The organism is Rhizobium sp. YJ-22 (assembly GCF_029601685.1).
Classification (GTDB): domain Bacteria; phylum Pseudomonadota; class Alphaproteobacteria; order Rhizobiales; family Rhizobiaceae; genus Metarhizobium.
In genome coordinates, this window is record NZ_JARRIR010000009.1 from 56,523 (window position 1) to 114,193 (window position 57,671).

Consider the following 57,671-nt stretch of genomic DNA (forward strand, 5'->3'; position numbering starts at 1 on the left):
CATGACCAAGGCCGGCCGTCAGAAGATCGCTTTCTACGTCGAGAAATCGGTCAAACGCCTGCTCGGCGGCGTTGCGCCGGCGGAAGCGCTCGTCAGGCTCGATGCCAGCAACCTGCCCGACCTCATCCACCTGCCGCCGACCGAGCAGATCAAGATCGACCGCACCCCGCCGATCAGCCTCATCGACCCCGATCTCGACGGCGGCAAGGAATTGATGGGCGCCACACCGCCCCGCCCGGCGATCGACGTCTCCGCCCGAAAATTGCTGGTCGAACGCGGCGAGGTCGAACCCGCCCCCGCGGGGCGGATCGATGATTACCGCGTGGTGAAGTAACCGGCCATCATGAAAAAGCGGCGCCCCCGCGCCGCCTCGACATGGAAGCCTGCCGCCCGATCAGCGCGGCAGGACGGTCGATCCCATCAGCGCCTCGTCGATGGCCCGCGCAGCCTGACGTCCCTCGCGGATGGCCCAGACGACCAGCGACTGGCCGCGGCGCACGTCGCCGGCGGCCCAGAGCTTGTCGACCGAGGTGCGGTAGTCGCGATCGTTGGCGACGACATTGGTCGAGCCGCGACGGTCGGTGTTCAGCGTCAGCCTGCCGTCCAGTTCCTTCAGCACGCTGCCGGTGAACGGCCCGCGGAAGCCGATGGCGATGAAGGCGAGATCGGCCTTGATGACGAATTCCGTGCCGGCAACTGGCTTGCGGCGCTCGTCCACCTGACAGCACTTGACGCCGGTCAGCACCCCGTCCTCGCCGACGAATTCGAGCGTCGCCACCTGGAATTCGCGGATCGCGCCCTCGGCCTGGCTGGAGGAGGTGCGCATCTTCGTCGCCCAGAACGGCCAGACAGCCAGCTTGTCTTCCTTCTCCGGCGGCTGCGGGCGGATGTCGAGCTGGGTGACCTTGACCGCGCCCTGGCGGAAGGCGGTGCCGACGCAGTCCGATGCGGTATCGCCGCCGCCGACGACGACCACATGCTTGCCGCCGGCCAGGATCGGATCGCTCGGCCAGCCGGTGCTTTCGATGTTTTCGCGGCCGACGCGGCGGTTCTGCTGCACCAGATAGGGCATGGCGTCATGGACGCCGGCGAGATCGACGCCGGGAATGCCGGCCTCACGCGGGGTTTCCGAGCCGCCGCAATAGAGGACCGCGTCGTAATCGGCAAGCAGTTGCTCGACCTTGACATCGACGCCGACATTGACGCCGCAATGGAATGTGACGCCTTCGCCCTTCATCTGCTCGACGCGGCGGTCAATGAAGTTCTTTTCCATCTTGAAGTCGGGAATGCCGTAGCGCAGCAAGCCGCCGGGCTTGGCTTCGCGCTCGTAGAGATGCACGTCATGGCCGGCGCGGCCGAGCTGCTGGGCGGCCGCCATGCCGGCCGGGCCGGAGCCGACGATCGCCACCTTCCTGCCGGTATGCACCGTCGCCGGCTGCGGCACGATGAAGCCGAGTTCATAGGCCTTGTCTGCGATGCCCTGCTCGACGGTCTTGATCGAGACCGGCATGTCCTCGAGATTCAGCGTGCAGGCTTCTTCGCAAGGGGCCGGGCAGACGCGGCCGGTGAATTCCGGAAAATTGTTGGTGGAATGCAGGTTGCGGATCGCCTGCTCCCAGTTGCCGTTATAGACCAGATCGTTCCAGTCGGGGATCTGGTTATGCACCGGGCAGCCGGTCGGCCCGTGGCAATAGGGGATGCCGCAGTCCATGCAGCGCGCCGCCTGCTTCTGCACTTCCTGATCCGACATCGGAATGGTGAATTCGCGGAAGTGGCGGATGCGGTCGGAAGCCGGCTGGTACTTCATGACCTGCCGGTCGATTTCCAGAAATCCAGTGACCTTGCCCATAATATCGTCCTCAATTCATAAAAGCTGGGTGCGAAAACAAAGAGTTGGAATGTCGCGGCTTATTCGGCCGCGACGCCCATCCGCATCTGCTCCATGTCTTCCAGAGCGCGACGATATTCGACCGGCATGACCTTGCGGAACTTCGGACGATACTCGGCCCAGTGGTCGAGGATTTCCTTGGCCCGCTTCGAGCCGGTGTAGTGCATGTGGTTGGAGATCAGCTGGTAAAGGCGTTCCTCGTCGTGGCGCGTCATGTCCTCGGAGACGTCGACGCGTCCCTTGTGCATGAGGTCGCCGCCGTGATGGTGCAGCTTCTCCAGCATGTCGTCCTCTTCCGGAACCGGCTCCAGCTCGACCATGGCCATGTTGCAGCGGCTGGCGAAATCGCCCTTTTCGTCGAGCACATAAGCCACGCCGCCGGACATGCCGGCCGCGAAATTGCGACCCGTCTCGCCGATGACGACGACGACGCCGCCGGTCATGTATTCGCAACCGTGGTCGCCGACGCCCTCGACCACCGCGACCGCACCGGAGTTGCGCACCGCGAAGCGTTCGCCGGCCACGCCGTTGAAGTAGCACTCACCGGCAATCGCCCCATACATCACGGTATTGCCGACGATGATGGATTTCTCGGCGGCGATTTTCGAATTGGCCGGCGGCCGCACGATGATCTTGCCGCCCGACAGGCCCTTGCCGACATAGTCGTTGCCGTCGCCCACCAGATCGAAGGTTATGCCGCGGGCGAGGAAGGCGGCGAAGGACTGACCGGCCGTGCCACGCAGGGTGACCGCGATGGTGTCGTCCTTCAGGCCCTTGTGCCCGAAGCGCTTGGCGACTTCACCCGACAGCATGGCGCCGGCGGAACGGTCGACATTCTTGATATCGACCTCGAAGGCGACCGGCTCCTTGCGTTCGAGCGCGGCAGCAGCCTTCTCGATCATGGTGCGGTCGAGCACGTCGTCGATCGGGTGCTTCTGGCGGGCCGTCCAATAGGTGGCCTCCTTCGGCGCCTCGACCTTGTGGAAGATGCGGGTGAAATCGAGCCCCTTTGCCTTCCAGTGGCTGAGCATGTCGTCCTTTTCGAGCAATTCCGACGCGCCGATGATCTCGTCGAGCTTGCGCACACCGAGCGAAGCGAGAATCTCGCGCACTTCCTCGGCGACGAAGAAGAAGTAGTTGACCACATGCTCCGGCGTGCCCTTGAAGCGCTTGCGCAGCACCGGATCCTGGGTGGCGACGCCGACCGGACAGGTGTTGAGGTGGCATTTGCGCATCATGATGCAGCCGGCCGCGATCAGCGGCGCGGTGGCGAAGCCGAATTCGTCGGCCCCGAGCAGCGCCCCGATGATGACATCGCGGCCGGTCTTGAGGCCACCGTCGACTTGCAGGGCGATGCGCGAGCGCAGGCCGTTCAGCACCAGCGTCTGCTGGGTTTCGGCAAGGCCGATTTCCCAGGGAGAGCCGGCATGCTTGAGCGAGGTTAGCGGCGAGGCGCCGGTGCCGCCGTCGAAGCCCGAGACGGTGATATGATCGGCGCGCGCCTTGGCAACACCCGCCGCCACCGTGCCGACGCCGACTTCCGAAACCAGCTTGACCGAGATATCGGCCGCCGGGTTGACGTTCTTCAGGTCGAAGATCAGCTGCGCCAGATCCTCGATCGAATAGATGTCGTGATGCGGCGGCGGCGAGATCAGGCCGACGCCCGGCGTCGAATGCCGGGTCTTGGCGATGGTCGCATCCACCTTATGGCCAGGGAGCTGGCCGCCCTCGCCGGGCTTTGCGCCCTGCGCCACCTTGATCTGCAGCATGTCAGCATTGACCAGATATTCGGTGGTGACGCCGAAGCGGCCGGATGCGATCTGCTTGATGGCGGAACGCTCGGGGTTGGCCGAGCCGTCATGCAGCGGCAGGTAGCGGTCGGCTTCCTCGCCGCCCTCGCCGGTGTTCGACTTGCCGCCGATGCGGTTCATGGCGACCGCCAGCGTCGAATGCGCCTCGCGGCTGATCGATCCGAAGGACATGGCCCCGGTCGAGAAGCGCTTGACGATATCCACCGCCGGCTCGACCTCATCGATGGCAACAGGCGTGCGGCCGGCCGCTTCCGCCGGCTTGATCTTGAACAGGCCGCGAATGGTGTTGAGGCGCTGGGCCGATTCGTTCACCAGTTCGGCGAACTCCCGGTAGCGATCCTCTGCATTGCCGCGCACGGCATGTTGCAGCGAGGCGATGGCGTCCGGCGTCCAGGCATGATCCTCGCCGCGCATGCGGAAGGCATATTCGCCGCCGATATCGAGCGTCTTGGCCAGCAGCGGATCCTTGCCGAAGGCGGCCGCATGGCGCGCGACCGTCTCGCGGGCGATCTCTTCGAGGCCGATGCCTTCGATGGTCGTCGCCGTGCCGAAGAAATACTTGGTCACCAGCTCGGAAGACAGGCCGATGGCGTCGAAAATCTGGCCGCCGCAATAGGACTGGTAAGTGGAAATGCCCATCTTGGACATGACCTTGAGGATGCCCTTGCCGACCGCCTTGATGTAGCGATAGACGACTTCGGTGGCGTCCACTTCCTTGGGAAATTCGCCGCGCGCATGCATGTCGAGCAGCGTGTCGAAGGCGAGGTAGGGGTTGATCGCCTCGGCGCCGTAACCCGCCAGACAGCAGAAGTGATGGATTTCGCGCGGTTCGCCGGATTCGACCACGAGGCCGACCGAGGTGCGCAAGCCCTTGCGGATCAGGTGGTGATGCACGGCGGCGGTCGCCAGCAGCGCCGGAATGGCGATGCGGTCAGGCCCGACCTGACGGTCTGACAGCACGATGATGTTGTAGCCGCCCTTGACCGCCGCCTCGGCACGTTCGCAGAGCCGATCGAGCATTTCGATCATGCCCTCGGCGCCGCGCGCGACGTCATAGGTGAAGTCCAGCGTCTTGGTATCGAAGCGGTCTTCCGTATGGCCGATGGAGCGGATCTTTTCGAGATCGCCATTGGTCAGGATCGGCTGGCGCACTTCCAGGCGCTTGGCGTTTGCCATGCCCTCATGGTCGAGAATGTTCGGGCGCGGGCCGATGAAGGAGACGAGGCTCATCACCAGCTCCTCGCGGATCGGGTCGATCGGCGGATTGGTGACCTGCGCGAAGTTCTGCTTGAAATAGGTATAGAGCAGCTTCGAGCGGGTGGACATGGCCGAGATCGGCGTATCCGTGCCCATCGAGCCGACCGCTTCCTGGCCGGTGGTCGCCATCGGCGACATCAGGATCTTGGTGTCTTCCTGTGTATAGCCGAAGGCCTGCTGGCGGTCGAGCAGCGACACGTCGCGGCGCAGCGCGCGCGGCTCGACCGGCTTCAGCTCTTCGAGGATGAGCTGGGTGCGGTCCAGCCAGTTGCGATAGGGATGCTTGGTCGCAAGCTCAGACTTCACCTCCTCGTCGGAGATGATGCGGCCCTGCTCCATGTCGATCAGCAGCATCTTGCCGGGCTGCAGCCGCCACTTCTGCACGATGCTCTCTTCCGGCACCGGCAGCGTGCCGGCTTCGGAAGCGAGGATGACGCGGTCGTCATCGGTGACGAGATAGCGGGCCGGGCGCAGGCCGTTTCGGTCGAGCGTCGCGCCGATCTGGCGGCCATCGGTGAAACAGACGGCCGCCGGGCCGTCCCACGGCTCCATCAGCGCGGCGTGATATTCGTAGAATGCCTTGCGCTCCGGCGACATCGACTGGTTGCCGGCCCAGGCTTCCGGGATCAGCATCATGACGGCATGCGCCAGGGAATAGCCGCCGCGCACCAGGAATTCGAGCGCGTTGTCGAAGCAGGCGGTATCCGACTGGCCCTCATAGGAGATTGGCCACAGCTTCTCGATATCGCTGCCGAACAGCGGCGAGGAGACCGAGGCCTGACGCGCCGCCATCCAGTTGACGTTGGAGCGCAGCGTGTTGATTTCGCCGTTATGGGCGACCATGCGATAGGGATGCGCCAGCTTCCACGACGGGAAGGTGTTGGTCGAGAAACGCTGGTGGACGAGCGCCACGGCCGATTCGAAGCGCGGATCGGCGAGGTCCTTGTAGTAAGCGCCGACCTGATAGGCGAGGAACATGCCCTTGTAGACGACCGTCTTGGAGGACAGCGACACGGGGTAGAAATGGCTCTCTTCGCCGTCGAATTCGGCATAGATGCGGTTGGAGATCACCTTGCGCAGGGTAAACAACCGGCGCTCGAACTCGTTGTTGGTGGCGGCGTCGCGGCCGGCGCCGATGAAGATCTGGACATGATGCGGCTCGGTGGCGGCAATCTCCGGCGCCTTGGACAGCGAGGCATTGTCGACCGGCACCTCGCGATAGCCGAGCAGCACCTGCCCCTCTTCCTCGATCACCTGCTTCATGACGGTCTTGAAATGGGCGATCTGCTTTTCATCGCGCGGCATGAAGATATGGCCGACGCCGTATTCGCCAGCCTTCGGCAAGGTGATGCCCTGCCTGGCCATTTCCTCGCGGAAGAAACGGTCGGGGATCTGCACCAGAATGCCGGCACCGTCGCCCATCAGCGGATCGGCGCCGACGGCGCCGCGATGGGTGAGGTTTTCGAGGATGAACAAGCCGTCGCGGACGATCTGGTGCGACTTCTGGCCCTTCATATGGGCAATGAAGCCGACGCCGCAGGCATCGTGCTCGTTGCGCGGATCGTAGAGGCCCTGCTTCTTCGGCAGGCCGGACGGAAAGGCGGGCGTTTTCGTGGCCGCGGTCGCCGCGCCATCGATGTCATGCCCGATCTGATGTGACGGTATCGTCTTCGTCATCTGCTCTCTCCGTTCGCAAGCCCGCAGTCTCGCGGGCAGACCGGCCTTACGCACGGCACCCGACACTATGGATGCCGGCCGTGACAGCCGCGTTGCAGTCCTGACCCTTCACGGCGCGGCCGCCGGGTTTCGGCGGCACATCGGCCCTTCGAGGCTGAAATAGGACAGCAGCCCTGTCCTATTTCACGGGTTCTATGCCAGAAAGATCCCCCCGCCGCAAGAGCCGAGCCTGAGATTCTTCGTCTCTGAAGCAGGAAGATTGCCGGTTATTTAAGCGTCAAGCAATAATATTACACTATATGGAGAATTTTTTGAAGATAATTGCCGAGACGATTTTTCGGCCCAAAGGCTCAACCCGGCTGTTGAATCGGCGCGGCAATTTCGTAAGGTCGCCGCAGCAAACCCGTTTCCATCATCAGACCGAAAGCCGTCGATCATGTTTTTCGCTTCCGACAACTGGGCGGGCGCCCATCCCGCGATTTCCGAGCGGCTGTTCCAAGAGTCCGGCCGCTTCGCCTCCGCCTATGGCAGCAGCGACATCGACAAGAAGGTCGAGGAAGCCTTCTGCGAACTGTTCCAGCGCGAGGTGGCGGTGTTCTTCGTCGCCACCGGCACGGCGGCCAATTCGCTGGCCCTGGCAAGCCTTACGCGCCCCGGCGGCGTCGCCTTCTGCCACAACGAGGCGCATGTCACGAACGACGAATGCGGCGCCCCGGAATTCCTCTCCGGCGGCTTGCGGCTGGTGACCGTCAACGGCGCAAACGGCAAGATCGACCCGGCCGACCTCACGGCGAGGATCGGCCGCTTCCCGCCCGGCGCCGTGCATCAGGGCCAGCCGACCGCCGTCACCATCACCCAGGCAAGCGAGATCGGCACCGTCTATTCGCTCAACGAGATCGAGGCCATCGCCAACGTGACCCGCGCGCGAAAACTGGCGCTGCACATGGACGGCGCCCGGTTCGCCAATGCGCTGGTGACGCTGGACGGGGCGACCGCCGCCGACATGACCTGGAAACGCGGCGTCGACATCCTCTCCTTCGGCGGCACCAAGAATGGCTGCTGGTGCGCCGAGGCGCTCATCTATTTCGATCCCGACATGGCGCGCGAGCTGCCCTTCCTGCGCAAACGCTCCGCCCAGCTCTTCTCGAAATCGCGCTTCATCGCCGCCCAGTTCGATGCCTATCTCAAGGGCGGGCTGTGGCTGGAGCTTGCCCGCCACGCCAATGCCATGGCCGACAGTCTTCGCGCGGGCTTAAGCGCCTCCAACCGCGCCCGGTTGGCCTGGGATACGGTCTCCAACGAGGTGTTCGCCATCGTCGCCAGGGATGCCGCGCGCGTTGCGGAGGAAAAGGGCGCCCGCTTCTACGAATGGCCGGTACCGGCGGAAACGCCCGACCTTCTGGACGAAAGCGAAATGCTGATCCGCCTGGTCACCAGCTTCGCCACCGAACAGCCTGATGTCGACAACCTGCTGGAATGCCTGGCAGGGTGATCAGCCCCGGCTTTCTCCAAGCCGCAGGCTGCGGATACGCCGGAGGATATCCTCGGAGACGGCGGTAACAAGCGCCTTGTCGGCATCCTTGCGCGGCACCAGCACGAATTCGACGTCCTCCAGCTTCGGCAGGGCGCCGGCCTCGATTTCCCGAAGTCCTGCCGGCGCCATGCTGCGTGGCTGCACCAGCACGCCCATGCCGGCGCGCGCCGCCGCCGTCAGCCCGCTGAGGCTGCCGCAGGTGCAGACGATCCGCCACGCCACCCCATGTCGCCCCAGCGCCTCCAGCGCGATGGCCCGCGTCAGGCTCGGCGGCGGAAAGGCGATCAGCGGCAGCGGCCTTGTCGCCAGCGCCTGCTCGGGATCGCGCGCCAGCCAGACCAGCGGCTCGCGATAGATCAGCGTCCCCAGATCGTTGCCGAGCCGGCGCTTGGCGAGCACCAGGTCGAGATCGCCACTATCCTGCATTTCATAGAGCACGCCCGACAGCGCCACCGTCAGCTCCAGGTCGACGGAGGGGTGCGAGCGCACAAAGGCCTCCAGCACCGCCGGCAACTGGCTGCCGACAAAATCCTCGGAAACGCCGAGCCGGATGCGACCGCGCAAGCCCGTATCGGAAAACAGCGCCTGCACCTGCCCCTCGACCGCCAGCAGTGTCCGGGCATGGGTCAGCAAGGCCTCGCCATCGGCGGTCAGCACGACCCGGTGCGTATCGCGGGCCAGCAGCCGCCGGCCGAGCGACGCCTCCAGCCGCTGCACATGCTGGCTGACCGTCGATTGCCCCAGCCCCAGCCGCTCGGCGGCGGCGGTAAAACTGCCGGCCTGCTCGACGGCGACGAAACTGCGCAACTGGGTGAGGTCGAGCATGGCCTATCCTGTTTCGTGATGACTGTTATTCCTTGCATCCCCAATCATAATAGCACAGGTTCAATCCACAAAGCCGTCATTGCGAGACTATGCCATGCGCCGTTTCCTGCCCGATACATTTACCCTGCTGCTCGTCTGCACCGTCATCCTCGCCTCGCTGCTGCCGGCGCAAGGCGCTTTCGCGCATTATTTCGGCGTGGCGACCAAGCTGGCGATCGCGCTTCTGTTCTTCCTGCATGGCGCGCGCCTGCCGCGCGACGTGGTGATGGCCGGCCTCTTGCATTGGCGCCTGCACATCACCATCCTCGCCGCCACCTTCGTGCTGTTTCCGCTGCTTGGCCTTGCGGTCGGCCTGCTGGTGCCGAGCGTGCTGCCGCCGACGCTTTATACCGGCATCCTCTTCCTCTGCGTGCTGCCTTCGACGGTGCAGTCCTCCATCGCCTTCACCTCCATGGCCGGCGGCAATGTCCCGGCCGCGATCTGCGCCGCCTCGGCCTCGAATATTTTCGGGATGTTCCTGACGCCGCTGCTGGTCGGGTTGTTGTTTTCGCTCGGCGGCCATGGCGGTTTTTCCATGGATGCGCTGGAGCAGATCCTGCTGCAACTGCTCGCCCCCTTCATCGCCGGCCAGTTGCTGCAGCCCTGGATCGGCAACTGGATCCGCGCCCGCAAAAAAATCCTGACCCCCGTCGATCGCGGCTCGATCCTGATGGTCGTCTATCTCGCCTTCAGCGACGCCGTGGTCGAAGGCATCTGGCACACCTTTACGGCCGCCGAACTCGGCGCGGTCGTCGTGGTCGATATCGTGCTGCTGGCGGTGGTGCTGATCGTGACCATGTTCGGCAGCCGCCTGCTCGGCTTCTCCAAGGAAGACGAGATCGCCATCACCTTCTGCGGCTCGAAGAAAAGCCTCGCCAGCGGCGTGCCGATGGCCAGCGCCATCTTCGCCGGCCAGCCCATCGGCGCCATCGTCCTGCCGCTGATGCTGTTCCACCAGATCCAGCTCATGGCCTGCGCCGTCATCGCCCAGCGCTATGCGACGCAACGCCAGCGCAGCGAGGCCGTGGCGGCCAAGGCCTGAAACGAAAAAGGCGGCGCCCGCAGGCGCCGCCCTCGTTCATTCGAGAGGAGAGAGAATGAAGCTTAGTTGACCGAAGCCGGTTCGGTCTCGGTGACCTTGGCTTCGATGGTCTTCGGCGTGGCGACCGCTTCGGCGGCAATCGCGATGCGGCGCGGCTTCATGGCTTCGGGAATGTTGCGCAGAAGCTCGATATGCAGAAGGCCGTTCTTCAGCGACGCGGTCTGCACCTCGACATGGTCGGCAAGCTGGAAGCGGCGCTCGAAGGCGCGCTTGGCGATGCCGCGATAGAGGTATTCGCTGTCGCCGGCGGCTTCGTCGGCCTTCTCGCCCTTGACGGTGAGCACATGGGCGCGGGCCTCGATGCTGAGTTCGGTTTCATCGAAGCCGGCCACCGCCATGGTGATGCGGTAGGTATTTTCGCCAGTGCGTTCGATGTTGTAGGGCGGGTAGGTCTGGGCCTGTTCCGGCTGACCGAGGCTGTCCAACATGGTGAACAGGCGGTCGAAACCGACGGTGGAACGGTAAAGCGGGGAAAAATCGACGTGACGCATGGTGTCCTCCTGTGAAGCGACGTTGTGCGGGTTGAGGCTCCCACATCCCGCGTTTGGCGATGAAGGAGCCGGATTGCGGACCCGTCTGGCATCCGCCCGAAACAGATGGGAAGAGGTCTTTGCGCCTTCAAGCCCCGGCCGCACTTTTTCGCATGAACGGCGGCTGAACGGGCAATTCCGCTGCCGTTCATCGACGGCCTGCTATTTCTCGCACATCGAACGACACCCATCGTTCGTGGCCGGGTTTCATGTCCCCCCTCGGCCTTATCTTCAAGGGCCGGATGCGCTGTCTCCCCTCCCCCTGTTCGCGCACTCCGGCCCCTTTTCTCCTGTTGCGAAACGGCTTAACGTCGATCTCATCTCACCGGAAAGAGGACAGTCGTCGCCGAATGGAGGCCACCTTGCATGAAACGCCGGGCAATCCGGCGCCCGCAAACCACACAGTCGGCTTTTTCACCGCCCATGACGGCGTGAAACTGCGCTATGCGGTTTTTCGCTCGGAAATTTCGCCGGCGCGCGGCACCGTGGTCCTGCTGCATGGCCGCAATGAATGCATCGAGAAATATTTCGAGACGATTCGCGACCTCAACGCCATGGGCATGTGGGTCGCGACCTACGACATGCGCGGCCAGGGCGGCTCGCAACGGCTGGTGCGCAACGGCCTGAAGGGCCATGTGCGCCGCTTTGCCGATTACGAGCGCGATCTCTTCACATTTCTCGATGCCGTCGTTCTGCCGGATACGCGCCTGCCCTTCTTCCTGCTCGCCCATTCCACGGGCGCGCTGGTGGCGCTCTCGGCCGCGCCGCAGCTCGAAAGCCGTATCGAGCGCATGGTGTTGAGCGCGCCGCTGGTCGGCATTGCCAGGGTAAAGATGTCGATCGGCACCATGCGACGGCTGTCGAAGCTGTTCTGCCTGATCGGCCTCGGCGGCCTCCAGGTCGGCCGCGGCACGATCAAGTTCGGCTTCGAAGACAATCCGCTGACGGCGGACGCCAAGCGTTTCGCCCGCAACGAAAGCCTGCTGGAGGATTTTCCGCATCTGATGGTCGGCCTGCCGACGGCGCGCTGGCTGCGCGAATCGCTGTGCGCCATCCGTCGCTGCCTCGATCCCGATCATCTCGCCTCGATCCGCATTCCGACGCTGATTCTGGCGCCGATGCGCGACGGCGTCATCCCCTATATCGACCAGGAAAACCTGTCGCGCCATTTTCGCGCCGCCCAGCTCATCCCGGTTCCGGGCGCGCGCCACGAGCTGTTTCAGGAAAAGGATGTCTATCGCGTGCAGGCGCTGGCCGCCATCGCTGCCTTCATTCCCGGCAGCGATGCCGAAAAGGCCGAAGTCGCGCTGACGATGGAATAAGCTTGAAGCATGTCGCGCAAAAGTGTGCCGCGATTTTTCGACAACGACATGCGAAAAATCGATGACCCAAAGCGCAGAAGCGAATCTGAAAGATCGCGACGCGCTTTAGCGCGCGAGAAGCTCCAGCGCCTCGCGGTGCAGCGCGGCGCTCCCGGCCGCGATCACATTGCCGCCCGCCTCGGCGCGGCCGCCCTGCCAGTCGGTCATGACGCCGCCGGCCTGCTCGACCAGCGGGATCATCGCCCCGACGTCATAGGGCTTCAGCCCGGTCTCGATGACGAGATCGACATGCCCGGCCGCCAGCAGCGCATAGGCATAGCAATCGATACCGTAGCGGAACAGGCGCGCCCGGCTTTCGACGTCGCGGTAGCGGCGCGCATCTTCGCCGGCAAACATATGCGGCGATGTGGTGAACAGGATGGCGTTTGCAAGCCCGCCGCAATCGCGGCTGCGGATCTGACGTTCGCCGTCGGGGCCGGCATACCAGGCGGCCTTGCCGTCCGCGAAATAACGCTCGCCGGTGAAGGGCTGGTCCATCATGCCCATGATCGACCGGCCATCCTCCTGGAAGCCAATCAGCGTGCCCCAGACCGGCACGCCGGAAATGAAGGCGCGGGTGCCGTCGATGGGGTCGATCACCCAGATATGCCTGCGGTCGAGGCCGACATTGTCATGCTCCTCGCCGAGAATGCCATGCTCGGGAAACTGCGCGCCGATCACGGCGCGGATGGCGGCTTCCGCCGCGCGGTCGCCCTCGGTCACCGGATCGAAACCGCCATCCTGCTTGTTGACGACATCGACACCGGTGCGGAAACGCGGCAGGGTCTCGGCCTTGGCCGCATCGGCCAGCCGGTTGAAGAAAGCGCGATCAGGAAGCATGGGAGATCCACCGGGAAAGGACTTTGGTTTCTCTTTTAGTAGAGGAAAACCCCTTGAAAGCAAACCGCTTTCATGGCCCCGCGCCGCTTTCGGCATCGCAGCAATAGCGGCTGGATTCCGGCTTGACATTTGTGCGATGCACACATAACTTTTCCCTACAGTCTTTCGACTGTAAATACCCTCCTTGGGTGTTTCCTCCCTAGATTTGACCGCGCCGCAAAGCGCGGTTTTTTTTGGAAAATCTATTCCGCCGCCAATGCCGCGTCGGCGGCATAGAGCGCCACGTAATCGGCCATCTGGCGCATGAAGGACGAGATGGCGGCGGCGACCGCCTCGAATTCCGGCCGCTTCTGCAGCGACGTCTCGTCGACATACAGCGCGCGGCTGACCTCCACCTGCAGCGCATGCAGGCCCCGCGCCGGGCGGCCATAATGTTCCGTTATGAAACCGCCGGCATAGGGCTTGTTGCGCACGGCGGTGAAGCCGAGATTTTCGAGGATGTCGATCGCGGCGCGGCTGAGATCGGTCGAGGCGCTGGTGCCGTAGCGGTCGCCGATGATGAAATCCGGCCTGAGGTTGGAGCCGGCGACACGGATATTGCCGGGCATCGAATGGCAATCGATCAGCACGCCGAAACCGAAGCGCACATGGGTGCGGGCGATCAGCCGGCGCAAGCAGGCATGATAAGGCTTGTAGATCGTCTCGACCCGTTCCAGCCCCTCCTCCACCGGCAGGCGGTGGGCATAGATCTCCATGTTTTCGGCGACGATGCGCGGAATGGTGCCGAGCCCGCCGGCAACACGCACCGAGCCGATATTGGCGAATGGCGGCAGCGCGCCGTCGAACATGCGCGGATCGAGCTCGTAGGGCTCGCGATTGACGTCGATGAAGGCGCGCGGGAAATGCGCCATCAACAGCGGCGCGCCAAGCTCGGTGGCCGCGCCGAAGAGCTCGTCGACATAATGGTCTTCCGAGCGGCGCAGCGAGGACGGATCGAGGCGCGAGCGCTCCACGAAGGAGACGGGATAGCGGCGACCGCTATGCGGCGAGTTGAAAACGAACGGAATGCGCTGGATTTCCGGTTCCCGGACCTCGAAAAGGTCGGATTCGTTCTGCCTTCCGTGCATTTGGCCTCTTTTTGCCTTTACCATGCCACAAACTTGGTGCTTCGCAGATGTTGCCAGTTGCCTGTCGGCAAGTCCATAGTGCCGCCCCGACGAAAACGCATCCGCCAATATCCCGATTCACGGGATGTTTACCCCGTCGCACTAGGGTGCAAGGCGGACAATCCTGTACAAGCAGCAGTCAATGAATAACGGTCCCATTTTCATGAGTCAGAAAATTCTTCTTGCCGAAGACGATAACGATATGCGCCGCTTCCTGGTCAAAGCGCTGGAAAAGGCAGGCTACAAGGTGTCGTCCTTCGACAACGGCGCCAGCGCCTATGACAGGCTGCGCGAGGAGCCTTTCTCGCTTTTGCTGACCGACATCGTCATGCCGGAGATGGACGGCATCGAACTGGCGCGGCGGGCAACCGAACTCGATCCCGACCTCAAGGTGATGTTCATCACCGGCTTCGCCGCCGTCGCCCTGAACCCCGATTCCAAGGCGCCGAAGGATGCGAAGGTGCTTTCCAAGCCGTTTCACCTGCGCGACCTCGTCGACGAGGTCAACAAACTCCTGGCGGCCTGAGCCAGGAACTGAAGCGTTGCGCATGTTTTCCGCGCGAAACTGCGGAAAACAAAGGGTTTTGTAAAAACCTTTCACAAAGCGGAAAAAACCAGTTGACTGGCAAAGCGCTTTTGTGGTGTATGCGCCTCATCGGATGGGCGTGTAGCTCAGCGGGAGAGCACTACGTTGACATCGTAGGGGTCACAGGTTCAATCCCTGTCACGCCCACCATCCTAATTCGCTGAAAAGCAAGGGCTTTCTGGAAACGGAAAGCCCTTTTTGCATTGTGGCCCACAGGCTCGGTGAACCTATCAATTGGGCGACAACCTTCCCGTCTCCCGTGCACGACCGCACCGCACGCCCTTATCCGCTCTTTGCACTTCAGTTCCTGGGCATGTCAGCTCCTTGGCATTGGGGCGAAAAATCGAAATGCTCACGCGAAGCTTCAAACATCCCCTTACAGTTCGCACGCATCGGTCGCTTACCGATGAAGCCGACGCTCCGACCGCCGCCGTAAAGTCTGCCATATGACGGATTTGCATACCGTCGACCTAATTTCACCGTCCCCGATTTTCTGCGTTTGCCAAGATTTAATAATATCGACCAATAATCGCATACGTCACATTCAAATACATTTAAGAGGTCAAATAATGTCGAGCATTCCTGCGCCGGAAATATTGTCCGATTTGGTGAAACATCTGGAACCTCATCAAAACACACTGCGAACGAAAAGCGAAAAATACATGGTGGTCCTTGCGACGCTCGCCAAGACAGCGCTGGCAAGCGGCCGCAAAACTGCCATACAAACGGGTCTGACCACTGCCGTCGCAGCAGCCGGGCTCAAAACAGGCGTGGCCATCGGCGTTGCCGGCGCCAGCGTTACGTTCGCCCCCATCGGCGCCGCATTGGCGCCCTGGTTTGTTCTGGCTGAAGCTGGCCGGGTCTCCACACGCGTCAACGGCTTCATCGACCTTCGCGATGACGCCAACAGGAGCGGGCCGAATTCCAACTCCGAAATGCAGTATGTTTGCAAATGCGGGAAATGCGGGAAAAATATCGGATATATAGTCGATAAGGAGCATGCGCGATTTGCGCGCAAAGCGGTCTATGCAACACTTATCGGCCTTGTGGTTCTGCCGTTCAAGATTGTCCACTCAGTCGGCAAGAGCTTTGAGGCGGAAAGACCCAAGGAGATGACCAGTCGCGCCTTGGTGCAATCGGCGCTGACAGGATGCACGGTCGCTATCGCGACGATCTTCCAGCTTGTCGGCGACGGCACCGAAGAAGAGAACAAGGCAAAGGTCGTCGCAATCATCACAAGCAGCGACGGCTGGGCGGAAGTAAAAAGGCTGATATAAGCGGGAGATCATCGCGTCCCCCGCATTTTCCCTGTCGCGCCCAAGCTGACGACAATCACCCGACCACGTCGCATGCATCCGAACGGGCTTCAGTCCGGTCGCCGCCCGCAGCCCATGCCCGGATGGATAAAGCCCGCAAGCTCCGAACAAGTCCGCCCTGCTATCGCTTGCCGTTACAGCCGCGTCCTGCGGCAGGAAACACGGGCAGACACTATCGCGGCGCGAGGCGAGATGATCGTAGAGGCATTTCTTGAATGGGCGATGCAGGCGGGCGCCAGGGAGCGCATCCGCGCCGCCGCCGCCATCGGCCGGGCATTTCTCAAGTCCCGCGTCACCCCCTGGGAGCGCGCCGCCGCCGGGCGGGCGTTGCAGGCGCTGGCGGCGGACCGGTCGCCGGCGGTGCGCCAGTCGCTGGCCTATGCCATCGCCGACAGCCCGCAGGCGCCGCACGACGTCATCCTGACACTGGCCGCCGACGAACCCGATATCGCCGCCGTCGTCATCCTGCGCTCGCCCGTCCTGACCGACATCGACCTCATCGACATCCTGGCGACGCGGCCGCTGGTGGCTCGCGCCCTGGTCGCCGCGCGGCCGAAACTTTCCGACGTCGTCGCTGCGACCATCGCCGAGACCGGCAGCGAATCGGAGCTGACCATTCTGCTCGAAAACGCCGACGCGGCGATCTCGAGCGTCGCGCTGCGCCGTATCGCCGAACGCATGCGCCAGGACGAGAATATCCGCATGCTACTCGCCGCCCGGCCCGATCTCGACATGGAAACCCGCGCCGGCCTCATCCTCGGCGACCGCTGGTCCACCGCCGAAGTCCCCGCAACGCTCGACCGCGCCATCGAAACCATGAACGAGACGGAGAGCGAATGGAAGCTCTTCGCGCCGCAGACCGCAGCCGCGCGCTCCGAGGCAGCACCGGCCGCCGCCGGCGACCTCGCGGGCGCGATCCTCGAGAATCGCAACCTCGCTCCCGCCCTGCTGCTCGACGCCATCTGCCGGCTACGCGTGGAAGAGGCTGCCGCCGCCATCTCGGCGCTGTCCGGCATGAGCGCCACCGGCGTCATGGCCATCCTGCAGCGCGGGCGTTTCCCGACGGTGCGCGCCCTGTTCGAATCGGCCGGGCTCGGCCGGGCGACCAGCACGCTGCTGGTCGAGGCGGCCCTGTTGTGGCGCGAGGCGGTGGATGTGCCGGAAGGAGACGCTGTCACCGATATCGCCGCTGCCTTGCGCGAAAAACTGGCATGCGCGGGCGCGCCAGCCGGCGCCGTCGACGACCTGCTGTCGCTTGCCGGCACAGTCGTCTCCACGAGCTCGACGCAAACCGCCACGCGAAAAGCCGCCTGACGGCGACGCCACAGAATCGACACAGAAACCGGCGGATAAGGGAACAAGCCGCCCCGGACCTGTCTTGCCGCGTGTCGCGATCGAAAACCCCGCCGCAGCGCCGGCGCGGCCTGCCATAGAACCCGCGCCACGAGGTGATGACGATGATCCGCAACCTGTTGAAATTCGCCCCGTGGCTCTGCCTGCTCGCCATTGTCTTCGCCACCGTCTCGCCGATCGGCTGGCGGCCGCACGACCTGTTGCCGGTCGATGTCGACCGGGCGTTGGCCTTCCTGCTGCTGGGTGCGCTGTTCGTCCTCGCATATCCCCGCCATTTCGTGCTCTGCGCCGTATTGCTGGTGGTCGGGGCCGGCGCCATCGAACTGCTCCAGCTTCTGTCTCCCAGCCGCCATGCCCATGTCGAGGATGCCGTGATCAAGGCGTTTGGCGCGGTGGCGGGTGTGCTGGTCGGACGTCTGGCAGCGCGGTTTTTCGGACTGGCGCAGGACGATAGGGCGGCACAGCCGGCGGAATAAACCCTTTTTCCGACAGACACGGTTAACGTCGAACGGTGGAAAACGGCCTGTTTTCCACCGTTTTTCGTCCGAAGACGCCATTTTACGGTTATCGGCGCCGGAAGCATCCGCCGCGCGTAAAGATTGGATTCAAACTTTCCCGGTAATCTCCTGTTAGCTTTTGTTGGAATGGTCCACGGCGGCGCGTCTGGCCGCCCTCCCTCTTGTATTGCGTCATGGGTTCCAAATGCGTGCATCGGCCTTGACTGTCCTTCTCGTCGCCAGCCTCTCGGTGTCGGGCTGCTCCTCGCGCTCCGGCTCGGAGAGCCTGTCTTCCGCGCCCTCCCAGGAAAAGACCGGCGCCATCGTCGCACCGCCAGTGCCCTCGGCCAATGTCGGCGCAACGAGCGCGCAGACGGCGGCGGCGAACACGCCTGCGGAGCGGCTGGCCTGGGCCGCCGGCCCGAAATCCCCGACCGCCTTCTCGGCAACGCAGACGCTTGCCATGCCGCTGCCCTCGCAACGGCCGGTGCAGCAACTGGCGGCGGTGAATTTTCCAGTCGACAAGGCGCCGGATGCCGGCCCGCGCGGGCGCATCTACGCCCATCGCTTCCGCGATGCCCATCCGATCAATTTCGGCTCGGCCTCGCCGCGCAACCACGCCGTCCACGGCGTCGACGTCTCGCGCTGGCAGGGCGATATCGACTGGTCGCGGCTGCGCACCCAGGGCGCCAACTTCGCCTATATCAAGGCCACCGACGGCGGCGACCACGTCGATCCGATGTTCCGCACCAATTGGAAAAGGGCCAAGGAAGCCGGCCTGAAGCGCGGCGCCTATCACTTCTTCTACTGGTGCCGCACCGCCGGCGAGCAGGCCGAATGGTTCATCCGCAACGTGCCGCGCGACCCCGACGCCCTGCCGCCGGTCATCGACGTCGAATGGAACGGCGAATCGCGCTGCAAGAAGCGCCCCTCGCCCGAGAAGGTGCGCGAGAAGATGCAGGTCTTCATGGACATGCTGGAGCGCCACTACGGCAAGCGTCCGGTGATCTACACCGCGCCGGATTTCTACGAGGACAACCTGCAGGGCGCCTTCCAGGCTTACCCCTTCTGGCTGCGTTCCGTCGCCGCCCATCCGTCGAAAGTCTATCCGGGCCGCAAATGGGTCTTCTGGCAATATTCGGGCTCCGGCCTGTCGCATGGCGTCAAGGGCCGCATCGACCTCAACGTCTTCCGCGGCACCGAGGAGCAATGGCACCGCTGGGCCGGCACCGGCGGCGGCAACAGCTGATTGCCCCCTGTCCATGCCCATGACGGCGGCCTCGGCCGCCGTTTTTTCGTCCGGCCAATAAAAAAGCCCCGCAGAAGCGAGGCTTGAAGTTTTTGCGCTCCGGGGAAAACAGAGCAGCGCGCTTTCTATACTCTGGCTTTTTGCGTCCTCGTAGGTCGCTTTTGGCAAAACCGGTACGGTCTGAAAAAGAAACCCGCGCTTTTCATCGGGAAAAGCCGGGTTTCGAGGATCCGAAGTTGCGCGAACTCGATACGCATCGCGCTTGCCCACCAGAATGCCAGCCAGCCGTTAACGGAATGCAAAGGCGCGACACCAGCTTTGCCCAACCATTTTTAGGACCGCATCGGCATGCGGCATTTTCTCCGCCGCGCCGATATGCCACAAATCATCGCCGAAGGGCTGCGGAAACGCCCGTTGCAAGAGGATCGAGCATGGCCAGAAAATCGATTGTTTCCCTGATTGCCGCGACCGCGGCGCTGATGACGCCGGCCGCGGCTTTCGCCCATACGGGCCTTGGGGAAACCGGCGGCCTCGTTCATGGCTTCATGCATCCGGTCGGCGGCATCGACCATGTGCTGGCCATGGTGATGGTCGGCGTGCTCGCCGCTGAGATCGGTGGGCGGGCGCTGTGGCTGGTGCCGGCGACCTTCGTCGCGGTGATGGCACTCGGCGGCGCGCTGGGCGTGGCTGGCCTGCCCCTGCCCTTCTTCGAGATCGGCATCGCGCTCTCGGTCGTGGTCCTCGGAGGCATGGTCGCGCTCAGTCGCGAGACCTCGATGCTGGCGGCGGCCGGCATCGTCGGCCTGTTCGCCGTCTTCCACGGCTACGCCCATGGCGCGGAAATGCCGGCCGATGCCGACGGCCTTGCCTATGCGGGCGGTTTCATGGCCGCGACGGCCCTGCTGCATGCCGCCGGCATCGGCCTCGGCATGGCGGTTGCCCGCCTGAATACGGTGACCGGCCCGCTACTGGTGCGCTCCGCCGGCGCGCTCGCCGCCGTCGCCGGCCTCGGCCTTCTCGCCGGTACCCTCTGAGCGGCGGTTACTGCCGGCCGCGAAAACGGCGCTGATAGGCGGGATCGTATAGCGCGCTCTCACGAAAATCGCGGGCCGCCAAGCCGGGGCCGACAAAAATCAGCGCCGTGCGCTCGATCGGATCGGCGGCGACCTTTTCGACGATATCGGCGAGCGTGCCGCGCAGGATGCGCTCGTCCGGCCAGGAGGCCTTGACGACGATGGCGACCGGGCAATCCGCGCCATAAAGCGGCGTCAGTTCCGCCACCACCTGATCCAGCGCATGGATGGCGAGATGGATGGCGAGCGTGGAGCCGCTTGCCCCGAAGGCCTGCAGCGTTTCCGTGTTTGGCATCGGCGAGGCGCGGCCGGACACGCGGGTCAGAACCAGGCTCTGGGCGACCGAGGGAATGGTGAGTTCGCGCCCGAGCGCCGAGGCCGCCGCCGCAAAGGCCGGCACGCCCGGGGTCATCGTGTAATCGAGCCCGCTCTGCTGCAGGCGGCGGATTTGTTCGGCAACCGCGCTCCATACGGCGAGATCGCCCGAATGCAGCCGCGCGACATCCTCGCCGGCGGCAGCGGCCTTGACGAATTCCGCCGCGATCTCGTCCAGCGACATCGGCGCGGTATCGACGATGCGCGCCCCCGGCGGGCAATAGGCCAAGAGCTCCGGCGACACCAGCGAACCGGCATAGAGGCAGACGGGGCATTTGCCGATGAGATCGCGGCCGCGAACCGTGATGAGGTCGGCCGCACCTGGGCCTGCACCGATGAAATGCACTGTCATAATGATATCCTCTTGAACCTCACGATGGCTTTCGCCACGTCCATTGCGTCACCGGCATGGCGGGCTTCCAGCCTGTCATCTGCCCGACCGGACCGGCGCGGGCGATATCGATGCGGATCAGACCGCCACCAAGCCGCGCATGGGCAGACAATAGCACCGCCTCCATCTCCAACGTTACCGCATTGGCGACTAGCCGCCCTCCCGGCTTCACGCCGGCGATCGCCGCCTCGAACACCCCGTCCTCACTGCCGCCGCCGCCGATGAAGATCGCATCCGGAGCGGCAAGACTGGCCAGCGCCGAAGGCGCCACACCCTCGACTACCGTCAGGCCGGGCACACCGAAGGCGGTGGCATTCCGGCGAATGCGGGCGGCCCTTTCAGGCGATTGCTCGATGGCAATGGCGCGCATGGCGGGATCGCGCAGCATCCATTCGATGGCGATCGAACCGGAGCCGCCGCCGATATCCCACAGCAGTTCGCCGCGCCGCGGCGACAGGGCCGACAGCGTCAGTGCCCGCACCTCGCGCTTGGTGATCTGGCCGTCATGCTCGAACAGGCTATCGTCCAGCCCCGGCGCCAGCGGCAGAATTCTCGCACCTTCTCCGGCGACGATCTCGACGCCGCAAACGTTGAGGGAATGGAACACGTCGCTGCCAAAAGCTTCGGCCACATGATGTGTCACCCGCTCCTGCGGCCCGCCGAGCGCTTCGAGAACCGTAAGCCGAGACTGACCGAAACCATTTTCCGTCAGCAGCGCCGCAAGCGCCGACGGCCCGTCGCTGTCCGACGTCAGCGCCAGCACGCGGCAACCGGGTTGCAGATGCGGGCGGATGAGATCGAGCGGACGGCCATGCAGCGACACGCATGCAACATCCTGCAACGGCCAGCCGAGCCGCGAGGCGGCAAGACTGAAGGAGGACGGCGCCGGCATCACCCGCATTTCCGAAGGGTCGATGCGCCGCGACAGCGTCGCGCCAACGCCGAAGAAGAAGGGATCGCCGGAGGCCAGCACCACGACCGGCTGGCCGCGCCGGGCGACGATTTCGTCCACCGAGCGTTCGAAGGGGCTGAGCCAGACATGACCTTCGCCCGTCAGCAATGATGCCGCCAGCTCCAGATGCCGCGCGCCGCCGAAGACAGTTGCGGCCCCCGCAATCGCCGCCTTCGCGGCGTCGCCGAGACCGTCTGGACCATCCTCGCCGATCCCGATAATGGTCAGCCATTGCATGGGAAGATCAGACATGGCGGCGCATCGCATTCTTATCCTTGGCGGCACCACCGAAGCCCGCCAGCTCGCCGGGTTGTTGGCCGGAGATCCGCGCTACGACGCCACCCTGTCGCTCGCCGGCCGCACGGCCGAGCCCAAAGCCCTGCCATTGCCTGTGCGTAGCGGCGGTTTCGGCGGCGCCGACGGTCTGGCCGATTATCTGACGCGCGAAAACATCGATTTGCTGGTCGACGCCACGCATCCCTTTGCGGTGCGTATTTCCGCCAATGCGGCCGAGGCTGCGGCGCGCGCGGGCACGCCGCTTTTCGCCCTGCGCCGCCCTGGCTGGGAGGAACGGGCCGGCGACCACTGGACGCGCGTGCCCGATCTCGAAGCGGCCGTCGATGCGCTGGGCGTCATCCCCCGCCGCGTCTTTCTCGCCATCGGCCGGCAGGAGGCGCATGTCTTCAACCGGACGCCGCACCATGCCTATCTGGTGCGCAGCGTCGATCCGGTCGATCCGCCGCTGACGGTGCCGGATGCGCAGTACATCCTCTCCATCGGCCCCTTCGACGAGGCCGACGAGCGCGCTTTGCTGACGGACAAAAACATCGACGTCGTCGTCACCAAGAACAGCGGCGGTGAAGCGACCTATGCCAAGATCGCCGCCGCCCGCGCGCTGGGCATCGAGGTCGTGATGGTCGAGCGCCGGCATCCGGCCGCCGTTCCGGCCGTCGCGACGGCCGAAGAAGCGCTCGACCGGATCGCTCACCTCTTGTCTCCGGCGATAAAGCGCGGCGTATAGACGAGATCGGCGCGGCCGGGCCTTGCAATGACGCGGGTTTCCAGCGAGCCGATGATGACGCAGGTCGCCATGTCGGCCATGGCGGCGTCGGCGGTTTCCAGCGGCATGACGCGGATGTTTTCGTCCGGCCGGCCGGCGGCGCGGCCGAAGATCACCGGCGTCGTCGCCGGCAGGATGTCGCGCAGCAGCGAAAAAGCTTCGCCGAGCTGCCAGGGGCGCGCCTTGCTGATCGGATTGTAGAGCGCGATCACCAGCCCGGCCTCGGCCACCAGCCGCAGACGCCTTGTAATGATGTCCCAGGGCTTGAGATTATCCGAGAGCGAGATGGCGCAGAAATCGTGACCGAGCGGCGCGCCGCTTCGGGCCGCGACCGCAAGCATGGCGGTGACGCCGGGCGTCACCACGATCTCGATCTCGCGCCATGCTTCCGGCCCCTTGTCGATGGCCTCGCAGACGGCCGCGGCCATGGCGAACACGCCGGGATCGCCACCGGAGACGACGCAGACCTTTTCGCCCGTAGCCGCCCGCGTCAACGCCGCCTGCGCCCGGTCCAGTTCCTCGCGATTGTCCGACGCGATGCGGCGCTGATCGGCGCGCAATACGAGGCGGTCGAGATAGGGGCCGTAGCCGAAGAATTCGCTCGCCGCCTCGACGGCCTGCACCGCCTCCGGCGTCATCTGCTCCGGGCTGCCGGGGCCGGTGCCGACGATATAGAGAATGCCGCTCACGATGCCGCCCTCGCCAGTTGCTCGATGCGCGCCCGGTCCTGCCAGCCGGCGACCAGCACCAGCGAGAAATAGGGGGCCTCGTCGCCGGTTTTTTCGGCAAGCGGGATCATCGCCGCATTGGCCATGGTGCCGCGCTCGACATAAACGGCTTGGCTCAGCTTGCCGGCGGCAGCGAGCGCGCGCCGGATTTTGCCGAGATTGCGCCCGACCTTCATGATGACGGCGGCCTGCGTGTCCGACAGGCGGCGCAGCAATTCCGCCTCCGGCATGGTGCCGGGCAGGACCGAGAGCACGTCGTCGCCCTGGACGATCGGCAAGCCGGCCATCGACCAGCAGCCGGACATGGCTGTGATGCCGGGAATAACCTCGGCCGGAAACCGCGCGGCGAGCCGTACATGCAGGTGCATGTAGGAGCCGTAGAACAGCGGATCGCCCTCGCTGAGGACGGCGACCGTGCGCCCTGCCGAAAGATGTTCGGCAACGGCGGAGGCGGAGGCGTCGTAAAAGGCGGTGATGCGGCTCTTGTAGCCGTCCTCATGCGTCTCGATTTCCGTGGTCACGGGATAATAGAGCGGCAGTTCGGGAATGTTTTCGCGCACGATGCCGTCGACGATGGGCCTTGCATTGCCGCGCCGGCCTTCCTTGGCGAAATACGCGAGCACATCGGCGCTTTGAAGCGCGCGCACGGCCTTGACGGTCAGCAGGTCGGGATCGCCGGGGCCGGTACCGACGCCGATCAGGCGTCCGGGTGCAACGCCGCTCACAGGCCCGGCCTCGCCAGCGAATTCAGCGCCGCCGCCGTAATGGCGCTGCCGCCGAGACGGCCGCGCACGATGGCATAGGGCACGCCATAGGAATTTTCTGCCAGCGCATCCTTGGATTCGGCAGCCCCCACGAAGCCGACCGGCATGCCGAGGATCGCCGCCGGTTTTGGCGCGCCGTCGCGGAGAAGCTCAAGCAGATAGAAAAGTGCGGTCGGCGCATTGCCGATGGCGACGACGGCGTCAGCCATGCGCTCGCCCCAGAGGCGGATGGCGGCGGCCGAGCGGGTATTGCCGATTTCCTTGGCGAAGACAGCCGTCTGCGGATCGCTCAGCGTGCAGATGACCTCATTATTGGCCGGCAGGCGGGCGCGGGTGACGCCATGCGCCACCATCTGCGCGTCGCAGAAGATCGGCGCGCCGGCTTGAAGCGCGGCGCGGGCCGCACCGACGAAATCCGGCGAAAAGACGAAATGCCGGGCAGCCTCGACCAGGCCGCAGGCATGGACCATGCGCACCGCCACATCCGCTTCCGCCTCGGAAAAGCGGGAAAGATCGGCTTCAGCGCGGATAATGGCGAAGGAGCGCTCATAGATCGCATCGCCCTGCCGGATATAATCGTAGTCTGTCATTCCCTGTCCTGTCGCACCGCTTCCCGTATCGCATCCCTGCCCAGCCGCTGCAGACAGTCGGCCGCCGTCTCCCCGGCCCGCCTGGCGGTGCCGACCAGCGCGGCGAGACGCGCAATCGCGTGGGTCACGTCCTTAGCAGCGATGTACGCCTCTGGCGAGCCCGATGCGGAGCCATTTACGACAAGCGCATAGCCTGTTGGCGCTGCCGTCAGCGTCAGGGGCGTGGGGGCCGGATGGGCACAGCCCTTCGGACAACCGGAGACATGCAGGGTCAGCGAGCCGTCGAGCAGAGCGGGTGCCGCCGCGATCAAGGTCCGCGCCAAAGCGTGGGTATCGAAAAAGGCCGAAGCACAGCCGCGCGCACCGGCGCACAGCGCGATATGATTGGCCGGTTCCTGAGGATCGACGACGAATCCACGCGCCGCCGCTGCATCCCGTGCCGCAGCCAACTGCGCCGGCGCGATGCCGATCAGAAAAAAGCCATGGTCCGGCGCCAGCCGGATTTCGTGGCAACCGAGCGCCTCCGTCTCGCGTATGAAAGCGATAAGCGCAGCCGCCTCGATCTGGCAGAAGGGCAAGGCGACGCCGAGAGCGGAAAACCCGTCCCAGAGATGAAGGCCGGCCGGTGACGGAACCGAGTGTTCCCGTCCCCCCTGCCCGTTCTCCTCGAATCCGAACCGCGACCGCCATTCCCCGGCATCGAGATCGCGGCCGCGCGCCCGTCGTCCCATGGCAGACAGCGCACGCAACAGCACCATGACGGCATCGACGGCCGCCTCCGCAGGAAGGCGCGCAACAGGTTTTGCCGTGCGGTCATCGCCGGCCAATGCGATTTCCCAAGTGTTGTCCGGCAAGGCCGTCAACCGGATATCCGCCGAGACGTTCTGCAGCGAAAACCGCCCGCCGCCATCGACCGTGATCGAGAGTTTTGCCGCCAGCGAAAGGGCCGGCTCTTCTAAAACAACGCGGGCGCGCAAAACGTCCGCCAGCGGCCGGGCGTCGATGTTTTCTTCCGGGTCGAGCCCGGCAAGCGGTGGCGTCTCGATGGCGAGGCCGGTGGCAAGCGGCATGTCCATCGCCAGGATCTCGGTCGAAAACAACGGCGCGCTTGCCGGCGTCAGCCCGCGCACCTGCAGGTTTCCACGCGCCGTCACCTCCATGAGCCCGTTGCCGTGACGGGCGGCGGTTTCGGCAATCGTGACGAAGGCGGCGGGCGGCAGGCGACTGTCCAGCGGGCGCAGACGCACCAGCAGGCCGTCGCCGGTCTGCATCGGCGCATCCAGAGCCGGGCAGACGCCGCGCCGGGTCGAGGCGATCGCCGCTCCGTTGAAATCGATCGGGCTACATTCAGTCATGACACGCCTATGATAACGGATTTTTACCCGTTCCGGCTACGCCATCGCGACGGGAAACCGTTTGCGGCAGATCAAGATGCGACGCCGGGCCGCATTCGCTACGCAATTCCGCTACACATTTTTGCGGGAATTGCTCCCTGCCTCGTCATCGAAATCCGTCCCCTTCTGCAGCAGGTAGATATCCATGATCCAGCCATGCCGTTCGCGCGCCTCGGCGCGGGCGGCGAGGATGCGGTCCTTCACCGCCTGCACCGGGCCGCTGATGACGATTTCGTCCGGCGTGCCGAGATAGGCGCCCCAATAGATCGTTGCATCCGGATCTTCGACCGCCTTGAATGCCTGTTCCCCGTCGAGCATGACGACGGCGGTCTCGATCAGGCCGGGGAAATGCTCGTTGAGCCGCCGCCCGGTGGTGATGGCGACCGGCTTGCCGACGAGGTTCAGCGGAATTTTATGGGACGCGCACAGCGCCTGCACGCTGGTGATGCCGGGAATGACGCTGAAATCGAAGGTCACCTTGCCGCTCGCCTTCACCCGCTCGATGATGCGGATGGTGCTGTCGTAGAGCATCGGATCGCCCCAGACGAGGAAGGCGCCGATGCCGTCCTCGCCGAGTTCCTGGCTGAACAGCTCCTCGTAGATCGCGGTGATCGCCGCATGCCATTCGTCGACGCCGCTGAGATAGCTTTGTCCCTCGGCACGCCGTACCGGCAGGGCATACTCCACCGTGCGGCTCTCGGGATTGGTGACATAGCGCGCGCAGATATCGCGCCTGACATCGGCAAGATCGGCCTTCTTCGCCCCCTTGGTTGGAATGAACAGCACATCGGCGCGGTTCAGCGCGTTGATGGCCTGGACGGTCAGGTGCTCGGGATTGCCCGAACCGATGCCGACGATGAGGATATGGCGCATGATGGTTCCAGTCGAGACGGCCCACGGGCTTTGCGGCAGCAGTTAGCAGATGCCCGACGGCTGCCGCAAGGCCACAATCGCGGCGGGCATTCGTCCTTGCTTTCTTGCGCTGCATTGCACAAGATCGCCGCATCATAACAAGCGCCGCAAAGGCGAAACGGGGACGGCAAGCAGCACGATGTCGATCAAGGCCAGCATCTATCACCTCACCCATTATCGCTACGACACGCCCGTCGTCCTCGGGCCGCAGGTGATCCGGCTGAAGCCGGCCGCCCATTCCAGAACGAGGGTGCTGAGCCACGCGCTGAAGGTCACGCCGGAAAACCACTTCGTCAATCTGCAGCAGGATCCTTACGGCAATTACCTCGCCCGTTTCGTCTTCCCGGAGCCGGTGACCGAGCTGAAGATCGAAGTCGATCTCATCGCCGACATGACGGTCTACAATCCCTTCGATTTCTTCGTCGAGGACAGCGCCACGAAATGGCCCTTCGATTATCCCGAGGATCTGGCCGACGATCTCTCGATCTACCGCAGAGCGGAGCCGCCCGGCCCGGCGCTGGCCGCCTTCCTGGAAACGCTCGACCGCTCCGAACAGGGGACGGTCGACATGATCGTCGGGCTGAACGCCCGCCTGCAGCAGGAAATCGGTTATGTCATCCGCATGGAGCCTGGCGTGCAGACTCCGGAGGAGACGCTGACGACGGCGAAAGGCTCCTGCCGCGACACGAGCTGGCTTCTGGTGCAGATCCTACGCCACATCGGCTTCGCCGCCCGCTTCGTCTCCGGCTACCTCATCCAGCTGGCGCCGGATCTGAAGGCGCTGGACGGCCCTTCCGGCACTGAGGTCGACTTCACCGACCTGCATGCCTGGGCCGAGGTCTACCTGCCCGGCGCCGGCTGGGTCGGTCTCGACCCGACTTCCGGCCTGTTGACCGGCGAAAGCCATATCCCGCTCGCCGCCGCTCCGCATTACAGGAATGCCGCGCCGATTTCCGGCGGCTATATCGGCGAGGCCAGGACGGAATTCGATTTCGCCATGGAGGTCGAGCGCGTCGCCGAGCATCCGCGCATCACCAAGCCTTTCTCCGACGAATCCTGGGAAGCGCTGGACGCGCTCGGCCATGACGTCGACCGTGCATTGCAGGCGCAGGACGTGCGCCTGACCATGGGCGGCGAGCCGACCTTCGTCTCCATCGACGATTTCCAGTCGGCGGAATGGAATACCGATGCCGTCGGCCCGACCAAGCGCGACAAGGCGGACAGCCTCATCCGCCGCCTGCGCGAGCGCTTCGCGCCCGGCGGGTTCCTGCATTACGGGCAGGGCAAGTGGTATCCCGGCGAATCCCTGCCGCGCTGGACCTTCTCGCTCTACTGGCGCAAGGACGGCGTGCCGATCTGGCAGAGCGATGCCCTCGTCGCCCGCGAGGCGACCGACTACAAGGTGACGGAGGAGGATGCCGGCCGGCTGCTGACCGCCATTGCCGGCGAACTCGACATTCCCACGGACCACGTCCTGCCCGCATTCGAGGATCCGGCCGAATGGCTGGTCAAGGAGGCGAACCTGCCGGAAAACGTCGATCCGGCCAATTCGAAGCTGGAAAATGCCGAGGATCGCAGCCGCATCGCCCGTGTCTTCGAGCGCGGCCTGACGCGGCCGACCGGTTATGTGCTGCCGGTGCAGGCCTGGAATGCGCGCGCCAGCGGCCGGCGCTGGGCGAGCGAGAAATGGACGACGCGGCGCGGCCGAATCTTCCTCGTGCCCGGCGACAGCCCCGTCGGCTATCGCCTGCCGCTGAGCGCGCTCGCCTATATCCCGCCCTCGCAATATCCCTATATCAACCCGCAGGATCCGACCGTCCCGCGTGAAAAATTGCCGGATTTCCATGGCCATGGCGGCCGCCCCCTGCAGACGGCGCATTTCGAGCCGTTTTCCGAGCGGCAGCCGCAGCCCGGCCAGACCCGCGGTTATGCACAGGACATCGACGGCCATGTACGCACCGCCTTGTCGGTGGAGGCCCGCGACGGACGGCTCTGCGTCTTCATGCCGCCGACTGTCACCGTCGAGGATTATCTCGACCTGATCGCCTCGATCGAACGCGCCGCCAAGGCGCTCGGCCTGCCCGTGCATATCGAGGGCTACGCGCCGCCGCAGGACGAGCGCATCGACGTCATCCGCGTCGCGCCCGATCCCGGCGTCATCGAGGTCAACATCCACCCCGCTTCGTCATGGAAGGAATGCGTCGAGACGACCGCCGCGATCTACGAGGAGGCGCGCCAGACAAGGCTCGGCACCGACAAGTTCATGATCGACGGCCGCCACACCGGCACCGGCGGCGGCAACCATGTCGTGGTCGGCGGCGCCAATCCCAATGACAGCCCCTTTCTGCGCCGGCCGGATCTGTTGAAAAGCCTGGTGCTGCACTGGCAGCGCCACCCGTCGATGTCCTACCTGTTCTCGGGCCTGTTCATCGGCCCGACCAGCCAGGCGCCGCGCATCGACGAGGCCCGCCATGACGGGTTGTACGAGCTGGAGATCGCGCTGGCCCAGGTGCCGGCACCGGGTCAGGGCCAGCCGCCGCTGCCCTGGCTGGTCGACCGCCTGTTCCGCAACCTGCTCACCGATGTCAGCGGCAACACCCACCGTTCGGAAATTTGCATCGACAAGCTGTTTTCGCCGGACGGGCCGACCGGCCGCCTTGGTCTTGTGGAATTCCGCGGTTTCGAAATGCCGCCGAATGCGCGCATGAGCCTTGCCCAGCAATTGCTGGTGCGGGCGCTGATCGCCCGTGCCTGGCGCACGCCGCTCGACGGCCGCTTCGTGCGCTGGGGCACCAGCCTGCACGACCGCTTCATGCTGCCGCATTACGTCTGGGCCGACTTCCTCGACGTGCTCGCGGATCTGCGCCAGAACGGCTTCGATTTCCGCCCGGAATGGTTCGCCGCCCAGCTCGAATTCCGCTTCCCCTTCTGCGGCGAGGTGCAATACGAGAACACGCAGCTCGAAATCCGCCAGGCGCTGGAGCCCTGGCATGTGATGGGCGAGGAAGGCGCGCCCGGCGGCACGGTGCGTTACGTCGATTCCTCGGTCGAGCGCCTGCAGGTGCGTCTGCAGACCGACAATCCCGAGCGCTACCGCGTCGCCTGCAACGGCCGCGCCGTGCCGCTGCGCCAGACGGGCGAGGCCGGCGTCTCGGTCGCGGGCGTCCGCTTCAAGGCCTGGCATCCGGCATCGGGCCTGCATCCGGTGCTGCCGGTCGATACGCCCTTGACCTTCGACATTTATGACACATGGAGCGGGCGTTCGCTGGGTGGCTGCCGATATCATGTTGCCCATCCGGGCGGGCGCAATTATGAAACTTTCCCTGTGAACGGCAATGAAGCGGAAGCGAGGCGCCTCGCCCGTTTCGAGCCTTGGGGACATACAGCCGGCTCTTATCCGCTGATGCAGGAAACCGTTTCGCCGGAATTCCCGCTGACGCTCGACCTGCGCCGGCCGCAGGGGCTGTAAATGGGGAAAAAACCGGCGACGGGACGACGGGCGAGCGCGCCGGCCGGATCGGGCGATCCGTCCTTCGGCTATCGCGCCCTGCCGGGTGTCGCCGACGAGATGGTCGACACCAACGGCCAGGTGCGGCCGGTCTGGAAGCAGCTGCTCTCCTCGATCAACCGCCTCTCGGCGCATGAGCTGTCCGAGCGCATGGCCCGCGCCGACCGTTATCTGCGCGATGCGGGCGTTTTCTACCGCGCCTACGGCGCACAGGGCAGCGGCGAGCGCAGCTGGCCGATCTCCCACATTCCCGTGCTGATCGACGACAGGGAATGGCGGGGCATCGCCCGCGGTCTGGTGCAGCGCGCCAACCTGCTCGAAGCCGTCGTCGCCGATATCTATGGCGAGAACCGGCTTGTGCGCGACGGCTTTCTGCCGCCGGCGCTAGTGGCCTCCAATCCGGAATTCCTGCGCCCGCTGGTCGGCGTCAAGCCGGTCGGCGGCCATTACCTGCATTTCTGTTCCTTCGAGATCGGCCGCGGCCCCGACGGCAACTGGTGGGTGCTGGCCGACCGCACGCAGGCGCCGTCCGGCGCCGGTTTCGCGCTGGAAAACCGGGTGGCGACCACACGCGCCTTTTCCGACATCTATGCCGAGCTGCATGTGCATCGCCTCGCCTCCTTCTTCGGTGCCTTCCGCGATACGCTGCAGACCGGCAGGCACAGCGCCGACGACCGCATCGCGGTGCTGACCCCCGGCCCCGCCAACGAGACCTATTTCGAGCACGCCTATATCGCCCGCTATCTCGGCTTCATGCTGCTCGAAGGCGAGGATCTGATCGTCGTCAACGATCGCGTCATGGTGCGCACCGTCGCCGGCCTCAAGCCGGTGAGCGTGCTGTGGCGGCGTCTTGACGCGGCCTATGCCGATCCCCTGGAATTGAAGCAGACCTCGCATATCGGCACGCCCGGGATGGTCGAGGCGCTGCGCGCCGGCTCGGTGATGATCGTCAATGCGCTGGGCTCGGGCATTCTCGAAACCCGTGCCTTCCTCGCCTTCATGCCGACCATCTGTCGCCATCTGCTGGGCGAGGATCTGTCGCTGCCCTCGGTCGCCACCTGGTGGTGCGGGCAGAAGGCGGAGCGCGCCCATGTCGCCGAAAACATCGGCAAGATGGTCATCGGCCCGGCCTATTCGCGCCTGCCCTTCTTCGACGACAACGGCCAGTCGGTGCTGGGCGCGAAGCTCAGGGACCAGGCGCAACTGTCGATCGGCGACTGGCTGGAAAGCGACGGCGCAAAACTGGTCGGCCAGGAGGCGGTGACGCTCTCGACAACGCCGGCACTGGTCGACGGCAAGCTGACGCCGCGGCCGATGAGCCTGCGCGTCTATGCGGCGCGCACGACGAACGGCTGGGAAATCATGCCCGGCGGCTTCGCCCGCATCGGCTCCGGCGACGACGTCGCCGCCATCGCCATGCAGGCGGGCGGCAGCGCCGCCGATGTCTGGATCGTCTCCGACAAACCGGTCGCGCGGCCGACGCTGCTGCCGGCCGAGGCCGAATTTACCCGCCTGATGCCCGGCAGCCTGCCGAGCCGCGCCGCCGACAACCTGTTCTGGCTCGGCCGCTACATCGAGCGCGCGGAAGGGGCGCTGCGCATCCTGCGCGCCTGGAACGCGCGCTTTGCCGAATATGCCGATCCGAAGCAGCCGCTGCTCGCCGAAGTCAGCGCCTATCTCGCCGCCCTCGACATCGACACCGCCGCGGCCGTGCCGGAAAGCCTGCTCGCCAATATCGAAAGCGCCGTCTATTCGGCCAGCAACATCCGCGACCGCTTCTCGCCGGACGGCTGGCTGGCGCTGAACGACCTCGCCAAGACCGCCCGCCGCTTCCACGAACATGTGCAGCCCGGCGATGACGCGGCGCACGCCATGACCGTGCTGCTGCGCAAGCTCGCCGGTTTCGCCGGCCTCGTGCATGAGAACATGTATCGCTTCACCGGCTGGCGTTTCCTGTCGATCGGCCGCTATCTTGAGCGCGGGCTGCACATGACGCGGCTGCTCGGCCATATGGCTGGGCCCGAAGCGCCGGACGGGGCGCTCGACATGCTGCTGGAGATCGGCGACAACGTCATGACCCATCGCCGCCGCTACAGCGTCTCGACCACACGGCTGACGATCACCGACCTGCTGGCGCTCGACCCGCTCAACCCGCGCTCGATCCTGTTCCAGCTCAACGAAATCCACAACGAGGTGGAGCAATTGCCGAACGCCCTCGTCAACGGGCAGATGTCTCCCTTGTCCCGTGAGGCGATGCGCCTGCATTCGGGCCTGGCGGTGATGACGCCGGAGGCCTTGACGGCGCAGTCCTATCGTAAGCTGGAGCAGGAACTGGAGCACCTTTCAGACCTGCTGGCGCAAACCTATCTCGGCTGAGGCGGCGATGCTCTACGACCTGTCGCTGCACATGGGTTATCTTTACGACAGCTTCGCCTTCAATGCGCGCCACATCATCCGCGTCATGCCGCTGTCGATCCCCGACCGCCAGCGGCTGATCGCCGGCGCGCTGACCGTCGAGCCGCAGCCGGAGGAACGCGCCGCCTTCACCGATTTCTTCCAGCATCCGGCTGCCTCCATCCTGATCCGCGCACCCCATGAGCGGCTGGACATCCGCATGAAGGCCCGCGTGCAGGTCGAGGTCGTGACCGTCAGCGCCGATTTCTCGCCGACCCTCGACAAGCTGCCCGACGAACTCGGCAATTGCTGGTCGCTCGGCGCGGACTCGCCGCATCATTTCCTTGGGGCCAGCCCTCGCCTGCCGGAGGAGCCGGCGATCTCGGCTTACGCACGGGCCATGGATCTGAAGAACCGCACGGTGCTGGAAATCGCCCGCGCCATGTGCCGCCGAATCCACCGCGATTTTACCTATGACCCCAAGGCGACGACGGTGGACACGACGACGGCGCAGGCCTTTGCACTGAAGCGCGGCGTCTGCCAGGATTTCAGCCATGTGATGATCACGGCGCTGCGCAGCCTCGGCATTCCCGCCGGCTATGTCAGCGGCTACCTGCGCACCCTCCCGCCGCCCGGCAAGGAACGGCTGGAAGGGGCGGACGCCATGCATGCCTGGGTGCGCATCTGGTGCGGGGGCCTGGCGGGCTGGGTCGAATACGATCCGACCAACGATATTCAGGCCGGCACCGACCACATCGTCGTCGGCTACGGGCGCGATTACGCTGACGTCGCCCCGGTCATCGGCGCGCTGAAGAGCTATGGCCGCCAGCAGACCTTGCAGGCCGTCGACGTCATCCCCGTCGAGGCCTGACGCCGGCATGTTCGCATGCCGATACCGAAAAACCGCTTTCACGGTTCCTGGAAATGCTCTAACGCAAAAAGTGTTGCAAAAAACACGTGATCGCTCAAATACGAGGCATCCGGTAAACGACCTGGCAAGGGAACCATCGCTAGAACTGGAGCATCTTTCGAACCGCGAGGATGCCCCATGACCGCGTACCGTTCCCGCTTCGCGCGCCTGCTGGCCGACAGGGGCGGAAATTTTGCTGCCACGACCGCCATCCTGCTGCCGGTGCTGCTCGGTGTCGCCGGGGTCGCCATCGATTACCTGCGCATGACGCAGGAGCACACCCGCGTGCAGAACGCCGCCGACTCCGCGGCCCTCGCCGCCGCGACCGCGCTGGCGGAGAAGGCATTCACGGAAGAGCAGGCCCGTCTCCTGGCCCTGTCCTTCCTGCGCGGCCAGATGGCGGGTTCGGGCAGCACGGGCGACGACGCCGCCAAGAACGACGATCCCAATGCGCCCTTCAGCGCCGCCCCGACGATCCTGATCAACGAAACGCCGATCGCCGGCAACGGCAAGAAATTCACCGTCAGCGTCGAGGCCCACTACAAGGTTGCCCTGACCGGCTTCACCCGGGTGCTCGGCGTCAGCGATCCCGAGATCGTCGCCTACAGCAAGACAGCCAGCCAGACCGCGACGATGAATGCCTTGTCGATGTATCTGGTGCTCGACAAATCCGGCTCCATGGCCTGGATCACCGACACCAAGGACGGAGCGACATCGTCCTGCCCGAACTATACCGCAAGCAACTGGTCGAAATATCCGAACCTGAAGGCTTCGAGCCCCTGCTATGTCTCGAAGATCACCGCCCTGAAGACCGCCGTGACCACGCTGGCCGCGCAACTCGTCACCGCCGATCCGAAGTCGGAATACAGCCGGCTGGGAGCGGTGTCCTACAATATGTCGGCCCAGACCCCGTCGCCGCTCGACTGGGGAACGACCAAGGCGACGACCTATGTCAACGCGCTCGTCGCCGAGGGCGGTACAGCCTCTACCGACGCGATGCAGAAGGCCTATAGCAGCCTGACCGATTCCAAGGAAACCAAGGCGCATACCGACAAGACCGGCCTCACGCCGCAGAAATTCATCGTCTTCATGACCGATGGCGACAACAACAACACCTATGACGACACCCAGACGCTGGCGATCTGCGACAAGGCGCGCGCCGACAAGATCACCATCTACACGGTGGCCTTCATGGCGCCGTCCCGCGGCCAGAATCTGCTGAAAACCTGCGCCGGCACAACCGCCAACTATTTCGCCGCCGACAGCATGGCCCAGTTGGTCGATGCCTTCAAGACCATCGGCAAGAAGGCCGCCGACCGCACCACGCGCCTGACGAACTGAGCGCCGGCGCGCCGCCGACCACCCATCGCCCAAAGCAGCCAGCACCGTCCCGCAATCCCTGCGGGGCGGTGTTTGCTGTCAAACTGAGCGCCGCGCATCAGAACGGAAAAAATGATCAGAATCAAATCCTTTTGCCGTCTCTTCGCGCTGTCCGATCTATTTTTTAATTCGATTAAATGTCGGTTGCAACTGTTTCGCAACAATGCATAAACTATCGCAGTTGTGCTTCAGGCATCGGATGATGACTATATTCATGTGCGCCCGGCCGGACGGAACAACGCAGGTAGAAATAGCTCAGAGCCAGATGATGAACAATGTTTCGAAGGCAGGCATTCCTCTCCCCTCCCCGCGCAGTTCCGAGCCGAGCGTCCTTGCCGAGGAGATCATCGAGCGGCTGACGTACCGCATCGGCAAGGACGCCCAGGTCGCCAAGCCGCACGACTGGCTGACCGCCGCGATCCTCGTCATCCGCGACCGCGTCATCGACCGGTGGATGGCCTCGACCAAGCAGGTCTACAAGACCAACGCCAAGCGGGTCTATTATCTCTCCCTGGAATTCCTCATCGGCCGGCTGATGCGCGACGCCGTCAACAATCTCGGCCTGATGAACGAGATCCGCGACGCGCTCACCTCGCTCGGCGTCGATCTCGACGTCATCGCTGGTCTCGAGCCGGATGCCGCACTCGGCAATGGCGGCCTCGGGCGGCTCGCCGCCTGCTTCATGGAATCGATGGCGACCGTCGACATCCCCGCCTATGGCTATGGCATCCGCTACATGCACGGCCTGTTCCGCCAACAGATGTCGGACGGCTGGCAGGTGGAACTGCCCGAGACCTGGCTCGCCCACGGCAACCCCTGGGAATTCGAGCGCCGCGAGAGTTCCTACGAAATCGGCTTCGGCGGTACGGTCGAGACCGTCGGCGGTTATGACGAGGCGCCGCGTTACATCTGGAAGCCGAGCGAGCGCGTCATCGCCATGGCTTACGACACGCCCGTCGTCGGCTGGCGCGGCAAGCGCGTCAACACGCTGCGCCTCTGGTCGGCCCAGCCGATCGACCCCATCCTGCTCGACGCCTTCAATGCCGGCGACCATATCGGGGCGCTGCGCGAGAGCAACAAGGCGGAAACCCTCACCCGCGTGCTCTATCCGGCCGATGCGACGCCCGCCGGCCAGGAACTGCGCCTGCGGCAGGAATTCTTCTTCTCCTCGGCCTCGCTCCAGGACATTCTGCGCCGCCACCTGCAGCAATATCCCGATTTCACCTCGCTGCCCGACAAGGTGTCGATCCAGCTCAACGACACCCATCCGGCGGTTTCCATCGCCGAGCTGATGCGCCTGCTGATCGACGTCCACAACCTCGATTTCGACGAGGCCTGGGACCTCACCTGGCGCACCATCAGCTACACCAACCACACGCTGCTGCCGGAAGCGCTGGAAAGCTGGCCGGTGCCGCTGTTCGAGCGTCTGCTTCCGCGACACATGCAGATCATCTATGCGATCAACGCCAAGGTATTGGTCGACGCGCGCAAGACCAGGATGATGAGCGATGGCGAGATCCGCTCGATCTCGCTGATCGACGAGAACGGCGATCGCCGGGTGCGCATGGGCAACCTCGCCTTCGTCGGCTCGCACTCGATCAACGGCGTCTCGGCGCTGCACACCGAGCTGATGAAGGAAACGGTGTTTGCCGACCTGCACAAGCTCTATCCGGACCGCATCAACAACAAGACCAACGGCATCACGCCGCGCCGCTGGCTGATGCAATGCAATCCGGGCCTGACCGGCCTCATCCGCGAAACCATCGGCGACGCCTTCATGGACGATGCCGAGGCGCTGCGCGCCCTCGACGCCCATGCCAAGGACACCGGCTTCCAGCATCGCTTCGCGGCGGTGAAACGGGCCAACAAGCAGGCGCTCGCCAATCTGGTCGCCCAGCGCATGGGCATCCGCATCGACCCTTCCGCGATGTTCGACATCCAGATCAAGCGTATCCACGAATACAAGCGCCAGCTTCTCAACATCATCGAGGCGGTGGCCCTCTACGACCAGATCCGCTCGCATCCGGAACAGGATTGGGTGCCGCGCGTTAAGTTGTTCGCGGGCAAGGCGGCGCCGAGCTATCACAATGCCAAGCTGATCATCAAGCTCGCCAACGACGTCGCCCGCGTCGTCAATAACGATCCGTCGGTGCGCGGCTTGCTGAAGGTGGTCTTCATTCCGAACTACAACGTCTCCCTCGCCGAAGTCATGGTTCCGGCGGCCGATCTGTCGGAGCAGATATCGACCGCCGGCATGGAAGCATCCGGCACCGGCAACATGAAATTCGCCCTCAACGGCGCCTTGACCATCGGCACGCTCGACGGCGCCAATGTCGAGATGCGCGACCATGTCGGCGAAGACAACATCTTCATCTTCGGCAAGACCGCCGAGGAGGTCGCCCGCGCCCGCTCCGAGCCGTCGAACGCCCGCGCCATCATCGAAGGCTCCAAGGAATTGTCACAGGCCCTGCAGGCGATCGCTTCCGGCGTGTTCTCCCCGGATGATCGCAGCCGCTTCTCCGGACTGATCGACGGCCTCTATAGTCATGATTGGTTCATGGTCGCCCGCGACTTCGAGGACTATACCCGCGCCCAGCGTGACGTCGACACGGTCTGGTCCGATCCGAAGAGCTGGTACGAAAAGGCCATCTACAACACCGCGCGGATGGGATGGTTCTCCTCGGACCGCTCCATCCGGCAATATTCCGAAGAGATCTGGAGGGCGGGATGAAGCAGGGCAGGAAGGCCGAGGCCCGCAACGGTGGGGGCGGACGCCCTCCCGAACTGCCGGCGGCGGAAATCGCCGCCATCGTCCACGGCACCCATGCCGATCCCTTCGCGGTGCTGGGCGTGCATCGCGCCGGCGACGGCTATGTCGCCCGCTGCTTCATTCCGGGCGCCGAGGCGGCCACCGCCTTCGCGCTCGACGGCCAGGAAATCGGCACGCTCGAACAGCGCCACGATGAAGGATTTTTCGAAGGCCCTGTCACGGTCACCCGGTTACAGCCGGTGCGCTATCGCGCCCGGCGCGGCGATGCCGAATGGATGGTCACCGATCCCTACAGCTTTGGGCCCGTGCTCGGGCCGATGGACGATTATTATATCCGCGAAGGCTCGCATCTTCGGTTGTTCGACAAGCTCGGCGCCCATCCGCTGAAGCATGAAGGCGTCAACGGCTTCCATTTCGCCGTCTGGGCGCCGAATGCCAGCCGCGTATCGGTCGTCGGCGATTTCAATACCTGGGACGGCCGCCGGCATGTGATGCGGCTGCGCCGCGACACCGGCATCTGGGAGATCTTCGCCCCCGACGTCGGCGCCGGCGTCGCCTACAAATTCGAGATCATGGGCCCTGAGAGCGTGCCGCTGCCGCTCAAGGCAGATCCTTTCGCCCGCCGCGCCGAACTGCGACCGAAAAACGCTTCGATGACGACGCCGGAACTGGTGCAGGACTGGCAGGACGCGGCGCATATGAAGCATTGGTCCAGCGTCGACCATCGCCGGCAGCCGATTTCCATCTACGAGGTTCATGCCGGCTCCTGGCGGCGGCGCGACGACAACGAGATGATGAGCTGGGACGAGCTGGCCGCGCATCTCATCCCCTATTGCGTCGATCTCGGCTTCACCCATATCGAATTTTTGCCGATCACCGAGCACCCCTTCGATCCTTCCTGGGGCTACCAGACGACCGGGCTTTATGCGCCGACCGCCCGCTTCGGCGAGCCGGAAGGCTTTGCCCGCTTCGTCAACAGCTGCCACAAGGTCGGCCTCGGAGTCATCCTCGACTGGGTGCCGGCGCATTTCCCGACCGACCAGCACGGGCTTGCCTGGTTCGACGGCACCGCGCTTTACGAGCACGAGGATCCGCGCCAGGGTTTCCATCCCGACTGGAACACGGCGATCTACAATTTCGGCCGCTCGGAAGTCCTGTCCTACCTCGTCAACAACGCGCTCTACTGGACGGAGAAATTCCATCTCGACGGCTTGCGCGTCGATGCCGTCGCCTCGATGCTCTATCTCGACTATTCGCGCAAGGAAGGCGAATGGGTGCCCAACGAATATGGCGGGCGCGAGAACCTGGACGCGGTGCGTTTCCTGCAGACGACCAATGCGCGCGTCTACGGCAGCCATCCCGGCGCGATGATGATCGCCGAGGAATCCACCTCCTGGCCGAAAGTCTCGCATCCCGTGCATGAGGGCGGGCTCGGCTTCGGCTTCAAGTGGAACATGGGCTTCATGCATGACACGCTGAGCTACATGTCGCGGGAGGCGGTGCATCGCAAGTACCACCATCAGGAGCTGACCTTCGGCCTTCTCTATGCGTTCTCCGAAAACTTCGTGCTGCCGCTCAGCCATGACGAGGTGGTCCACGGCAAGGGATCGCTGATCGCCAAGATGTCGGGCGACGACTGGCAGAAGTTCGCCAACCTGCGGGCCTATTACGGTTATATGTGGGGCTATCCCGGCAAGAAGCTGCTGTTCATGGGCCAGGAGTTCGCCCAGTGGAGCGAATGGAGCGAGGCGCGCCAGCTCGACTGGAACCTGCTGCAATATCCCATGCATGAGGGCATGCGCCGATTGGTGCGCGACCTCAACCTCGCCTATCGCAGCAAGCCGGCGCTGCATGCGCGCGATTGCGAGGGCGAAGGCTATGAATGGCTGATCGCCGACGACCACCAGAATTCGGTCTTTGCCTGGCTGCGCAAGGCGCCCGGCGAAAAGCCGGTCGCGGTGATCAGCAATTTCACGCCGGTCTACCGCGAAAACTATGCCGTGCCGCTGCCCCATGCCGGGCGCTGGCGCGAGATCATCAATACCGATGCCGAAATCTACGGCGGCAGCGGCAAGGGCAATGGCGGACGCGTCCAGGCGGTTGAAGTGTCGAATGGAGGAATATCGGCAACGATCACCCTGCCGCCGCTGGCGACGATCATGCTGGAATGGGAAGGCTAGAGCATTTCCAGCCGAAGCGTGGTCGCTTCGGTATCGGACAATGCTCCAGGTTTCGCCCGCAAAGGCGAACGAAAACAGGCAGCACCCCGTCTCGCGAATGCGCATCGGTTCGGGAGACGGGCATCGAAACTTTCAGAATACCGGGAGGATTTCATGGTAGAAAAACGCATCCAACCCCTTGCCCGCGATGCGATGGCCTATGTTCTGGCCGGCGGCCGGGGAAGCCGCCTCAAGGAACTGACCGACCGCCGCGCCAAGCCCGCCGTCTATTTCGGCGGCAAGACCCGCATCATCGACTTCGCGCTGTCGAATGCGCTCAATTCCGGTATCCGCCGCATCGGCGTCGCCACGCAATACAAGGCGCATTCGCTGATCCGCCATATGCAGCGCGGCTGGAACTTCTTCCGCCCCGAACGAAACGAGAGCTTCGACATCCTGCCGGCCTCCCAGCGCGTTTCGGAGACGCAGTGGTATGAGGGCACGGCGGACGCCGTCTACCAGAACCTTGACATCATCGAATCCTATGGTCCGGAATATATGGTCATCCTCGCCGGCGACCATATTTACAAGATGGACTACGAATTGATGCTGCAGCAGCACGTCGATTCCGGCGCCGACGTCACCGTCGGCTGCCTGGAAGTGCCGCGCATGGAAGCCACCGGCTTCGGCGTCATGCATGTCGACGGCACCGACAGGATCATCGATTTCGTTGAAAAGCCGGCCGATCCGCCGGGCATCCCCGGCAATCCGGATTTTGCGCTCGCTTCGATGGGCATCTATGTCTTCCACACGAAATTCCTGGTCGACGCGCTGCGCCGCGATGCCGCGGACCCTTCTTCCAGCCGCGATTTCGGCAAGGACATTATTCCGCATATCGTGAGCCACGGCAAAGCCCAGGCGCACCGCTTCGCCGATTCCTGCGTGCGCTCCGATTTCGAGCGCGAGCCCTACTGGCGCGACGTCGGAACCGTGGACGCCTACTGGCAGGCCAATATCGACCTGACCGACATCGTTCCCGAGCTCGACCTCTACGACAAGTCCTGGCCGATCTGGACCTATGCCGAGATCCTGCCGCCGGCCAAATTCGTCCATGACGACGAGAACCGCCGCGGCTCGGCCACCTCCTCGCTGGTCTCGGGTGATTGCATCATCTCCGGCGCCTCGCTGAACCGCAGCCTGCTGTTCACCGGCGTGCGCGCGAATTCCTATTCGCGGCTGGACAACGCCGTGGTGCTGCCCTCCGTGCGCATCGGCCGGCGCGCCCAGCTCAAGAATGTCGTCATCGATCATGGGGTGACCATTCCCGAGGGGCTCGTCGTCGGCGAGGAGCCGGAACTCGACGGCAAGCGCTTCCGCCGCACCGAAAGCGGCATCTGCCTGATCACCCAGGCGATGATCGACCGCCTGGACCTGTAACGCCATGCAGGTTCTTGCCGTCGCCTCCGAGATATTCCCGCTGGTCAAGACCGGCGGGCTGGCGGATGTGGCGGGCGCCCTGCCGCTCGCCCTCAAGCCGCTGGGCATCAGAACCCGGACCCTGATTCCCGGTTACCCGTCCGTTCTTGCCGCCGTGCAAGGCGCCGTGGCCTGCCATCGCTTCGATGACTTGCTGGGCGAAGAAGCCACCGTCCTGGAGGTCGAGCACCGGGGATTGGACCTGCTGATCCTCGACGCCCCAAGCCTTTACGACCGGGCGGGCGGCCCCTATCTCGATCCCGCCGGCATCGACCATGTCGACAACTGGAAACGCTTCGCCGCCCTGTCCAGGGCGGCGGCGGAGATTGCGGCCGGAGTGCTTTCCGGCTGGCAGCCGGACCTCGTCCATGCCCATGACTGGCAGGCGGCGATGGCGCCGGTCTATATGCGCTACGGCCTCGTGCCGGAACGCCCAAGCGCCGTCACCATCCACAATATCGCCTTCCAGGGCCAGTTCGCCTCCAGCATCTTCGCCGGCCTCGACCTGCCGCCGCACGCCTTCTCCATCGAAGGCGTCGAATATTATGGCGATGTCGGCTTCCTCAAGGGCGGATTGCAGACCACCCATGCGATCACCACCGTCAGCCCGTCCTATGCCGAGGAGATCCTGACGCCGGCCTTCGGCATGGGACTGGAAGGGGTCATCGGCGCCCGCGTCGCCGACCTCACCGGCATCGTCAACGGCATCGACGCCCATGTCTGGGATCCGGCGACCGACCCGATGATTTCGGCCCATTATTCCGCAGGGAACATGAAGCGCCGGCCGGAAAACCGCCGGGCGGTGGCCGAACATTTCGGCCTCGACCAGGATCAGGGACCGATCTTCTGCGTCGTCAGCCGCCTCACCTGGCAGAAAGGCATGGATCTGCTGACCGAAGTCGCCGACGAGATCGTCGCCCGCGGCGGCAAGCTCGCCGTGCTTGGCTCCGGCGATGCCGATCTGGAATCGGCCTTCCGGGCCGCTGCCGCCCGCTATCCCGGCCGCGTCGGCCTGTCGCTCGGCTATAACGAGCCGCTGTCGCATCTCATGCAGGCCGGCAGCGACGCGATCCTCATTCCCTCGCGCTTCGAGCCCTGCGGCCTCACCCAGCTTTACGCGCTGCGCTACGGTTGCATCCCCGTCGTCGGCCATACAGGCGGGCTTGCCGACACTGTCATCGATGCCAACGAAGCCGCGCTCAATGCCAGAGTGGCGACCGGCGTGCAGTTTTCGCCCATCGACCTTTCAGGCCTGCGCCTTGCCTTGCGGCGAACCTTCCGCCTGTATGAAAATCAAAAACTCTGGACGCAAATGCAAAAGCAGGGCATGAAATCGGACGTATCATGGGAAAAGAGCGCCGAAACCTATGCCGCGCTCTACGCCCGCCTCGTCTCGAAAGGCATTTAGCCACATGAACAAGACTGTTCCCACCAAGCCCTATGCCGATCAGAAACCGGGAACCTCCGGCCTGCGCAAGAAGGTTCCGGTGTTCCAGCAGGAAAACTATGCCGAGAACTTCATCCAGTCGATCTTCGATTCGCTGGAAGGGTATCAGGGCAAGTGCCTCGTGATCGGCGGAGACGGCCGGTACTACAATCGCGAAGTCATCCAGAAGGCCATCAAGATGGCCGCCGCCAACGGTTTCGGCAAGGTGATGGTCGGCAAGGGCGGCATCCTGTCGACGCCCGCAGCCTCGCATATCATCCGCAAATACAAGGCCTTCGGCGGTATCATCCTTTCGGCTAGCCACAATCCCGGCGGCCCGACCGAAGATTTCGGCATCAAGTACAATATCGGCAATGGCGGCCCGGCCCCCGAAAAGATCACCGACGCCATCTATGCCCGCACCAAGACGATCGACGCCTACAAGATCGCCGATTTCGCCGACATCAACCTCGATACGATCGGCAAGCAGACGGTCGCCGGCATGGTGATCTCGGTCATCGATCCGGTCGAGGACTATGCGGCGCTGATGGAGGAGCTGTTCGATTTCGGCGCCATCCGCAACATGATCAGCCTCGGTTTCCGCATCGCCTTCGATGCGATGAGCGCCGTCACCGGCCCCTATGCCAAGGAGATCCTCGAAAACCGGCTTGGGGCGCCCAACGGTTCGGTGCGCAATTTCCTGCCGCTGCCGGATTTCGGCGGCCATCACCCGGACCCGAACCTCGTCTATTGCAAGGAACTCTATGACGAGATGATGGGCGACGATGCGCCCGATTTCGGCGCGGCATCCGATGGCGACGGCGACCGCAACCTGATCATCGGCAAGGACATGTTCGTCACGCCGTCCGACAGCCTGGCGATCCTGGCGGCCAACGCCAATCTGGCCCCCGGTTATTCGGCCGGCATCGCCGGCATCGCCCGCTCGATGCCGACCTCGGGCGCCGCCGACCGCGTCGCCGAAAAGCTCGGCATCGGCATGTACGAGACCCCGACCGGCTGGAAATTCTTCGGCAACCTGCTCGATGCCGGCCTTGCCACCATTTGCGGCGAGGAAAGTGCCGGCACCGGCTCCAACCATGTGCGCGAAAAGGACGGCCTTTGGGCGGTTCTCCTCTGGCTGAACATCCTGGCCGTGCGCGGCGAGAGCGTCGCCGATATCGTGCGCCAGCATTGGGCCGCCTATGGCCGCAACTATTATTCGCGCCACGATTATGAAGGCGTCGATTCCGATGCCGCCAACGGGCTGGTGACGGCGCTGCGCGCCAAGCTGCCGACGCTGGCCGGCACCCAGTTCGGCGCCCTCACCGTCGCCTCGGCCGACGATTTCGCCTATCACGACCCGGTCGACAAGTCGGTGAGCATGAACCAGGGCATCCGCGTGCTGTTCGAAGGCGGCTCGCGCGTCGTCTTCCGCCTCTCCGGCACCGGCACGTCGGGCGCGACGCTGCGCGTCTATATCGAGCGCTACGAGCCCGATCCCGGCCGCCACGGGCTGGACACACAGGAGGCGCTCGCCGACCTGATCGCCGTTGCCGAAGAAATCGCCGACATCAAGGCCCGCACCGGCCGCGACGCACCAAGCGTCATCACCTGACGGCCCGCCATGGAGACGCCGCATGGAGGATAGCTTCTCTCGTCAGGGTGGTGCCATCCTTTTCGACAGCGGCGTCGAATTCGCCGTCCGGTCTCCGCTGGCCACGCATGTGGATCTCTGCCTGTTCGACGGACAGGCGGAGGTGCGCCTGCCGATGGAGCGCGATGGCGATATCCACCGCATGTTCGTCGACGACCTGAAGCCCGGCGCCCGCTACGGTTTTCGCGCCGATGGCGTCTACGATCCCGACAAGGGTTTTTGGTTCGATCCGGCCAAGCTGCTGGTCGATCCCTATGCCACCGAACTCGACCGGCCCTTCCGCCATGATGCAAGGCTGAGCCAATTCGGCACTGAGACCGCCGATCTCGTTCCGAAGGCCATCGTTCGCCGCCACAGGCCGGTGAAGCGCCAGCCGCCTTTGTTCAGGAAAGGCGGCTTCATCTACGAAGTCGCGGTGCGCCCCTTCACCATGCTGCATCCTGAGGTGCCCGAGGCGCAACGCGGCACGGTCGCGGCCCTGGCCCACCCTGCTATCATCGCCCATCTGAAACGGCTCGGCGTCGATGCAGTCGAACTGATGCCGATTACCGCCTGGATCGACGAACGCCATCTGCCGCCGCTTGGCCTGACCAATGGCTGGGGCTACAATCCCATCGCCTTCATGGCGCTCGATCCGCGTGTCGTGCCGGGCGGCGTCGCCGAACTGGCCGACACCGTCGCGGCGTTGCGCGCCGAGGGCATCGGCGTCATCCTCGACCTCGTCTTCAACCATACCGGCGAAAGCGACCGCCACGGCGCGACCCTGTCGCTGCGCGGCCTCGACAATCTCACCGCCTATCGCCACCATCGCGGCGAGCCCGGCCATCTCGTCAACGATACTGGCACCGGCAATACGGTCGCCTGCGACCACCCGCATATCCGTCAGATGATCGTCGAAAGCCTGCGCCATTTCGTGTTGCATGCCGCCGTCGACGGTTTTCGTTTCGACCTCGCCCCGGTCCTCGGCCGCACCGCCGACGGCTTCTCCCGCGACAGCGAGACGCTCGCCGCGATCCATGCCGACGAAGTTCTGGCCGACCGGGTGCTGATCGCCGAACCCTGGGATATTGGCCCGGGCGGCTATCAGCTCGGCAATTTCCCGAAAGACTTCCTCGAATGGAACGACCGCGCCCGCGACGACCTGCGCCGCTACTGGCGCGGCGATGCTCGCATGACCGGCGCTCTGGCGACGGCGCTGGCCGGTTCCTCGGATATTTTCCAGCGCGACGGCGCGAAAGAAACCCGCAGCGTCAATTTCATCGCCGCCCATGACGGTTTCACCCTGCACGACCTCGTCGCCTACGAACACAAGCATAACGAGGCCAATGGCGAGGACAATCGCGACGGCCATGGCGAGAATTTTTCCTGGAACAACGGCGTCGAGGGCGAGACGGAAGGCGGCGCGGTACTCGCCGGCCGCCGCGCCGATCTCGCCGCCCTGCTCGGCACGCTGTTTTCGGCGCGGGGCACGGTGATGCTGACCGCCGGCGACGAGGGCGGCCGCAGCCAGGGCGGCAACAACAATGCCTATTGCCAGGACAATGCCATCACCTGGATCGAGTGGTCGCGCCTCGACGACGGGCTGATCGCCCACACCGCCTTCCTCTCCGGTTTGCGAAAACGCTTCGACGGCCTGTCCGCCCAAAGCTTCTTCACCGGCGCGGACGGCGACGTCGTCTGGGCGACGGCTGGCGGGGAGCCGATGACGGTGGCCGACTGGGAGGACGAGCAGGGAGCAACGCTCGCCATGGTCATCCGCACGCCGGATCGTGAAACCGGCCGCGACACGCGGCTGGCAATCCTACTCAACCGCGCCCGTGAGGGCCGCCGCTTTCGCCTGCCGCCGTCCGGGCGCGGCTGGCGCCTGCTCTCCCCTGCCGCCGCCACGCCGGTCGAAACGGTCGATGCGGACGGGCGCAGCGTCCTCTTCTGCGTCGAACTTTAACCTCCCCTACCTGCGGATCGGTCCCCTGAATGGCGTCTGAAATCTCCCTTGCCGATATAAGCGGCATCGTCGGCACCGAAGTCGGCGTCTCCGGCTGGATCGTCGTCGACCAGGCCCGCATCGATCGTTTCGCCGATGCCACCGATGACCACCAGTTCATCCATTGCGATCCGGCGCGTGCCGCCGAAACGCCGTTCGGCGGCACTATCGCCCATGGCTTTCTGACGCTGTCGCTGCTCTCCGCCCTCAGTTTCGACGGCGCGCCGCAGATTCGCGAACAAACCATGGGCATCAATTACGGCTTCGACAGCGTGCGGTTCCTATCGCCGGTGAAGGTCGGCGCGCGGGTCCGCGGCCGTTTCCTGCTCGCCGAGGCCCGCTTTCGCGGCGCCCACATGCTGATGCTCACCTATGACGTCACGGTCGAGATCGAAAACGAGAAGAAACCGGCGCTCACCGCCCGCTGGATGACGATCATCCAGTTCGATCCCAGGGATCGGCCGGAAGGCAGCTGATTTTTGGTCAGCAGGAAGCCCGCCTGCCTTTCGACAGGCGGGCCTTTCCTCATTGGATGACCGGTGGCTGGCTGAGGTCGACAGCCGGCTTGGCCGGTTGCGCCGTGGCCGGCTGCTGGCCGGGCACGCCTTCTGCAGGCCGGCTCCCGAGGCCCGGCAAGCCGCCCTTGCCGTCGTCGCCGAGCGGCGGCAGGCCGAAATTCGGCATCTGCGCGCCGCCGCCGTTCTCACCGAAGCCGGGCACGACGATGTTGATGGTGCTCGGATCGACCTTCGGACCATTGTCGAGCCAATGCGTTACCGATTCCGGCCAGAAGATCACCACCGCCACGAGGATGAGCTGCATGGCGAGCCAGGGCAAGGCGCCCATATAGATGTCGGTGGTCTTGACCTCGCGCGGAGCGATGGAGCGCAGGTAGAACAGCGCGAAGCCGAAGGGCGGATGCATGAAACTGGTCTGCATGTTGATGCAGATCAGCACGCCGAACCAGATGAGGTCGATGCCCAGTGATTGCGCCACCGGCGCCAGCATCGGGATAACGATGAAGGCGATCTCGAAGAAATCGAGGAAGAAGGCGAGCACGAAAATGAAGATGTTGACGAAGATCAGGAAACCGACCGGTCCGCCCGGCAGCCCCGTCAGCAGGTGCTCGATCCAGCGCGAGCCGTCCATGCCCTGGAAGACCAGCGAGAAGCAGGTGGAGCCGATGAGGATGAACACCACCATCGACGTGATGTGCATGGTCGAGCTCATGCCCTGGCGGATGAGCGGCCAGGTGAGACGGCGATGCAGGGCGGCGAGCACTATCGCGCCGACGACGCCGAGCGCGCCGGCTTCCGTCGGCGTCGCCAGCCCCATGAAGATGGTGCCGAGCACGAGGAAGATCAGCACGATCGAAGGGACCATGCCGGCCAGCACCTTGAACAGCAGCTTGCCGTCCAGCTTGCCGCGCACCTCCAGCGGCAGCGGCGGCATGTCGTTGGGGCGCACCACCGACAGCACCATGATGAACAGGATGAAGATCGCCACCTGCAGGATCGACGGGCCGATGGCGCCGAGATACATGTCGCCGACCGAGCGGCCGAGCTGGTCGGCCAGCACCACCAGCACCAGCGAGGGTGGGATGAGCTGGGTGATCGTGCCGGATGCGGCGATCACGCCGGTCGCCAGCCGTTTGTTGTAGCCATAGCGCAGCATGATCGGCAGCGAGATGACGCCCATGGTGATCACCGAGGCGGCGACCGTGCCGGTGATCGCCCCGAGGATGGCGCCGACGACGATGACGGCGTAAGCGAGGCCGCCGGGGATCGCTCCGAACAGCTTGCCCGTGCCTTCCAGCAGATCCTCCGCCAGTCCGCAGCGCTCCAGGATGGCGCCCATGAAAGTGAAGAAGGGAATGGCGAGCAAGAGGTCGTTGGAGACGATGCCGAAGAAGCGATGCGGCAGCGCCAGCAGGAAGACCGGGTCGAAATGCCCGGTGACAATTCCGACGATGCCGAAGAACAGGCCGACCGAGGCCAGCGAAAAGGCCACCGGAAATCCATAGAGCATGAAAACGATCAGCCCCAGGAACATCAGCGGCGGCATGATACCGTAACTGAACAAAAGCGTAATCCTCCCGATCCGCCGAGCTTATTGCAGGGGTTTTTCGTATTTGGTGTCGAGGTCGATACGGCCCGAAAGCGCCGCGATCCGCTTGATCAGCTCCGAAAGCCCCTGCAGCGCCAGCAGCGCGAAACCCGCCACCAGCACCAGCTTGACCGGCCAGCGGATGAGACCGCCGGCATTCGAGGACATCTCGCCCTGCACATAGGAGGTGTGGAAAACCGGCCAGCACAGCCAGGCGAGATAGACGCAGGCCGGCAGCAGGAAGAAGACGATGCCGATCACATCCACCCACAGCCGCGCGCGGGCCGAGATCGCCCCGTAGATGAGATCGACGCGCACATGCTCGTTCATGCGCAGCGTATGCGAGGCCCCCATCATGACGATGAAGGCGAAGAGATACCACTGGATCTCCAGCCAGGCATTGGAGCTGTAGCTGAAGACATAGCGGATCGACGCGTTGGCCGCGCTGATCAGGCAGCAGATGAGAACGGCATATTCGCACAGAGTGCCGATGGATTTGCTGAAGGCGTCTATCCCGCCACTGAATCGAAGCAGTGCCGTCACCTTGTCCTCCTTCCCCTTTATCGCGGCCGGCTGACAAGACCGGTCGCCTTTTATGATTCGGAATGCGGGGGCGAACGATTCGCCGCCTTTCCCGTCATTCTCCCTGCAATGCATAAAGCATTTCCAGGAAAAGTGCGTAGCGGTTTTCCATACGGACATGCGCAAAACAGAAAGGGCGAAACGAAGCCCCTGACAATGCTGTCACCACGCGCGAGACGCGAAAGCCATGGAACGAAAACGCGACTTTTGCATTGATATGGCGTGGGTTGTTTTTTAACGGGAGAGGTTTCCATGCAAGACGCACAGGTCGGTTGGATCGCAGCGATCATCATCGGCGGAATTGCCGGTTGGCTGGCGGAAAGATTCATGAACAGCAATATGGGCGTGCTCATGAACATCCTGCTCGGCATTGTCGGCGCCATCGTCGCCAATGCTCTCTTGTCGGTATTCGGCATCGTGCTCGGCGGGTGGATCGGCTATCTGATCGCCGGCTTCATCGGCGCCTGCATCCTCATTGCCATCGGCAGGGCTTTCCGACGATAAGCCCACACCAATTTCATCATGCCTTGAAAAGCGCGACCGGACATCTCCGATTGCGCTTTTCCTTTGTATTGTGTAGGGCTTGATCCACGAGAAGCCGCCTGCAAACGGGCGGCGATTCTGGCCATATTCAGGCGGCGAGGCCGAGGGGGCGCGCCGCCCCGCAAGGAGATCGTAGACGATGAGCGAGCATCATACCGGACCGGTCGAGACCGGCGCGCCAATGAACTATTCGGAACATGAGAAGACCTATGACCTTTTCGTGCACGGCGCCAAATACGGCACAATGATCCTTGTGGTGCTGCTGATCGCCATGGCCGCCGGTTTCTTCACGGCGGCCGGCTTCTTCGGCGGGCTGGTGCTGTTCGTCATCCTGACCATCGCCGGTTTTGTGCTGCTGAAATAAGCGCCGATTTCGTTGATTGCCTGAAAGGCCATGGCAGGCGTCTGCCATGGCCTTTTCGTTGCGCCTGTTCAAAGCAAAACCGCCGCCGTGAGGGCCACGACGGCGGTTTGCGACAGGCTTCGATTGTCGAAGGCTCAGCTCGCGCCGCGGGTGCGGGCAAGTCCGTCCTTGGCGGGCGTATATTTCGGGTCGAGCTGCAGGGCGTGCGAATAGGATTTCCTGGCGCGCGCCATGTCGCCGCGCCGCTCGTAGACCAGCGCCTGGTTGGCCCAGGATTCGGCATTGCTGCCGTTCAGCTCGATGGCGTGGTTGAAGTCGGCAAAGGCGTTGTCGTCGTCGTTCAGCGCGATGTAGGAAATGCCGCGGCCGTTGTAGGGCTCGGGCGAATTCGGCGACAGCGAAATCGCCTTGGCGAAATCCTCGATCGCCTTGGCGTGGTCCCCGCGCTTCTGGTAGATCAGGCCGCGATTGTGATAGGCGCGCCCATCCGTCGTATCGAGTTGGATCGCACGATTGAAATCGTTGAAGGCCTCGTCGATGCGGCCGGCCTGGCGATAGAGATTGCCGCGGCCGATATAGGCGACATCGTATTTCGGGTTGATCTGCAGCGCCATATTGTAATCGGCGGCCGCTTCCGCCTGCTTGCCCATGTTGCGATAGACCAGCGCCCGGTTGGCATAGGCCTGGTAGAATTTCGGGTTCATCTGCAGCGCGCGGCTGAAATCGTCGAGGGCGCGCTTGAACTGACCCGCGCGACCATAGGCGGAGCCACGGACATTATAGCCTTCCGGATCGGTCGGATTGCTGTTGATGACCGAGGACAGCGAGGCGATGTTCTGCTCCGAGCCCTGTTCGCGGTCGACCTTGATCATGTCGTCCGTCGAGGCCGTCTGGCAGCCGGAAAGCGCCAGGGCGGTCGCAAGCGTCATCGCCGCTGCGGGAACGAGCCGCGCGATGGACAAACGGAATGCGCCGGCGGTCGGGAGAGAAGCAGGTGTGGTGATCATGTCAGCCCATCGTCAGGCTCGCGTCACAGGCGGCTCAACGCCGTCTCGTCCTCCGCGCGAGGGGAATCAAAAAAGCGGCGGCGACATCAGCCGCCCCCGCCATTCATGCGAATTGATTACGTCGAAATGACGACCGATCACCGAGCAGCCGGGCGGCCAGTAGCGATGAGGCCTTCGCGCTGGGCGCGCTTGCGTGCCAGCTTGCGGACGCGGCGAACGGCTTCGGCCTTTTCGCGGGCGCGCTTCTGGGAGGGCTTCTCGTAGTAGTCCCGCATCTTCATTTCGCGGAAAATGCCTTCGCGCTGCATTTTCTTCTTCAGGGCGCGGAGCGCCTGGTCGACATTGTTATCGCGGACAAGTACCTGCACGTGAAATCCCGTTCCTTTGGTTTGGTTGATGCCGACGCCACAGTCAGGGATTGGGGCGAAGAGGCAATAAACATAACGTTCGCACAAGCCGGAGCCGCGCGATTGGTTGAGCGGAGTATCAGATCGCTCCGGGAAAGTCCAGCCGTCCCATATCGTTCGCGCCGAAAAAACCGACCTCATGCCTTTTTGCGTCATTCGTGTCGAAAGCCTGGGGCGTATGCGTCGCAAAACAGCCGTTGTGTCGCGCGCGGATTTGCGATTTCTTGGCCCATCTTTTTCGGAACGGCCTCACTCACAGGAGTTGAAACGCCAATGCAAAAATATTCGATTTTTGCCGTCGTCCGCGAGGCGATGCGCGGAAACAAGGGCTGGAAGGCGCAATGGACCTCGCCCGAGCCGCGCAAGGAATACGACGTCATCATCATCGGCGGCGGCGGCCACGGTCTGGGGGCCGCTTATTATCTCGCCAAGGAGCACGGCATCACCAATGTCGCAGTGCTGGAAAAGGGCTGGATCGGCGGCGGCAATACCGGCCGCAACACCACCATCATCCGTTCGAATTACCTCTACGAAGAGAGCATGGACATCTACGAACATGCGCTCAAGCTGTGGGAGGGTCTGAGCCAGGATCTGAACTACAACGTCATGTATTCGCCGCGCGGCGTGATGATGCTGTCGCATTCGGTCCATGACCAGCAGTCGTTCAAGCGCCACGTCAACGCCAACCGCCTCTACGGCATCGACAACGAATGGATGACGCCGGAGCAGGCCAAGGCCTATTGCCCGCCGCTCGACATCTCCAAGTCGGCGCGCTATCCGATCAATGGCGCTGCCCTGCAGCGGCGCGGCGGCACCGCCCGCCACGACGCCGTTGCCTGGGGTTATGCCCGTGGCGCGTCGGATCGCGGCGTCCATATCATCCAGAACTGCGAAGTCACCGGCATCCGCCGCGGCCCCGATGGCGCCGTCCTCGGCGTCGAGACCAATCGCGGCTTCATCGGTGCGAAGAAGATCGGCGTTTCCGCCGCCGGCCATACCTCGGTCGTCATGAACATGGCCGATGTGCGCGTGCCGCTGCAATCGAGCCCCTTGCAGGCGCTGGTGTCCGAACCGCTGAAGCCGATCTTCCCCTGCGTGGTCATGTCGAACACGGTGCATGCCTATATCTCGCAGTCGGACAAGGGCGAACTGGTGATCGGCGCGGGCACCGACCAGTACAATTCCTATTCCCAGACCGGCGGCATCCAGATCATCACCCATACGCTGGACGCCATCTGCGAATTGTTCCCGATGTTCCGCCGCGTCAAGATGATGCGCCAATGGGGCGGCATCGTCGACAACACCCCGGATCGTTCCGCCATCCAGGGCGTGACGCCGGTGAAAAACCTGTTCGTCAATTGCGGCTGGGGCACCGGCGGCTTCAAGGCGACGCCGGGTTCGGCGCATCTCTTCGCGCATCTGATCGCCCGCGGCGAGCCACACCGGCTGGCGGCCGGCCTGACGCTCGACCGCTTCCGCACCGGACGCCTGATCGACGAAGCCGCCGCCGCGGCCGTGGCGCATTGAGGGATTTCGACATGCTGCTCATCCATTGCCCCTATTGTGGTGAAGACCGCTCCGAACTGGAGTTCCGCGGCGCCGGCGACGCGCATATCGCGCGCCCGACCAACATGGCCGACATTTCCGACGCGGAATTCGAGGCCTTCTTCTTCCTTCGCCAGAACCCGAAGGGAATCATCTACGAGCGCTGGCGCCATATCCATGGCTGCGGCCGCTTCTTCAATGCGGTCCGCGACACCGTCAGCGACCGGTTCATCAAGACCTACAAGGCAGGCGAGCCGAAGCCGGATATAAACGCCGCGCCGGCCACCGACGCCAAGGTCGAGACCTACGAGGCCCTGGAAGGAGACGCCCGATGAGCGGCGCCAATCGTATCACGGGCAAGGGCCGGCTGACGCCCGCCCGCACCGTCCGTTTCACATTCGACGGCAAGAGCTACACCGCGCTTCAGGGCGATACCGTCGCCTCGGCGCTGCTGGCGCATGGCGTGCATCTGCTTGGCCGCTCGTTCAAGTATCACCGACCGCGCGGCATCCTCTCGGCCGGCCCGGAAGAGCCGAATGCACTGCTCGACATTTCCCGCGATTCCGCCCGTCGCCAGCCGAACGTGCGCGCCAGCGTCCAGGAAGTCTTCGACGGCATGAAGGCCGAGTCGCAGAACCGCTGGCCGTCGCTCTCCTTCGACATCGGCGGCATCAACAACCTGATGTCGCCCTTCTTCGGCGCCGGTTTCTACTACAAGACCTTCATGTGGCCGAAGAAGGCCTGGCATTCCATCTATGAGCCCTTCATCCGCCGCGCCGCCGGTCTGGGCGTTGCGCCCACCGAGGCCGATCCGGATCATTATGCCGGTCGTTACGCCCATTGCGACGTGCTGGTCGTCGGTGCCGGCGTCTCCGGTCTTTCCGCGGCGCTTGCCGCGGCTGAAACCGGCGCTGAGGTCATGCTTGTCGACGAACAGCCGGAAGTCGGCGGCGCGCTGCATTTCGATGCCGGCGTCACCATCGACGGGCAGCCGGGTTACGACTGGGCGCAGGCGACGGTCGCCAGGCTCCAGGCCATGGACAATGTGAAGGTCCTGACCCGTACCACGGCCTTCGGCTACTACAACCACAATTTCGTGGCGCTGGTGGAACGGGTCACCGATCATCTGGCCAGCCCAGACCGCCGCACGGCGCGCGAGCGCATGTGGCAGGTGCGTGCCAAGCGCGTCATCGTTGCCGCCGGCGCGATCGAGCGCCACATGGTGTTCGCCAACAACGACCGTCCCGGCATCATGCTGGCTTCGGCGGCGCGCACCTTCATCAACCATTTCGGTGTTGCCGTCGGTTCGAAGATCGGCGTCTACACCGCCCATGATTCGGCTTATGAAGCGGCCTTCGACCTGCGCCGCGCCGGCGTTTCCATCGCCGCCATCGTCGATACGCGCGACAATCCGGGGACCGGCGTGCTCGCCGAAGCCCGTTCGCTCGGCATCGATGTCCTCACCGGCCATTCGGTGACGGATACCTCGGGCAAGCTGCGCGTCTCGGCCATGCATGTGACGCGAAACGGCGGCGGCGCGGTGCGCAAGATCCCGGTCGACGCGCTGATCGTCTCTTCCGGCTGGACGCCGTCGGTGCATCTGTTCTCGCAGTCGCGTGGCAAGCTGCGTTTCGATGCCGCGACCCAGCGCTTCCTGCCGGACACCTATGCGCAGAACATGGTCTGCGTCGGCGCCTGCAACGGCACCGACGATCTGCAGGCGGCCATCGACGAGGCGGTTTCCGCCGGTGTCTCGATGGCGCGGGAAGCCGGCATCGACGGTTCGGCGTCGACCTCGCCGCGCGGCGAGGCGCGCTTCGCCTGGACCGGCGGCATGCTGGGCGCGGGCGAAGGCGCGGGCGCAGATACGACCGTGAAGGCTTTCATCGACTTCCAGCACGACGTCTGCGCCAAGGATATCCGTCTGGCGGTGCGCGAGGGCATGCATTCCATCGAGCATATCAAGCGCTTCACCACCAACGGCATGGCCTCCGACCAGGGCAAGCTGTCGAACATGCACGGCCTGGCGATCGCCGCCGAGGCGCTCGACCGGCCGATCCCGCAGGTGGGCCTCACCACCTTCCGCCAGCCCTACACGCCGGTCACCTTCGGCGCGCTGATCAGCCATTCGCGTGGCGATCTGTTCGATCCGGCTCGCAAGACGCCGATGCATGCCTGGGAAGAGGCGCATGGCGCCGAATTCGAGGATGTCGGCAACTGGAAGCGCGCTTGGTATTACCCGCGCGCCGGCGAGACCATGCATGAGGCGGTCAACCGCGAATGCAGGACGGTGCGCACTGTTGCCGGCGTCTTCGACGCCTCGACGCTCGGCAAGATCGAGGTCGTCGGCCCGGATGCCGCCGCCTTCCTCAACCTGATGTACACCAATGCCTGGGATACGTTGAAGCCAGGCCGCTGCCGTTACGGCATCATGACCCGCGAGGACGGCTTCGTCTATGACGACGGCGTCGTCGGGCGACTGGCCGAGGATCGTTTCCATGTGACCACCACCACCGGCGGGGCGCCGCGCGTGCTGCAGCACATGGAAGACTATCTGCAAACCGAGTTCCCGCATCTGAACGTCTGGCTGACCTCGACCACCGAGCAATGGGCGGTCATCGCCGTCCAGGGCCCGAAGGCGCGTGAGATCATCGCGCCGCTGGTCGAAGGCATCGATCTTTCGCCGGAAGCCATGCCGCATATGAGCGTGGCCGAAGGCAAGATTTGCGGCGTGCCGACCCGTCTGTTCCGCATGTCGTTCACCGGCGACATGGGCTTCGAAGTCAACGTGCCCGCCGACTACGGCCAGGCGATCTGGGAAGCGATCTGGGCGAGAGCCGAGCCGATGGGCGCCTGCGTCTACGGCACCGAGACCATGCACGTGTTGCGCGCCGAGAAGGGCTACATCATCGTCGGCCAGGATACGGACGGCACGGTGACACCGGAAGATGCTGGCGTGGGCTGGGCCGTGTCCAAGAAAAAGACGGACTTCGTCGGTATTCGCGGCCTCAAGCGCCCCGATCTGGTGAAGGAAGGCCGCAAGCAGTTGGTCGGCATCACCACCAAGGATCCGCATGTGGTGCTGGAGGAAGGCGCGCAGGTCGTCGCCGATCCGAACCAGCCGAAGCCGATGACCATGCTCGGTCACGTCACCTCGTCCTACTGGTCGGAGAATTGCGGGCGTTCCATCGCTTTCGCATTGATTGCCGGCGGACGGGCGAAGATGGGGCAGACGCTCTATGTGCCGATGCCGGACAGGACGATCCCCGTCGAAGTGACGGATCTGGTGTTCTTTGACAAGGAAGGGGGCCGCATCAATGGCTGATCAGACCCAAGCGCTCCGCCGTGAGCCGCTCGCAAATGCCCATGGCGGCTCCGGCGGCGTGCGCCTTACGCCGGCCAAGCCCGCCAGCCGCATCTCGCTGCGTGCCAAGGCAGACGCCGTCGGCGCCCTGTCCTCGGCGCTCGGCCTCGACCTTCCGATCCGCGCGAGCGCCTCGGCCATCTCCAATGGCCGCATGGCGTTGTGGCTCGGCCCGGACGAATGGCTTGTGATCGACGAGAACGGCGCCGATCTGATGGCCGCCGCCGCATCCGCTGGCGCGATGCATTCGGCGACGGACGTCTCGCATCGCAACACGGCGATCATCGTTTCCGGCCCCGGCGCGGCAACCGCGATCAACAGCGGCTGCCCGCAGGATCTGTCGCTGAAGGCCTGCCCGGTCGGAAAATGCTCGCGCACCATCTTCGGCAAGGCGGAGATCGTGCTGCTGCGCATGTCGGAAGATACGTTCCGCGTCGAATGCTGGCGCTCCTTCTCGCCCTTCGTCTTCGGCCTTCTGGCCGAAGGGGCGGAAGACGCGGCGCAGTAAAAGAGCGGCGCGCATGAAAAAGGCCCCGAGGCAAAGTGCTTCGGGGCCTTTTTGCTGGAACTTCCAATACCTGGAGCATTTCCGGACGGAAAACCGCTACACACTTTTCCTGGAAATGCTCGATCCCTTGTTTACGCATTTCCGGACGGAAAACCGCTACACACTTTTCCTGGAAAAGCTCTATAGCTTGCCGGCGCGCTGCTGGATCATCATGAACGTATCGAACGTGTATTCGGCGAGCTGCATCCAGAGATAACCTTCCTTCTTGAACGCGACCTGGTCGTCGTAGATTTTCTTGAAGGTGGGGTTGCCGG

General features: G+C 64.3%; 46 protein-coding genes and 1 tRNA gene (2 of these 47 cut by a window edge). 29 read left to right on the plus strand and 18 right to left on the minus strand.

The genetic code is table 11. The features are described 5' to 3' along the window. A protein-coding gene (locus P7F60_RS20515; RefSeq protein WP_277919552.1) for a GDSL-type esterase/lipase family protein crosses the window boundary here: on the plus strand, positions 1-334 show its end. It extends 779 nt beyond the left edge of the window; 334 of the gene's 1,113 nt are visible here — the last part of the coding sequence; the start codon falls outside the window, past its left edge; the stop codon is at positions 332-334. 60 nt (positions 335-394) lie between these two features. Here the strand turns inward: P7F60_RS20515 and P7F60_RS20520 are convergent, their stop codons facing one another. Together P7F60_RS20520 and gltB are read right to left on the minus strand one after the other, a co-directional pair. Further along, positions 395-1,849: a glutamate synthase subunit beta gene (locus P7F60_RS20520; RefSeq protein ID WP_277919553.1), complete on the minus strand. Its 1,455-nt coding sequence runs from the start codon at positions 1,847-1,849 to the stop codon at positions 395-397. A gap of 59 nt (positions 1,850-1,908) precedes the next feature. Next, positions 1,909-6,633, minus strand: coding sequence for a glutamate synthase large subunit (gene gltB / locus P7F60_RS20525; RefSeq protein WP_277919554.1), 4,725 nt, complete (start codon positions 6,631-6,633; stop codon positions 1,909-1,911). Between the two features lie 436 nt (positions 6,634-7,069). Between gltB and P7F60_RS20530 the strand changes: the two genes are divergently transcribed. Then, a complete protein-coding gene (locus P7F60_RS20530; protein WP_277919555.1) occupies positions 7,070-8,125 on the plus strand; it encodes a low specificity L-threonine aldolase in 1,056 nt (351 codons plus the stop codon). Here the strand turns inward: P7F60_RS20530 and P7F60_RS20535 are convergent, their stop codons facing one another. After that, a complete protein-coding gene (locus P7F60_RS20535; protein WP_277919556.1) occupies positions 8,126-8,992 on the minus strand; it encodes a LysR substrate-binding domain-containing protein in 867 nt (288 codons plus the stop codon). It abuts the gene before it with no gap. 94 nt (positions 8,993-9,086) lie between these two features. Here P7F60_RS20535 and P7F60_RS20540 point away from each other — a divergent pair, with 94 nt between their 5' ends. Next, positions 9,087-10,073 (plus strand): bile acid:sodium symporter family protein, encoded by a 987-nt coding sequence (locus tag P7F60_RS20540; protein ID WP_277919557.1) that lies wholly within the window; start codon positions 9,087-9,089, stop codon positions 10,071-10,073. A gap of 62 nt (positions 10,074-10,135) precedes the next feature. On the opposite strand, the gene P7F60_RS20545 is transcribed toward P7F60_RS20540, so the two are convergent. Then, a complete protein-coding gene (locus tag P7F60_RS20545; RefSeq protein WP_277919558.1) occupies positions 10,136-10,624 on the minus strand; it encodes an Hsp20 family protein in 489 nt (162 codons plus the stop codon). A 389-nt stretch (positions 10,625-11,013) separates the two neighbouring features. On the opposite strand from P7F60_RS20545, the gene P7F60_RS20550 reads away from it, so the two are divergent. After that, entirely contained in the window at positions 11,014-11,985 is a 972-nt protein-coding gene (locus tag P7F60_RS20550) for an alpha/beta hydrolase (protein WP_277919559.1), read from the plus strand. Positions 11,986-12,090: 105 nt separating this feature from the next. Here P7F60_RS20550 and hisN read toward each other — a convergent pair whose 3' ends face one another. Further along, complete coding sequence (gene hisN / locus P7F60_RS20555; RefSeq protein WP_277919560.1) at positions 12,091-12,864, minus strand: histidinol-phosphatase; 774 nt, start codon at positions 12,862-12,864, stop codon at positions 12,091-12,093. Positions 12,865-13,106: 242 nt separating this feature from the next. After that, entirely contained in the window at positions 13,107-13,991 is an 885-nt protein-coding gene (locus tag P7F60_RS20560) for an N-formylglutamate amidohydrolase (protein ID WP_277919561.1), read from the minus strand. Between the two features lie 202 nt (positions 13,992-14,193). On the opposite strand from P7F60_RS20560, the gene cpdR1 reads away from it, so the two are divergent. The 7 genes from cpdR1 to P7F60_RS20595 all read left to right on the plus strand — a co-directional run bounded on the left by cpdR1 (position 14,194) and on the right by P7F60_RS20595 (position 20,065). Continuing rightward, the gene (gene cpdR1, locus P7F60_RS20565) at positions 14,194-14,556 is read left to right on the plus strand and encodes a response regulator CpdR1 (protein WP_277919562.1); all 363 of its coding nucleotides are present in this window, start codon (positions 14,194-14,196) and stop codon (positions 14,554-14,556) included. A gap of 135 nt (positions 14,557-14,691) precedes the next feature. Then, positions 14,692-14,766 (plus strand) — tRNA-Val (locus tag P7F60_RS20570). A gap of 419 nt (positions 14,767-15,185) precedes the next feature. After that, a complete protein-coding gene (locus P7F60_RS20575) occupies positions 15,186-15,893 on the plus strand; it encodes a hypothetical protein (RefSeq protein ID WP_277919563.1) in 708 nt (235 codons plus the stop codon). Between the two features lie 231 nt (positions 15,894-16,124). After that, complete coding sequence (locus tag P7F60_RS20580) at positions 16,125-17,246, plus strand: DUF2336 domain-containing protein (RefSeq protein ID WP_277919564.1); 1,122 nt, start codon at positions 16,125-16,127, stop codon at positions 17,244-17,246. Between the two features lie 143 nt (positions 17,247-17,389). Next, entirely contained in the window at positions 17,390-17,761 is a 372-nt protein-coding gene (locus tag P7F60_RS20585; protein ID WP_277919565.1) for a VanZ family protein, read from the plus strand. A gap of 226 nt (positions 17,762-17,987) precedes the next feature. Then, the gene (locus P7F60_RS20590) at positions 17,988-19,031 is read left to right on the plus strand and encodes a GH25 family lysozyme (RefSeq protein ID WP_277919566.1); all 1,044 of its coding nucleotides are present in this window, start codon (positions 17,988-17,990) and stop codon (positions 19,029-19,031) included. 431 nt (positions 19,032-19,462) lie between these two features. Beyond that, the gene (locus P7F60_RS20595) at positions 19,463-20,065 is read left to right on the plus strand and encodes a HupE/UreJ family protein (RefSeq protein WP_277919567.1); all 603 of its coding nucleotides are present in this window, start codon (positions 19,463-19,465) and stop codon (positions 20,063-20,065) included. Between the two features lie 7 nt (positions 20,066-20,072). On the opposite strand, the gene cobM is transcribed toward P7F60_RS20595, so the two are convergent. After that, positions 20,073-20,831: a precorrin-4 C(11)-methyltransferase gene (gene cobM / locus P7F60_RS20600; RefSeq protein ID WP_277919568.1), complete on the minus strand. Its 759-nt coding sequence runs from the start codon at positions 20,829-20,831 to the stop codon at positions 20,073-20,075. A 19-nt stretch (positions 20,832-20,850) separates the two neighbouring features. Next, a complete protein-coding gene (gene cbiE / locus P7F60_RS20605; RefSeq protein ID WP_277919569.1) occupies positions 20,851-22,074 on the minus strand; it encodes a precorrin-6y C5,15-methyltransferase (decarboxylating) subunit CbiE in 1,224 nt (407 codons plus the stop codon). Here cbiE and P7F60_RS20610 point away from each other — a divergent pair. Next, the gene (locus P7F60_RS20610) at positions 22,073-22,843 is read left to right on the plus strand and encodes a cobalt-precorrin-6A reductase (RefSeq protein ID WP_277919570.1); all 771 of its coding nucleotides are present in this window, start codon (positions 22,073-22,075) and stop codon (positions 22,841-22,843) included. The two genes, cbiE and P7F60_RS20610, sit on opposite strands and share 2 nt — an antisense overlap. Here P7F60_RS20610 and P7F60_RS20615 read toward each other — a convergent pair. The 5 genes from P7F60_RS20615 to cobF form a co-directional block, all read right to left on the minus strand. Beyond that, the gene (locus tag P7F60_RS20615) at positions 22,807-23,571 is read right to left on the minus strand and encodes a precorrin-3B C(17)-methyltransferase (protein WP_277919571.1); all 765 of its coding nucleotides are present in this window, start codon (positions 23,569-23,571) and stop codon (positions 22,807-22,809) included. The two genes, P7F60_RS20610 and P7F60_RS20615, sit on opposite strands and share 37 nt — an antisense overlap. Beyond that, a complete protein-coding gene (locus P7F60_RS20620) occupies positions 23,568-24,335 on the minus strand; it encodes a precorrin-2 C(20)-methyltransferase (protein ID WP_277919572.1) in 768 nt (255 codons plus the stop codon). Before P7F60_RS20620 ends, P7F60_RS20615 begins: the two co-directional genes overlap by 4 nt. Then, a complete protein-coding gene (locus P7F60_RS20625) occupies positions 24,332-24,964 on the minus strand; it encodes a precorrin-8X methylmutase (RefSeq protein ID WP_277919573.1) in 633 nt (210 codons plus the stop codon). The genes P7F60_RS20620 and P7F60_RS20625 overlap by 4 nt, the downstream gene beginning before the upstream one ends. After that, the gene (gene cobG, locus P7F60_RS20630) at positions 24,961-26,319 is read right to left on the minus strand and encodes a precorrin-3B synthase (RefSeq protein ID WP_277919574.1); all 1,359 of its coding nucleotides are present in this window, start codon (positions 26,317-26,319) and stop codon (positions 24,961-24,963) included. Before cobG ends, P7F60_RS20625 begins: the two co-directional genes overlap by 4 nt. 111 nt (positions 26,320-26,430) lie before the next feature. After that, positions 26,431-27,231, minus strand: a complete 801-nt coding sequence (gene cobF / locus P7F60_RS20635; protein WP_277919575.1) for a precorrin-6A synthase (deacetylating) — start codon at positions 27,229-27,231, stop codon at positions 26,431-26,433. Positions 27,232-27,409: 178 nt separating this feature from the next. Between cobF and P7F60_RS20640 the strand changes: the two genes are divergently transcribed. The 11 genes from P7F60_RS20640 to P7F60_RS20690 all read left to right on the plus strand — a co-directional run bounded on the left by P7F60_RS20640 (position 27,410) and on the right by P7F60_RS20690 (position 47,407). After that, positions 27,410-30,739: a transglutaminase family protein gene (locus tag P7F60_RS20640; protein ID WP_277919576.1), complete on the plus strand. Its 3,330-nt coding sequence runs from the start codon at positions 27,410-27,412 to the stop codon at positions 30,737-30,739. After that, on the plus strand, positions 30,740-33,154 hold the full coding sequence (locus P7F60_RS20645; protein WP_277919577.1) for a circularly permuted type 2 ATP-grasp protein: 2,415 nt from the start codon (positions 30,740-30,742) through the stop codon (positions 33,152-33,154). A gap of 7 nt (positions 33,155-33,161) precedes the next feature. Then, positions 33,162-34,043 (plus strand): transglutaminase family protein, encoded by an 882-nt coding sequence (locus P7F60_RS20650; RefSeq protein ID WP_277919578.1) that lies wholly within the window; start codon positions 33,162-33,164, stop codon positions 34,041-34,043. Between the two features lie 177 nt (positions 34,044-34,220). Beyond that, positions 34,221-35,423, plus strand: a complete 1,203-nt coding sequence (locus P7F60_RS20655; RefSeq protein WP_277919579.1) for a VWA domain-containing protein — start codon at positions 34,221-34,223, stop codon at positions 35,421-35,423. A gap of 307 nt (positions 35,424-35,730) precedes the next feature. Further along, entirely contained in the window at positions 35,731-38,193 is a 2,463-nt protein-coding gene (locus P7F60_RS20660; RefSeq protein WP_277919580.1) for a glycogen/starch/alpha-glucan phosphorylase, read from the plus strand. Beyond that, on the plus strand, positions 38,190-40,412 hold the full coding sequence (gene glgB / locus P7F60_RS20665; RefSeq protein ID WP_277919581.1) for a 1,4-alpha-glucan branching protein GlgB: 2,223 nt from the start codon (positions 38,190-38,192) through the stop codon (positions 40,410-40,412). Before P7F60_RS20660 ends, glgB begins: the two co-directional genes overlap by 4 nt. A gap of 153 nt (positions 40,413-40,565) precedes the next feature. Next, positions 40,566-41,828, plus strand: coding sequence for a glucose-1-phosphate adenylyltransferase (gene glgC, locus P7F60_RS20670; RefSeq protein WP_277919582.1), 1,263 nt, complete (start codon positions 40,566-40,568; stop codon positions 41,826-41,828). 4 nt (positions 41,829-41,832) lie between these two features. Continuing rightward, positions 41,833-43,275 carry a glycogen synthase GlgA gene (gene glgA, locus P7F60_RS20675; RefSeq protein ID WP_277919583.1) on the plus strand — a complete coding sequence of 481 codons (1,443 nt, stop codon included), beginning with the start codon at positions 41,833-41,835 and terminating at the stop codon, positions 43,273-43,275. 4 nt (positions 43,276-43,279) lie between these two features. Next, positions 43,280-44,908 (plus strand): alpha-D-glucose phosphate-specific phosphoglucomutase, encoded by a 1,629-nt coding sequence (locus P7F60_RS20680; RefSeq protein ID WP_277919584.1) that lies wholly within the window; start codon positions 43,280-43,282, stop codon positions 44,906-44,908. Positions 44,909-44,930: 22 nt separating this feature from the next. Next, the gene (glgX, locus tag P7F60_RS20685; protein WP_277919585.1) at positions 44,931-46,892 is read left to right on the plus strand and encodes a glycogen debranching protein GlgX; all 1,962 of its coding nucleotides are present in this window, start codon (positions 44,931-44,933) and stop codon (positions 46,890-46,892) included. 29 nt (positions 46,893-46,921) lie between these two features. Continuing rightward, positions 46,922-47,407, plus strand: coding sequence for a MaoC family dehydratase (locus P7F60_RS20690; RefSeq protein WP_277919586.1), 486 nt, complete (start codon positions 46,922-46,924; stop codon positions 47,405-47,407). Positions 47,408-47,456: 49 nt separating this feature from the next. Here P7F60_RS20690 and P7F60_RS20695 read toward each other — a convergent pair whose 3' ends face one another. Then, positions 47,457-49,013 (minus strand): TRAP transporter large permease subunit, encoded by a 1,557-nt coding sequence (locus P7F60_RS20695; RefSeq protein WP_277919587.1) that lies wholly within the window; start codon positions 49,011-49,013, stop codon positions 47,457-47,459. Between the two features lie 27 nt (positions 49,014-49,040). Then, the gene (locus P7F60_RS20700; protein ID WP_277919588.1) at positions 49,041-49,580 is read right to left on the minus strand and encodes a TRAP transporter small permease subunit; all 540 of its coding nucleotides are present in this window, start codon (positions 49,578-49,580) and stop codon (positions 49,041-49,043) included. 291 nt (positions 49,581-49,871) lie between these two features. Between P7F60_RS20700 and P7F60_RS20705 the strand changes: the two genes are divergently transcribed. Next, positions 49,872-50,123, plus strand: a complete 252-nt coding sequence (locus tag P7F60_RS20705) for a GlsB/YeaQ/YmgE family stress response membrane protein (protein ID WP_277919589.1) — start codon at positions 49,872-49,874, stop codon at positions 50,121-50,123. A 178-nt stretch (positions 50,124-50,301) separates the two neighbouring features. Next, the gene (locus P7F60_RS20710; RefSeq protein ID WP_277919590.1) at positions 50,302-50,526 is read left to right on the plus strand and encodes an aa3-type cytochrome c oxidase subunit IV; all 225 of its coding nucleotides are present in this window, start codon (positions 50,302-50,304) and stop codon (positions 50,524-50,526) included. Between the two features lie 134 nt (positions 50,527-50,660). On the opposite strand, the gene P7F60_RS20715 is transcribed toward P7F60_RS20710, so the two are convergent. Together P7F60_RS20715 and rpsU are read right to left on the minus strand one after the other, a co-directional pair. Beyond that, positions 50,661-51,533, minus strand: coding sequence for a tetratricopeptide repeat protein (locus P7F60_RS20715; RefSeq protein WP_277919591.1), 873 nt, complete (start codon positions 51,531-51,533; stop codon positions 50,661-50,663). A gap of 137 nt (positions 51,534-51,670) precedes the next feature. Further along, positions 51,671-51,901, minus strand: coding sequence for a 30S ribosomal protein S21 (gene rpsU / locus P7F60_RS20720; protein ID WP_347276879.1), 231 nt, complete (start codon positions 51,899-51,901; stop codon positions 51,671-51,673). Between the two features lie 312 nt (positions 51,902-52,213). On the opposite strand from rpsU, the gene P7F60_RS20725 reads away from it, so the two are divergent. From P7F60_RS20725 to P7F60_RS20740, 4 genes are read left to right on the plus strand one after another with little or no spacing between them, the layout of a single operon-like run. Then, positions 52,214-53,467, plus strand: coding sequence for a sarcosine oxidase subunit beta family protein (locus P7F60_RS20725; protein WP_277919592.1), 1,254 nt, complete (start codon positions 52,214-52,216; stop codon positions 53,465-53,467). A gap of 11 nt (positions 53,468-53,478) precedes the next feature. Continuing rightward, complete coding sequence (locus P7F60_RS20730) at positions 53,479-53,820, plus strand: sarcosine oxidase subunit delta (protein WP_277919593.1); 342 nt, start codon at positions 53,479-53,481, stop codon at positions 53,818-53,820. Continuing rightward, complete coding sequence (locus P7F60_RS20735; RefSeq protein ID WP_277919594.1) at positions 53,817-56,810, plus strand: sarcosine oxidase subunit alpha; 2,994 nt, start codon at positions 53,817-53,819, stop codon at positions 56,808-56,810. The genes P7F60_RS20730 and P7F60_RS20735 overlap by 4 nt, the downstream gene beginning before the upstream one ends. Further along, the gene (locus P7F60_RS20740) at positions 56,803-57,357 is read left to right on the plus strand and encodes a sarcosine oxidase subunit gamma (RefSeq protein WP_277919595.1); all 555 of its coding nucleotides are present in this window, start codon (positions 56,803-56,805) and stop codon (positions 57,355-57,357) included. The genes P7F60_RS20735 and P7F60_RS20740 overlap by 8 nt, the downstream gene beginning before the upstream one ends. Before the next feature lie 180 nt (positions 57,358-57,537). On the opposite strand, the gene P7F60_RS20745 is transcribed toward P7F60_RS20740, so the two are convergent. Continuing rightward, positions 57,538-57,671 carry the 3' portion of a TRAP transporter substrate-binding protein gene (locus P7F60_RS20745; protein ID WP_277919596.1) on the minus strand. It continues 973 nt past the right edge of the window, so only the last 134 of its 1,107 coding nucleotides appear in the window; its start codon lies off the right edge, out of view; the stop codon is at positions 57,538-57,540.

Excerpts from the sequence above, each read along its gene's own strand:
- P7F60_RS20520 (WP_277919553.1), bottom strand. The coding sequence starts at position 1,849 with ATGGGCAAGGTCACTGGATTTCTGGAAATCGACCGGCAGGTCATGAAG.
- gltB (WP_277919554.1), bottom strand. The coding sequence starts at position 6,633 with ATGACGAAGACGATACCGTCACATCAGATCGGGCATGACATCGATGGC.
- P7F60_RS20530 (WP_277919555.1), top strand. The coding sequence starts at position 7,070 with ATGTTTTTCGCTTCCGACAACTGGGCGGGCGCCCATCCCGCGATTTCC.
- P7F60_RS20535 (WP_277919556.1), bottom strand. The coding sequence starts at position 8,992 with ATGCTCGACCTCACCCAGTTGCGCAGTTTCGTCGCCGTCGAGCAGGCC.
- P7F60_RS20540 (WP_277919557.1), top strand. The coding sequence starts at position 9,087 with ATGCGCCGTTTCCTGCCCGATACATTTACCCTGCTGCTCGTCTGCACC.
- P7F60_RS20545 (WP_277919558.1), bottom strand. The coding sequence starts at position 10,624 with ATGCGTCACGTCGATTTTTCCCCGCTTTACCGTTCCACCGTCGGTTTC.
- P7F60_RS20550 (WP_277919559.1), top strand. The coding sequence starts at position 11,014 with ATGGAGGCCACCTTGCATGAAACGCCGGGCAATCCGGCGCCCGCAAAC.
- hisN (WP_277919560.1), bottom strand. The coding sequence starts at position 12,864 with ATGCTTCCTGATCGCGCTTTCTTCAACCGGCTGGCCGATGCGGCCAAG.
- P7F60_RS20560 (WP_277919561.1), bottom strand. The coding sequence starts at position 13,991 with ATGCACGGAAGGCAGAACGAATCCGACCTTTTCGAGGTCCGGGAACCG.
- cpdR1 (WP_277919562.1), top strand. The coding sequence starts at position 14,194 with ATGAGTCAGAAAATTCTTCTTGCCGAAGACGATAACGATATGCGCCGC.
- P7F60_RS20575 (WP_277919563.1), top strand. The coding sequence starts at position 15,186 with ATGTCGAGCATTCCTGCGCCGGAAATATTGTCCGATTTGGTGAAACAT.
- P7F60_RS20580 (WP_277919564.1), top strand. The coding sequence starts at position 16,125 with ATGATCGTAGAGGCATTTCTTGAATGGGCGATGCAGGCGGGCGCCAGG.
- P7F60_RS20585 (WP_277919565.1), top strand. The coding sequence starts at position 17,390 with ATGATCCGCAACCTGTTGAAATTCGCCCCGTGGCTCTGCCTGCTCGCC.
- P7F60_RS20590 (WP_277919566.1), top strand. The coding sequence starts at position 17,988 with ATGCGTGCATCGGCCTTGACTGTCCTTCTCGTCGCCAGCCTCTCGGTG.
- P7F60_RS20595 (WP_277919567.1), top strand. The coding sequence starts at position 19,463 with ATGGCCAGAAAATCGATTGTTTCCCTGATTGCCGCGACCGCGGCGCTG.
- cobM (WP_277919568.1), bottom strand. The coding sequence starts at position 20,831 with ATGACAGTGCATTTCATCGGTGCAGGCCCAGGTGCGGCCGACCTCATC.
- P7F60_RS20610 (WP_277919570.1), top strand. The coding sequence starts at position 22,073 with ATGGCGGCGCATCGCATTCTTATCCTTGGCGGCACCACCGAAGCCCGC.
- cbiE (WP_277919569.1), bottom strand. The coding sequence starts at position 22,074 with ATGTCTGATCTTCCCATGCAATGGCTGACCATTATCGGGATCGGCGAG.
- P7F60_RS20625 (WP_277919573.1), bottom strand. The coding sequence starts at position 24,964 with ATGACAGACTACGATTATATCCGGCAGGGCGATGCGATCTATGAGCGC.
- cobG (WP_277919574.1), bottom strand. The coding sequence starts at position 26,319 with ATGACTGAATGTAGCCCGATCGATTTCAACGGAGCGGCGATCGCCTCG.
- cobF (WP_277919575.1), bottom strand. The coding sequence starts at position 27,231 with ATGCGCCATATCCTCATCGTCGGCATCGGTTCGGGCAATCCCGAGCAC.
- P7F60_RS20640 (WP_277919576.1), top strand. The coding sequence starts at position 27,410 with ATGTCGATCAAGGCCAGCATCTATCACCTCACCCATTATCGCTACGAC.
- P7F60_RS20645 (WP_277919577.1), top strand. The coding sequence starts at position 30,740 with ATGGGGAAAAAACCGGCGACGGGACGACGGGCGAGCGCGCCGGCCGGA.
- P7F60_RS20650 (WP_277919578.1), top strand. The coding sequence starts at position 33,162 with ATGCTCTACGACCTGTCGCTGCACATGGGTTATCTTTACGACAGCTTC.
- P7F60_RS20655 (WP_277919579.1), top strand. The coding sequence starts at position 34,221 with ATGACCGCGTACCGTTCCCGCTTCGCGCGCCTGCTGGCCGACAGGGGC.
- P7F60_RS20660 (WP_277919580.1), top strand. The coding sequence starts at position 35,731 with ATGAACAATGTTTCGAAGGCAGGCATTCCTCTCCCCTCCCCGCGCAGT.
- glgB (WP_277919581.1), top strand. The coding sequence starts at position 38,190 with ATGAAGCAGGGCAGGAAGGCCGAGGCCCGCAACGGTGGGGGCGGACGC.
- glgC (WP_277919582.1), top strand. The coding sequence starts at position 40,566 with ATGGTAGAAAAACGCATCCAACCCCTTGCCCGCGATGCGATGGCCTAT.
- glgA (WP_277919583.1), top strand. The coding sequence starts at position 41,833 with ATGCAGGTTCTTGCCGTCGCCTCCGAGATATTCCCGCTGGTCAAGACC.
- P7F60_RS20680 (WP_277919584.1), top strand. The coding sequence starts at position 43,280 with ATGAACAAGACTGTTCCCACCAAGCCCTATGCCGATCAGAAACCGGGA.
- glgX (WP_277919585.1), top strand. The coding sequence starts at position 44,931 with ATGGAGGATAGCTTCTCTCGTCAGGGTGGTGCCATCCTTTTCGACAGC.
- P7F60_RS20690 (WP_277919586.1), top strand. The coding sequence starts at position 46,922 with ATGGCGTCTGAAATCTCCCTTGCCGATATAAGCGGCATCGTCGGCACC.
- P7F60_RS20705 (WP_277919589.1), top strand. The coding sequence starts at position 49,872 with ATGCAAGACGCACAGGTCGGTTGGATCGCAGCGATCATCATCGGCGGA.
- P7F60_RS20710 (WP_277919590.1), top strand. The coding sequence starts at position 50,302 with ATGAGCGAGCATCATACCGGACCGGTCGAGACCGGCGCGCCAATGAAC.
- P7F60_RS20715 (WP_277919591.1), bottom strand. The coding sequence starts at position 51,533 with ATGATCACCACACCTGCTTCTCTCCCGACCGCCGGCGCATTCCGTTTG.
- P7F60_RS20725 (WP_277919592.1), top strand. The coding sequence starts at position 52,214 with ATGCAAAAATATTCGATTTTTGCCGTCGTCCGCGAGGCGATGCGCGGA.
- P7F60_RS20730 (WP_277919593.1), top strand. The coding sequence starts at position 53,479 with ATGCTGCTCATCCATTGCCCCTATTGTGGTGAAGACCGCTCCGAACTG.
- P7F60_RS20735 (WP_277919594.1), top strand. The coding sequence starts at position 53,817 with ATGAGCGGCGCCAATCGTATCACGGGCAAGGGCCGGCTGACGCCCGCC.
- P7F60_RS20740 (WP_277919595.1), top strand. The coding sequence starts at position 56,803 with ATGGCTGATCAGACCCAAGCGCTCCGCCGTGAGCCGCTCGCAAATGCC.